The sequence below is a fragment of the Bifidobacterium boum genome (genome assembly GCF_000741535.1).
GTDB lineage: Bacteria > Actinomycetota > Actinomycetes > Actinomycetales > Bifidobacteriaceae > Bifidobacterium > Bifidobacterium boum.
In genome coordinates this window covers 1-57,671 of record NZ_JGYQ01000002.1, presented here as the reverse complement: position 1 = coordinate 57,671, position 57,671 = coordinate 1, and the positions used below count along the sequence as shown (strand labels likewise).

Here is a 57,671-nt window from a genome sequence, read left to right as displayed (position 1 = left end):
GAATCTTCAAAGCCGCTTCACAAAACACAGAGAATCCTTTGCGCTCCTCGCCGATGCGTCCGAGGAATCCAATCGTCGGCATGTCATCCGTCCCCACCCATCGGGGTGAAGGTGAGGCTTGTGCGAACCTACGGCATGAAATGCCGTTGGGGATGATTGTCGTCGGAATATGCTCAGGCATGTACCGGTCCGCCGTGGCACGCGCGGAATCGCTGACGCATATCGCATACGACAACGGGGCAAGATAACGGTTGAGGTATGTCTGGAAGAACCTCAATGCGAGAGGATACGTGTTGAATGCGGCATGGAACGTGCCGACCAGCGGCGGATGCCGCGTCATCGTCAACGGCTTATGACTCAATGACGGCGCTTCCGGCTCATGCAGATGCACGATATCGAAATGCCCTTGCCTGACCCATCTGCGGACTTGGGCGCCGACAAAACCGAAATAACTTAACCGTGATACCGAACCATTGTAAGGAATGGCGAATGACGTGCCATTCGTCTGCACCCACAACGGCATGTCGTTCGTTCTGCGCCCAGGGGCAAGGACCTCGACCTGATGTCCGCGGGCGATTAATTCTTGTGCGAAATCCCGGATGTGAAACTGCACTCCCCCGGGAGTTTCGAAAGAATACGGAGAGATGATTCCAACTCTCAGCTTGCGCCCATGCAACGGATCGGGAATGTCACCAATGTGCGAATCGGCTTGAACATGCCGAAAGTCGTTGGCCATCATGTCCTTTCTCTTCGTGATCAATCGATATGCCTTAGCGTACACGTACAAACCGTGCGCCACAGACGATATTCGTCACCGTGCGCGCGCTTCGATCAGCCGGCGGACATCATCGGGAATGTCGCTGAGCCGCGAAAAATCAAGATCTTCAAGGAAAATCGGCTGAAGCATATGCCAATCCTGAGGATGCCGCTCAATACCTTCGGACCACACATCGACCCAAGCTTGACTGATGGCTCGTATGGCTTCCTCCCGCGGCAATCCGCGGTATGCGGCGACATCAATCGGCTCACTGATCCAGCATACATACCCGTACGGCGTATGGGCGAGCTTGCGACGGTTCCGATCGAGCCGTTCACGATACATATTGACCACATACAAGGGCAATCCCGTGTCCAATGCCAATGTCGCGGGGCCTCGTGCCACACGAATCATCGAATCGAAGGCATGGACGAACTCGCCATGCCTGCTCAAATCACGATCGGCGAGCAACGGAACCAGCACATGTGGTTTGCCGAGCTCCTGCTCCAATTGACCGATGAGACCATGGCGCCCGGTAAGCAGAATGTTGATTCCCAAGGATTGCCGGATATCGATGAACGTCTTCAGAAGATGCTCGTTACTCAACCGCTCCGCCACGGTAGTGACCGGAGCGACAGCATGGTGGGCCCAATACCCGGCATAATCCCAGTTGCCTTGATGCCCAAGGGCAAGCGGGGCCGAACCGGCTTGCTTCCGAGTCTGTTCGATAAGCTGTTCGAGTCCCGGGCCTTCCCCGCGAACACGCGCCAGAAGACATTCATCACTTCGCCCGCCTACAGTCATGGCTTCGGAAAAATACGTGAAGTACGAGCGCATACCTCGATGCGACATCATACGCACATGGAGATGAAGCCACGCGGCGGATGGCGACGTTCCCGCCACGCGACGCTGCCTCGCACGAAGAACACGCCGGAGATTCCGTTCAAGCTGGCGGACACCACCAACCCGGAACAGCCATGCCACATCCGCGGCGACAAGGAACATGCCGCGGACCAATCGTTCGGGAACAGCCCCGGCATGCCGGGCGATGAAGACAAGAATCCGGTCGAACAAGACTGTCCTATCTCACGGTATCATGTTCTGGAGCATTCGCGTCCCCAACAGGCACCGTATTACCCCTCATTTGTCTGCGGACTTCAAAGATCCGCTGGAATACAGTAATCAGTCCGAGTACCGCAAGCAGTACCATCGCGACGGCCAGCCACACCCCCTGATGCGTCAATCCGGTAATCAACATACCAACAAGGATGATGCACAGCCGATCGGCACGTGTAGCGATGCCGTTCTTCGCTTCATATCCGACCGATTCGGCACGCGCTCGCGCATAAGAAGTGACAAAGGATGTCATGATGCCCACCAGCGCGCAGGCGATGCCGACTTCGGAAACCATATCGCCACGCAAAGCGTTTTTGGTCCACCAACCGTGATGAAGATAGAAAATCAGGATGCACCCGATCAGCACCGCCCAATCGGCGATACGGTCAAGCGTCGAGTCAAGAAACGCTCCGAATTTCGTGCCACCATTGGTCAGCATGGCAACTGAGCCATCCAAAGAGTCGAACATGACCACCAGCGCGAGAAGGAACACCAGGGGGATGATGTTACCGGTCACCCCGATGAGAATCGACAGCCCAATCGCGAGAATCGACCCCGTAACCGTGATAGCGTTCGCGCTCAGATGCATCGATACGCATGCCTTGGCGATGGGCTCAATCAGTTTTTTCCACAGACCGCGGCAATGTTCCAGCATTGTTTACAATACCTTTCTTCACATGACTGCAAGCATTCGGGCGGCGCCGGAACAACTCCGACACCGCCCGAACCGACATCAGTGTGAATCCGTCGGGTTTACTTCGTCGCCTCGGCGAAATCCTCAGCAGTGTTCACCTGAACGCGCTTCTTGATGACCTCGAGAATCCACGCCTTGGCCTGATCCACGGGAACACCATTGAGCTGGCTGCCATCGCGGAACCTGAAGCTCACCGCGTTCTTGCTGACATCCTCTTCACCGGCAATCAGCGTGAACGGCACCTTGGACTTCGAAGCGTTGCGGATCTTCTTGCCGAAGCGGTCATCGGAGTTGTCCATCTCGCAGCGTACGAGATTCTCTTCAAGATCATCGATGAAGGACTGCAGATGCGGGGCGAACTCGTCGGCGACCGGAATGCCCGTGACCTGGACCGGCGCAAGCCACACCGGGAAAGCACCGGCATAGTGCTCAAGCAGAATCGCGAAGAAACGCTCGATGGAGCCGAACAGTGCACGGTGAATCATCACCGGACGCTGATGTGTGCCATCCGCAGCGATGTATTCAAGGCCGAAACGCTCAGGCAGATTGAAGTCCAGCTGGATAGTGGACACCTGCCAGGTGCGCCCGATGGCGTCGCGTGCCTGGACTGAGATCTTCGGCCCGTAGAACGCGGCACCGGCCGGGTCGTCGACGAGTTCAAGACCGGACTCCTTAGCGACCTCGGCGAGCGTGTTGGTCGCCTCCTCCCAGATCTCGTCAGAGCCGACGAACTTGTGAGGATCCTTGGTCGACAACTCCAGATAGAAGTCGTTCAAGCCGAAGTCCTTGAGCACCTTGAGCACGAAGGTGAGCAGACGGCGGAGCTCGGGCTTCATCTGCTCGCGTGTGCAGTAGATATGCGAATCATCCTGAGTCAGGCCGCGCACACGAGTCAGTCCGTGGACGACACCGGACTTCTCATAGCGGTACACCGTACCGAATTCGAACAGCCGCAACGGCAGCTCACGATAAGAACGCTGACGGGACTTGAAGATCAGATTGTGCATCGGGCAGTTCATCGGCTTGAGGTAGTAGTCGAAGCCCTGCTTGGTGACGTTACCGTCGGCATCACGTTCCTCATCAACGCGCATCGGCGGATACATATTGTCCTTGTACCAATGCAGATGCCCGGAAGTCTCATACAGGCCGCCCTTGGTGATATGTGGGGTCTGTACGAAGCTGTAATGGGCTTTGCGATGCATTTCGCGGGAGTAGTCCTCCATCGCGTTGATGACCGCGGCGCCCTTGGGGTGGAATACCGCGAGACCGGGGCCGATCTCCTCCGGGAAGGAGAACAGATCCATTTCCTGTCCGAGCTTGCGGTGGTCGCGTTTGGCGGCCTCCTCCATACGGGACATGTAGGCTTTGAGATCGTCCTTGCTTGCCCAAGCGGTACCGTAGATGCGCTGAAGCATCGGGTTCTTCTCGTCGCCACGCCAGTATGCGGCAGCGGTACGTTCCAGCTTAAACGCCTTGATGTAACGCGTATTCGGCAGGTGTGGGCCGCGGCACAAGTCCTTCCAAACCACGTTGCCGTCGCGATCGACGTTGTCATACATGGTCAGCTCGCCTTTACCGGAAACCTCCGTGGCGGCAGCTTCATCGATTTCGGCTTCCTTAGCGCCAATCAACTCAAGCTTGTACGGCTGTCCGACTTCTTCGGCACGCGCTTCATCTTCAGTGACCACGCGCCGGCGGAAAGCCTGCGAGGACTTGATGATGCGCTGCATGCGCTTCTCGATTTCCTTGAGATCCTCCGGAGTGAACGGATCCTTGACGTCGAAATCATAGTAGAAGCCATCCTTGATGACAGGACCGATGCCGAGCTTGGCGTCCGGGCGGATCTCCTGCACGGCCTGAGCCATGACGTGGGTTGCGGAATGACGCATGATTGCGAGACCGTCTTCGGAATCAAGCGCGATCGGTTCCACTGTGTCACCGTCGTGAAGCGGAGTGTAGAGGTCACGCGGTTGGCCATTGAGACGTACTGCGATGATGTCCTTGTTGTCGCTGAACAGGTCGACGCCGGTCTGGCTTGCATCCACCTCCTTCACTTCGCCGTTGACTGTTATGGAGATGGTTTGTTCTGCCATGAGGTGTCCTTTGCTATCGGGGCCCGCGGTACTAAGGTGCAGGCCTGGACTGTGTGTTACCTCGTTTACGGTAAATGCGGGACACGACATTGCAACCGATCCCCGCCCGCGCGTGTCAGGTGTCCGCAGCGAGGTGTGCTTACGTACAGTGTGCGATGTATCGTCCAGGCATTGTCCGCACGGAATAATCACCCGCTCCGAAATACGACCGTGGTGCCGAGGAAACGACAGAGTACCGACAAACCGATTGTCCGGGATGCCGCCGTCAGCATCCGCTTCTGCTGACGCTGCGGCATGTCTCAGCGTCGGCAGAAGGTTGCGCATGCGAGAGACTTACCGCCATTGAACGCGTGCGTCGTCGATAGCCGAGGAAATCACCGTAACCGCAGCGGATTGCTCAATAATACAAAAAAACGCCACGCTGTGCGTGACGTTCAATCATTGTGGGTGATGCAGGAATCGAACCTGCGACCCCTTCCGTGTGAAGGAAGTGCGCTAGCCGCTGCGCCAATCACCCGATTGGTGGAATGCCGGATTCCTCCGGACTCGTGGGCGATACAAGATTCGAACTTGTGACCCCTTCCGTGTCAGGGAAGTGCGCTACCTCTGCGCCAACCGCCCAGGTTGTGTCTTGGTTTGGAAAGTTTGCACCTTCCTCACCAGAGGTGGGTACGAGAGTCGAACTCGTCTATACGGCTTTGCAGGCCGCTGCCTAACCGCTTGGCTAACCCACCGTAAGGTCGTCAACTCATCGGACCTTAGAGCGGACAACGGGACTCGAACCCGCGGTCTCGACCTTGGCAAGGTCGCGCTTTACCAACTAAGCTATGTCCGCGTTTCAACCACATTGCTGTGTTTGAAGCAACGAGTAATTACTATAACCGCACTCGGGCAATCTGCCAAATCGAATGGAACCATCGGCGTGTCGTTTTTCGTCCCGTGGCGATATGACCTGTATAAAACCTAGTATTTCCAAGGGCTGAGGGGATTCACCAGTGGCATAAGCACACGTGCCGAACGGGGCGACCGGTTACATTAGAAGCTATGACTGCAGGACCGATGCAAGAGAAGTTCATGATTTCAGCCTTCGAAGGCTGGAACGATGCCAGCCAAGCCGCAAGCGAGGTCATCCACTACCTCATCAGCCATTACGAATCCAGATTGGTTTACGAAATCAATTCGGACGGGTATTACGACTATCAAAGCACCCGTCCGATGCTGTGCCATATCACCGGGCATACGCGTATCATCTGGCCGCACACCTCATTCTATGAAATCCAGCTCTCCCCCACCGTGCAGGTTCTGGCGCAGATTGCCCCCGAACCGAACTACCATTGGAAGGACTACTGCGCGGAAGTGCTCCGCACCGCACAAGCGTTCGACATCACCCATATCATCACCTTGGGCGCCATGTACGCATCTTGTCCGCATACCCGGCCGCTCCCCATCGACATATCCAGCGCCACTTGCACATGCGAGCTCGATCGGGAATACAACGGTCCTATCGGCATCACCACAGTATTGGACCAGATGGCATGCAAGACCGGCGCAGCCACCACTTCAATGTGGGTTTCCATACCGGAATACATGGATACTGACATCTGCGCCCAAGGCACACTCCAACTGATGCACGGATTGTCCACCTTGCTCAACACGCCGCTCGATACCAAAGACCTGCAAAGCAAGGCAGAAGCCTGGAAAACCAAGGCGGCCACAATCGCCGCTTGCGACGATAGCCTCTCCTCGTACGTCACACGCCTTGAGCATGAGTATGATCTCGCCCAGCACGCACGGACCGTTGCATCGCCAGGAGCCCCACAAGCCGAACAGCTTGTCAAAGAAGCCGAAGCCTTCCTCAAACGGATGGAACCTTAGCCATACATCAGCCAATCCCTTGTGCGGCTTGACGACTCGCCGTACAGTTTGCATGCTTTGGCTTGGACCATTATAGTGTCCTGTGTTCCAAGCGCAGTGCGCTTGTCGAGCAGTCGCGGACATAGCTTAGTTGGTAAAGCGCGACCTTGCCAAGGTCGAGACCGCGGGTTCGAGTCCCGTTGTCCGCTCCAGATCCCGGATTCTTCCGGGATTTTTCATATTCCCCTCCTCACAGATTCTCTCATCAGTGCTATTCCGTCAACACTCCTGCCTGTGTGAAAGCATCGTGATATATGGCAATCAAATCCTCCAACGACTTGGATGCGTTCGCCGGACTCGTTGATGCGAGCGTCATCATGGGTGTGGCGATACCCTGGCGCCGCAGTCCCGGCTCAATCAGGCTCCGATACAACTGGCCCGCCTTGGTGCCGGTGGTGACAACCACCCGTATCGGGGCAGATCGAAGAATCACACCGATATCATTCGGATGGGGATTGCGAATACTGGAGTCGTTCGCGCCATCGATATCACATGAAGCCAGCACATCCCACAACGCCATATGATGACGCAAAGCGAAAGCCTCACGTTCTCGAACGGACGCTCCCGGATCATCCGAAAATACCGCCGCCATCACAGGCCAGAACCTATTTCTCGGATGCATATAGTAAAAGCCTTGTTTCCGCGATACCGGACTAGGCATACTGCCCAATACCAGAACCGTCGAGGATGAATCCCAGACCGGACCAAAACCGTGAATCACATGCTGTACCACGGCAATTCATAGTACGACCCGAGCATGTCAGAACCCATAACAGTCAGACGGGCGTCATGCGTGAGGTCACGCATGACGCCCGTCTGACTGTTCGATATGCGATCAGCGATGGCGCTAGAACATGGTGATTACGGTGTTCACCATCTCGACGGCCGCCGTCTTCGTGGCCTGCTCCATCGGGTGCAATGCACCGGCGATAAGCAGAATCGCGACAATAACGGCAATAACAATACGGTAAATCGCGAACGCCCTATAGGAGAACGTTGACACGAATTTCAGGAAGCCGATGATGACGACATAGCCGACAAGGAAGCTCACAATCGTCGCGGCGATGGTCGCGCCCCAGCCGGGGAACGTCGGATCGGAAGCCGCAGAACCAACCGATTTCACGGTCTCGAGGATTCCCGCGCCGAACACCGCGGGAATGGCCATCAGGAAGCTCACGCGCACAGCGGCTTCACGAGTGTAGCCCATAGCCCGGCCGAAGGTGATGGTGCCGCCGGAACGTGACACCCCCGGGATGAGCGCAAGCATCTGTCCGAGACCGAAGATAATCGCTTCTTTGACGTTCATCTCGCGAATGGTTTTCCGCTGCGGGGCTCTCGCATCGATAATCCAGAGCAGTACACCGAACACGATAAGCACGGTGACCGTGATCCACAGATTCCTCAGCGTAGTCTCAATCGCGTCCTGGAACAGCAGACCGGCGACCACGATAGGGATGGTACCGACGATGATGTACCATCCCATCGCAGCGTCACGGTCACGCGTGCCGAACCGTTCTTTCCAGTCCCCCGTAACCGGACGAGTGAACAGGCAACGGAACCAGTGCGACAAGATACGAGCGATATCATCGCGGAAATACAACAGCACTGCCAGTTCGGTACCAAGCTGGATAATCGCGGTGAACGCCGCGCCGGGGTCGGTGCCGAGCATCAGATCGCCGATGATGCGGATATGGGCGCTTGACGATACCGGCAAATATTCGGTAAGCGCCTGCACCAAGCCGAGGATAATCGCTTGGAAGAAATTCATGATCCCTCTTATCACTACTAATCGTTCATTGAGTTGTTCATCCGTATGATCACTGAGCAGATGACGTGACTACTCTATCCGTAGACGGGAATATTCCGCACACTCCCCCGGTTTTCAACGCAAGGACGGCACACAATCATGCCGGTCGCAGCGGAATGCCGCAGGAGAAAGACATACACTAGAAGAAGACTCAACAGGAGGTGCCATATGGCGAAGTATCGCAAAAGCAGGATGTTCGCACCCGCCGGATTCTTCGAGTGTGAAGGCCGCGGATTGCAATGGCTGGGTGCAGCACATGCACAAGGCGGACCGCGCGTCGTCGACGTATACGATTGGGGCGACAACTGGCTGGACATCGAACGCGTCGAAGGCTGCTCCCCCACGCCGAAAGCCGCATATGATTTCGGTGCGGCGCTCGCACATATGCATGATGCCGGCGCACCGTATTTCGGGTCCGCGCCTGAAGGATACGCAGGGACATGCTATTTCGGACCGTTGCAGGATCCGGTCAAGATGGATACCGGCGAATGGACCGACCCTGTCACGTATCTCGCTGATGGCCGTCTGAGGCCGATGGTCGAGCTGGGCATTCAGCGCGGAGAGCTCACCGACGACGATCTCGCATTGACCAACCAAGTCATCGACCGGCTGCCCGACCTTCTGGGACGTGCCGCCGAAGACAAGCCGGCTCGCGTCCACGGTGACCTATGGAGCGGCAATGTCATGTGGACCCGGGATAGCGGGGACGTCGAAGCGGTGCTTATCGACCCCGCCGCCCATGGTGGACATCGTGAAGAGGATTTGGCGATGCTCAACCTGTTCGGCATGTCATATCTGCGCGAAATCATTGACGGGTACCAGCGAGTCCATCCATTGAAAGCCGGATGGGAGGACCGCATCACTATCTGGCAGCTCTACCCGATTGCCGGACATTGCGTGTTCTTCGGCGGCGGTTATGTCAGCGAGTACCGGTCGATGTGCCGATCTCTGCTTAAATAATCCTGGGACTTTCCGTCAACAATCCGATGGCGTGCCGTCTCGCGAGTTATACCGCGAGACGGCACGCCATCGGATTGTTGACCGGCCGGTCAGCTCAGCGCATCCTTGAGTTTGCTGAAGAATCCCTTCTTCCCGTTCAATGGTTTGCAACTTTGGGAGACCTGCGCTTGTGTGCCGTCATGCTTCTGCGCGAATTGTTCGATAAGATCACGCTCATCGTCTTTGAGCTTGGTCGGGATGACCACATTGACGTGGACGATGAGGTCACCTCTTGTGGAATCACCGAGCTTGGTCGATCCAAGCCCTTTGAGTGTCACAGTCTGCTCGGGCTGGCAGCCTTGAGGAATATCGAGATGCTGCGACCCGTCGAAGGTGTCGATATCGAGTTCGTGACCGAGTACCGCCCAACTCATGGGAATCTGCACCCAGCAGTGCAAATCGTCGCCGTCGCGTGTGAATTGCTTGTCGGGCTTGATGCGGATATCGACGTACAAATCGCCTGCGGCGCCGCCACCTTCGCCGACCTCACCCTGGTGAGGCAACCGCAGCCTAGTTTCATCATGGACGCCGGCGGGTACGGTGACTCCGACGTCACGTGTGGTGCGCACACGACCATGCCCCATGCATGTCGGGCAGGGATGCTCGATGATCGTGCCGTGCCCTTCGCAACGTTCGCATGGCGCGGATGTCATCATCTGGCCGAGCATGGTGCGCACGACTTTCTGCCGGTACCCTTGGCCATGGCAGTCGGGGCATGTCACGGGCTGGGAGCCTTCGGTGGCTCCGGAGCCGCCACACTCCTGGCACAGGCCGAAGGTGTTGATTTTCACGTGGGCGACACCGCCGAATACGGCGGTTTTCAAATCAATCGTCGTTCTCGCCAGGGCATCCCTGCCCGGTTGGGTGCGTGGGGTCGGTCCTTGGCCGGCTCCCGATCCGAAGGCGCTGCCGAAGAATTGTCCGAAGATGTCGCCGACATCGCCCATGTCGAAACCTGCTGCGCCTGATCCGAAACCGCTGGATGGGTCGTTTGGATCGACCCCTTGGTCGTACATCCTGCGTTTATCCGGGTTGGACAGCACTTCGTAGGCGCTGTTGACTTCCTTGAATTTGTCTTCGAATTCCGGCCCGGCGATGTCGGGATGGTATTTGCGGCTCATCTTGCGATAGGCTTTTTTGATTTCCTCTTCGCTGGCCGTGCGTTCCACGCCCAGGACTTCGTAGTAGTCTGCCACTGCTTATTTCCTTTGGTTGGTTTCTGCAAGTATTGTGTCACAGGCCTATGTCAGCTGTCTGTGCCGGTGGTGTCTTCGCCGATGATGCCGGTGAGGTATCTGGCGACCGCCCTGACCGCGGCCATGGTGGTGACATAGTCCATGTGTGTCGGGCCGATTGAACCGACGAATGCGACCGGCTTGCCGGTTTGCGCGGTGGCTGAACCGTCGGATGCCGTCGCGTTGGTATGCCCGTATCCGCTGGTGACGACGGAGGCGTGCATGAGTTCCGGCGTATGCGTTTCCGAGCCGATGGCGACCCCCACTCCGTTTTCCGTCACTTCTTCGCTCAACGAATTCATCAGTCTCATGATGACGACTTGTTCTTCGAGCGCGTCGAGGAGCGGAGCCATCTCCGTGCCGGAATGCTGATGAGCGAGTTTCGATGTACCAGCCATGTACATGTCTGTGGCTTGTTCGTCTTCGGCCATACTGGCCAGCGTGCTGGAGAGCGCTTCGGCCAGTGCCGACAGTTCGCCGTGCTCGACCGTGGTTCCCACAGTGATGATGGTTTTCGCGGCCAGGGGCAGGGATTGTCCGCAGCAGCGCGCATTGACCGTTTCCGAGAAGGAGGTGAGCAGATCGGTGGACGGCAACGGCCGCACTTCCAGCGTGTGTTGGGCAACTCTTCCGGTATCGGTGATGATGACGGCGAGCAGCTTGCTCATGGATACGGGGACGATTTCGACGTGACGCAGGGTTGATTTGGACAACGCCGGGGAGGCGACGACCGCCACCTGTCCGGTGATGCGGGCGAGCAGTCTGGCGGCACGTTGCAAGGTGTCTTCGAGGCTGACAGATCCGCCGAGGAAATTGCCGATCGCTCTGCGCTGCGCGGGCGATAACGGCACGACTGTCGCCAAGCGGTCGACGAAGTACCGGTATCCTTTTTCGGTCGGCACTCGTCCGGCTGAGGTGTGGGGCTGGATCAGGTAGCCTTCATCTTCCAACGCGGCCATATCGTTACGGACGGTCGCCGAGCTGACACCGAGATGGTGGTTCCGTGTCAGCGATGTTGAGCCGACTGGTTCCTGTGAACGGATGTAATCCTCCACCACGGCGCGCAGGACCAGCATGCGGCGTGATTGCGTCATATGCGCGCCTCCTTGTTTGTGTTCGGTCTTGTTTTTCTATATTTTCTATGTATCCCTCGCGAGAATCCTGTCCGTCTTGTCTGTGAGTCGCAGGTCGTGCCTGGCGTGCGCAAGGGGGCAAGAACGGCTGGATCTCGTATGCGCGGTCGATACGTATTGTCTTAGCACTCTCGCGGCTAGAGTGCTAATCGGTTCATCGACAGGGAAATCCGCACATCCGGGATGTTCGTTTGCGTGATCAAGAGCACATGAATGTGTCATAACACGCCAAAAGCGAACCCCGAAGTCTGATGCAATAGATAGCATGGTAGGGCAATGTGAGGGCGTCCGTGGCGCGGCACAAGCCGAATGCGCGGCCACCCGAAGTATTGGAAGGAAAGTAGATCACCTATGACCGATTTCACCTGGTCTGAATTGGACGAGCGCGCCGTCAAGATGGCGAAGGTCCTCTCCGCCGACGCCGTCGAGCGTGCTGGACACGGCCACCCTGGCTCCCCAGTGTCCCTGGCTCCGATTGCCTACACGCTGTATCAGCACTACATCAAGCACGATCCGAACGATCCCAAGTGGGCCGGACGTGATCGCTTCATCCTCTCCGGTGGCCATGCTTCGCTCACGCAATACGTGCAGCTGTTCTTCTCCGGCTATGGCCTGACGCTGGACGACCTCAAGTACTTCCGTGGCGGCGCCGACACCCGCACCCCGGGCCATCCGGAATACGGCCTGACCCCGGGCATCGAAATGACCACCGGCCCGCTCGGCCAGGGTCTCGCCTCCGCGGTCGGCTTCGCCTATGGCCAGCGCTTCGAGCGCGGCCTGCTCGACCCGGATGCCGCTGAAGGCACCTCCCCGTTCGACCACAAGGTGTGGGTCATCTGTGGCGAAGGCGATGTCGAAGAGGGCGTTTCCTCCGAGGCCGGCTCGCTCGCGGGCAACCAGAAGCTCGGCAACCTCTTCGTGATCTTCGATGCGAACCACATCCAGATCGAAGGCGACACCAAGCTCACCTTCTCCGAGGACATCCTCAAGCGTTACGAAGCTTACGGCTGGTACACCGACGAAGTGTCCTTCATCCAGCCTGACGGCTCCTACAAGGAGGACGTCGAGGCGCTCGCCGCTGCCATCGACAAGGCGGAAGCTGTCACCGACCGTCCGCACTTCATCAAGGTCGATACGCTCATCGCATGGCCGACCCCGGGCAAGACCAACAACGAGGCGTCCCACGGCTCCAAGCTCGGCGCCGAAGCCGTTGCCGGCCTGAAGAAGGAACTCGGCTTCGACCCTGATGTCGACTTCCCGATCGACGAGGAAGCCCTCGCCCATGCCCGTAAGGTCGCCGAGCGCGGTCTCGAAGCCCACAAGGAATGGGACGAGAAGTTCGCCGCCTGGCAGAAGGCCAACCCGGACAAGGCCGCCCTGTACGAGCGCATCAAGGCGCACAAGCTGCCTGAAGGCTTCGACGAGGCCATCGACAAGTTCGAGGCCGCTCAGGAAGTCGGCAAGGGCGTCGCAACCCGTAAGTCCTCCGGACAGGTCCTCAACGCCATCGCTGAGGTTATGCCTGAGCTGTGGGGCGGTTCCGCCGATCTCGGTGGCTCCAACAACACCAACATCAACGGCGCCAAGTCCTTCGGCCCGTCCTCCGACGAGACCCGCACGTGGCCTGAGCAGTCCGAGTACGGCCGTCAGCTGCACTTCGGCGTGCGCGAGTTCGCCATGGGCGCCATCACGAACGGCATCCTGCTGGGCTCCGACACCCGTCCGTTCAACGGCACCTTCTTCCAGTTCTCTGATTACGAGCGTCCGGCAGTGCGTCTGGCCGCCCTCATGGAGATCCCGAACCTGTACGTGTGGACCCACGATTCCGTCGCCCTCGGCGAGGATGGTCCGACCCACCAGCCGATCGAACATCTGGCCGCCTTCCGCGCCATGCCGCAGCTCGAGGTCGTGCGTCCTGCCGATGCCTACGAGACCGCTGAAGCCTACCGTTACTTCTTCGAGAAGAAGAACACCCTCCCGACCGCGATGATCCTCACCCGCCAGGGTGTGCCGACGCTCGCCGAGACCAAGGACAAGGCCAAGGACGGCGTGCGTAAGGGCGCTTACGTGCTGGTCGACACCGAAGGCACCCCGGATGTGATCGTCATGGCTTCCGGTTCTGAGGTCCAGTGGGCCGTGGCCGCCGCCAAGACCCTCGCCGCCGAAGGCATCAAGGCCCGCGTCGTGTCCTTCCCGTCGATGGAATGGTTCGAGGAGCAGGACGACGAGTACAAGGAGGAGATCCTCCCGGCCGGCGTCAAGGCCCGCGTCTCCATCGAAGCCGGCGTTGCCATGCCGTGGTACAAGTACCTCGGCGCTTACGGCAAGGCCATCTCCATCGAGCAGTTCGGCCTGCAGGGTGACGGCGCTCAGAACATGATCGATCTGGGCATCACCGCCGAGCACGTCGTGGAGGCCGCCAAGGCTTCCATCGCCGAAGTGAACGCCTGATTCACGTTCTCTTGCCGGTATGAAGGGTACCTTGACCTTCGCACAGGAGACCTCAAGGTACCCTTTCATGTAGAATCAATGTGTTCCAACATTGGAATATAAGGAGTAACACAATATGACTGAAGCAACTCAGCGCACCAGCGACAATGGCGTGTCCATCTGGCTGGATGACCTGTCCCGCACCCGCATCGAGTCCGGCTCCCTGCAGGACCTCATCAAGAACAAGAACGTCGTTGGCGTGACCACCAACCCGTCCATCTTCCAGAAGGCCCTCTCCCAGGTCGGCCCGTACGATGCGCAGCTCAAGGAGCTTGGCAAGGTCGACGTCGAGACCGCCATCCGCGAGCTGACCACCACCGACGTGCGCAACGCCACGGATATCTTCCGCGACATCGCTGAGGCCACCGACTTCGTCGACGGCCGCGTCTCCATCGAAGTCGATCCGCGCCTCGCCCACGAGACCGAAGCCACTGAGAAGCAGGCTGTGGAACTGTGGGAGAAGGTCAACCGCCCGAACGCCATGATCAAGATCCCGGCCACCCTCGAAGGTCTGCCGGCTATCACCGCTACGCTCGCCAAGGGTATCTCCGTCAACGTGACGCTGATCTTCTCCATCGAGCGTTACGAGCAGGTCATCGACGCCTTCATCGAAGGCATCGCCCAGGCTGACGCCAACGGCCATGATCTCAAGCACATCGGCTCCGTGGCTTCCTTCTTCGTGTCCCGCGTGGACACCGCTGTCGACAAGCTGCTCGAAGCCAACGGCTCCGACGAGGCCAAGGCTCTCGAAGGCAAGGCTGCTGTCGCCAACGCTCGTCTCGCTTACAAGCTCTTCGAAGAGAAGTTCGCGAACGATCCTCGCTGGGCCGCTCTCGAGGCCAAGGGCGCCAAGAAGCAGCGTCCGCTGTGGGCTTCCACCGGCACCAAGAACGCCGCGTACTCCGATTGCAAGTATGTCGACGAGCTCGTGGCTCCGAACGTGGTGAACACCATGCCGGAGAAGACGCTGAACGCTCTCGCCGACCACGGCAACGGCGCTCCGTCCATCAAGGGCACCTATGAGGAGAGCCAGGCCATCATGGACAAGCTCGCTGAGCTCGGCATCAACATCAAGGATGTCACCGACCAGCTCGAGGCCGACGGTGTCGCCAAGTTCATCGCATCTTGGGATTCCGTGATCGCCGACGTGCAGTCCGGCATCGACCGCGTCAACGGCTGAGACAAGTTGAAACGACTGAGCTGATGGTGTAAGCGTCAACTCGTCCACAACGACTGGGCTCCTTCCCGCGAAATACGGGAAGGAGCCCAGTCGTATTATTGGTCAAGCGCGTTCCTACCAATACGCGTTGGGGCGTGACGATTCCCGCCACGCCCCCTGAATCAACGCTGATAGGTTGATTCCTGTCACTGGTGATAGGTTGACAGGAAGGTCTCCAACTTGCTGGTTGCATCCTTCAGCACTTCGATACGTGGCAGATATACGACACGGAAATGATCGGGATGCTGCCAGTTGAAGCCGCTGCCTTGGACGATGAGCAGCTTTTGCTCACGAAGCAGGTCGAGTGCGAACTTCTCGTCGTTCTTGATGCCGAAACGTTTGACATCAAGCTTGGGGAAGATATAGAATGCAGCTTTCGGTTTGACTGCGGATACTCCAGGAATGGAGTTCAGCGCCTGATAGATGTATTCGCGCTGCTCATAAATCCTGCCTCCCGGCACAATATAATCGTTGACACTTTGATGGCCGCCGAGTGCCGTCTGAATAATCGATTGCGCAGGCACATTCGAGCAGATCCGCATGTTGGTGAGCATGTTCAAGCCTTCAATATAATCCTTTGCAATCGCTTTGTTGCCGCTGAGCACCATCCATCCGACACGGTACCCGGCAATCATGTGCGATTTTGACAGCCCGGAGAACGTCACACAGAACAGGTCGGGAGCCATCGACGCAATGGAGACATGTTTGAGGCCGTCCATGACCAGACGGTCATAAATTTCGTCGGAGAAAATCATCAGCTGATGTTCCCTGGCAAGATCCACAATCTGTTGGAGGACTTCGGGCGGATACAGGGCACCCGTCGGATTATTGGGGTTGATGATGACAATCGCCTTGGTATGATCGGTGATCTTACGTCGCATATCCTCGATATCCGGATACCATTCCGACTGTTCGTCACACACGTAGTGAACTGCTGTTCCGCCGGCAAGCGTGACGCAAGCCGTCCACAGCGGATAATCAGGCGAAGGGACGAGCACTTCGTCACCATTATCCAACAGTGCTGACATGCTCAGGTTAATCAACTCGCTGACACCGTTACCGGTGTAGATGCCGTCGATACTGACGTTCGGGATGTTTTTGATCTGCGCATATTGCATGATGGCTTTACGAGCGGAGAACAGGCCTTTGGAATCAGAGTAGCCTTCACAATCGGTAAGCTGCTGCGCCATGTCGTACACGACCTCATCCGGGGTACGGAAGCCGAATGGCGCGGGGTTGCCGATATTGAGCTTGAGCACATGCGTGCCGGCTGCTTCCATGCGGGCGGCTTCATCGACGACCGGCCCCCTGACGTCATAGAGCACATTGTCAAGCTTTGATGATTTGCCGAAATGCCGCATGGTGGTTCCTTTCGTAGATGCAGACGTGGCGGGCGATGGATCAGATGGGGAAGAAACCGATGGCGCGTCCTCGGTGTTGAAAGAAGACGCGTCTTGTGACGGGGCCATTGTGTCGCTCTCCCCTAGCAGCCAAGCCTGGTTGACCCCGAGCATCGCGGCCAGAGCGCGGGCCGTATCGGCGCGCGGAACGGTTTTTCCGCTGACATACTGACTGACGTGGCTTTTGCCGAGATGGATACCGTATTGTGGTGCGCGCCTGACAACGTCTATCTGCTTGAGGCCGCGTTGCCGCATCGCCTCAGTGAGACGTTGCGCGAAAGTTCCTTCTGCCATGGCACTCCAAAGTTCAAGTTTGGTTCAATCTTAGAAGATACTATATCACCGACCGTACATCGTTGAACCTCGTGTCCAAACATTGAACTTTTCATCGCTTATCGACAGGGTTCAAATCACAAACCGTTCAAATCCTGTTGGCACAAGGCGAAATCCTTTTAGAAACGCCAGTATCGTTCAATCCACTGGGCTACGCCATCCTCATTGTTGGATGGGCAGATGTCATCGGCGATGGCGAGTACTTTCGGATTGGCATTTGACACCGCCACACCGGTTCCCGACCGCCGCATCATGGCGATATCGATAAGGTCATCGCCGAACGCAACCGTTTGGGTGAGCGGAATATCCATCGCCGCACAGATAGTGTTCAGCGATTGCTCCTTGTTCGCCAGCGGGTTCATGAGCATCCACATCGATCCTTCGGAAATACTCACGGAGAAATCGTCGGGAACCAGCGAACCCAGCACCGTCCACTGCTGTGGGTCAGGGAAGATGATGATTTTATCGGCGACACCTTGCGGCACGTCGGTGAAGTCCGTGATGACAAAAGTCTGGGTTTTCCAATACACACTCACATCGAAATTCGTGTACCGCACGTCATCCATCACGATACCGATCTTCAGACCGGGAAGCTCATGTACCAGAAAACGACAGACTTCGCAGGCTCGCTGTGAGGAGAAACCGATTTTCAGCAGATGCCCGTCATCGGGAAGCACACCACTGGTCAGCATGTCCACGTCGGATGACATTGGATTCATATCAATAAGCGCGCCATTGAGATATACGCAAGCGTCTACCGGTAAGCGAGAAACCACGTCATATCCGGTGCTGACGGGTCGAGCGGTTGCGACGGCAAACCTCACGCCGTACTCATCATGCATACGCCATATGGTATCGACCGCGCGGCTTGTGAGGAACCGCTCTTCGAATGTCGGCGCGTCATGCATGAGCGTCCCGTCCAAGTCGGCCACCACGAGCCGAACATCGCGAACCGTATTCGGGAATGTTCCCGTCCGCATTGTATATGCTTGCCTGCCCATTCGTATCCTTCCGTATCGCTCTATACCAACAATAACCGGTTCATGCCGGATTATGCCGCTGGCCTCGGTCACCTTACCCGCGTATACGCAAATCCGCCCTGCCTCCCACATTGAAGGCAGGGCGGATTTGCGTCTGGCATTTGCCGAACCGTTGGATTCAGCCGCCGATGTTGAACTTCATGAACAGGTCAAGCGTGATAATCAGCGCGACCCACAACAAAGCGATGATAACCGTCCAGCGATTCAGGTTCTTCTCAGCGACACCGGAGGAGCCTGCATTCTGCGTCAGACCACCGCCGAACATATCGGACAGGCCGCCTCCCTTACCCTTGTGCATGAGGATAAGCAACGTCAGCAGGAAGCTGAGGATGACAAGAAGAATCTGGATAACCAGCTTAAGAACAGCCAAACCTGACACGAGTTGAACCTCCATTGTGTGAAACTTATCCCAGCATAGCGCAACGGCCGGATTATTGCACGCGTGTGGCGTATGCCATGATTGCCGGCTCACGATGCGTACCATCATTCACCCTGTCCGAGTATCATGCGGACACGTCGGACTTGGCTACGATTGCGACGATATCGGCGAGTTCTTCGGCGTGCAGCGAGGCGCCCCCCACAAGGAAACCATCAACATCAGGCTGGCGAATGAGCTGGTCCGCGTTCTTTGACGTCACCGATCCACCGTATAGGATGCGAAGATTGTCGGCTGTTTGACCTCCGAACGTTGCACGGATGTCATCACGAATCGCTTTCGCCGCATCCTGCGCGGACTGCGGCGTGGCAACCATACCGGTGCCGATCGCCCACACAGGCTCATAGGCCACCAACAGCCGCGAAGCCTCCTCTATGGACAGGTCCCTAGTGACATCGCGGACCTGTCCGACAGCGAAATCAAGCTCGATCCCCTGTTTGCGCTCCTCATAACTTTCACCGACACACAGAATCGGACTCATTCCCGCCGCCAGCACCGCTCGAACCTGGTCGACGATATTCGCATCGTCCTCAGGATGATATTTGCGGCGTTCCGAATGGCCGACAATCACATACGAGCAGCCGAGTGCGGCAAGCATATCAGCGGACACGTCCCCGGTGAACGCGCCTTGTGATGTCACGGAAACGGATTGCGCCCCATAGGAGATAGGAAGATCATCCGCTTCGACAAGCACTTGCACGCTGCGAATCGACGTGAACGACGGCATCAATGCGACTTCACAACGCCGGTAATCGATACGGGCATCACGCAGCAGCCAAGCGAACTTCTGCACGAAGTACGTCGCTTCGAGATGGTTGAAGTTCATCTTCCAGTTGCCTGCCACCAAAGGAATACGTCTCACCGCCATGCACAGCTCCCATCATTTTCGGTTGCTTCTCCAACTATATCCCGCTCGCCCGCAATCGCATCACAAACGCATGTGCGGGCATGCACAAACCATGCATGCCCGCACATCGATATTGCACTCTACCGCGAAGCGGCCTTTACTCGAGCACCTTCAAGCCAGGCAGTTCCTTGCCCTCGAGGAATTCGAGGGAAGCGCCGCCACCGGTGGAGATATGCGAGAAGCCGTCCTCCGGGAAACCGAGGTTACGCACTGCGGAAGCGGAATCGCCGCCACCGACGATAGTGAACGCGCCCGCCTTGGTCGCGTCGACAAGACCCTGAGCCACGGCGCGAGTGCCTTCAGCGAACTGGGCGACTTCGAACACGCCCATCGGACCGTTCCACACGACCGTCTTGGAATCGACGATCTTATCGTGGAACAGCTTCTGGGACTCCGGGCCGATATCGAGACCCATCTTGTCGGCCGGAATGGCATCCGCCTTCACGACTTCCGGAGCAATCGGAGTGTCACCGGCCGGGAATCCGGCGTTGACGACGATATCCGTCGGCAGAACGAGCTCAACACCGGTCTTCTCAGCGGTCTCGATATATCCCTTGACGGTTTCCAGCTGATCTTCTTCCAGCAGCGAGGTACCCACCTCGTAGCCCTTGGCCTTGAGGAAGGTGTACACCATGCCGCCGCCGATAACCAGACGGTTGGCGCTGCCGAGAAGATTCTCGATCACGCCAAGCTTGTCCGACACCTTGGAGCCGCCGAGCACGACGGTCAACGGACGCTCAGGGTTCTCAGTAGCGCGGGACAGTGCCTTGACTTCCTTCTCAACGAGCAGGCCGGCGGCAGAAGGCAGGAACTTCGCGACAGAATAGTTGGATCCCTGCGCGCGGTGCACAACGCCGAAGCCATCGGAAACGAAGACATCGCCGAGTTCGGCGATCTTCTTGGCATAGGCGTCACGCTCAGCCTCGTCCTTGCTGGTTTCTTCCGGGTTGAAGCGCACATTCTGGAGCAGAACAACATCGCCGTCGTTCATCGCCGCGACCTTGGCATGGGCATCAGCGCCATACGTATCCTCAGCAAGCGGGACGTTCACACCGAGCAGTTCACCCAGACGCTTGGCGACCGGCGCCAAAGACAGTTCGGGAACGACCTTGCCCTTCGGACGGCCGAGATGAGCCATCAGAATAACCTTCGCACCGTCAGCGCGCAGAGCCTCGATAGTCGGCAAAGCGGCGCGAATACGGCCGTCATCGGTGATGGTGGTGCCATCCAGCGGAACATTGAAATCTGCGCGAACCAGTACGCGCTTGCCCTTGAGATCTCCAAGATCCTTCAGTGTCTTCATGAATATCCTTTCCTAACCGCATGCCACACAAGCCATGCGGGAAGATGGTGACGTTGGTACGCCACTTGCGATAATACAGGCAACAACGAACAAAGAAACCGCCATTCGCAAGCTGCGAATGGCGGTCACGGGTGCTGTTTGAGGTGTTTGACCGGTATTGCCCCGGTATGCCTTATTCGGCCTGCCGTTGGATTTTCTGCGCTTTCTCGGCTTTCTGGAGAAGGCGACGAATACGGCCGGCGATGGCATCCTTACTGATCGGCGGATCGGCAAGACGCCCCAATTCTTCAAGGCTCGCCTCACTATGGTCGAGACGGAGCTGACCTGCTGCCCTGAGCTTGGGCGGAATATCGTCGCCCAGAATCTCGAACGCCTCTCGTACCTTCTTGGTGGCTTCCTCCGCCGCTTTGGCGCTGCGACGCATATTCGCATCATCAAAGTTCGCCAGACGATTCGTCTTGCCACGTGGCTCGCCATCAGTGCGTTTCCCCGTCCACTCCCTGGCGGAGCGGGGAGCACCGAGAAGAATCAGCAGCCGTTCGATGGCGTCAGGGTCACGCAACGTGACGCGCTCTGAGCTGCGCACTTTGCGGGTTTTCGCGCTGATACCAAGACGATGCGCCGCCCCTTGCAAAGCGAGTGACGCTTCATGGGTTGGGCATACGACTTCGAGATAGCTGGCCGTACCGATGTCTGAAATGAGGCCATGGGCCATGAACGCACCACGCCAAGCGGCTTTGATCTGCGGGATCTTGCCGTTCACGATTTCAGACGGGAGCCCCCGCACGACGCGACGGGTACGCGGATTATACAGTCCAAGCCATACGGCAAGACCCATCGCTCCACGTTCGACCACCACATTGTACCGTTGAAGAATCTGGCCTTGCGGGGTCTGATGACGTACCGACTTGATTTTCGCGTCGAACTTCGGCTGTTTCGCGGCATTCTGTTCGTGCACGGGTTGTCTCTTCGCGACTTCCTGCGCCTGATGCTGGAATTGATTGACAATAGCGTTATGCAACCATTTCGCGGCTTCAAGCGAGTCAAATTGCGCGAACAGCACTATCTGCTTGTTGCTGGTCTGGCGAAGACCGCCGCCAAATTGGAACATGGCGGCAGCTTGGGCCACCATCGCGGCTGGCAAGTCATCGTCGATTGTGGCGAGTTCGCTATTGACATCATCGAGAAGAGCCAAGAGCCAACCTCCTACTTCCTGTTTCTCTTCGTATTGACCGTTCCTGCAACGGTGGTATCCCGGCAGGTCGGCAACGGCTATCTGTCATATCCAATATCTTGGACAAGAGTACGTCAAGCCGTGTAAATTCTTCTGTCAGCTTTCGTCATTCGGTCAAGACTGACGGAGATGACGGTGAAGTTCCCTCGCTGAGACCGTGACGGACAAGCCCTGTGAGCGCAAGCGCTGCGCCAGAGCATTGCTCATGGCAACCGAGCGGTGCTGCCCCCCGGTACACCCGATGGCGATGGTCACATAGTGCTTGTCTTCTTGGGCGTAGCCTTCAATGGCGATGCTGATGGCTTTCTGATAAGCGTCAAGGAATTCCTGGGCACCCTTGCTTGACAGCACGTAATCGCTGACAGGTTGGTCAAGCCCGGTGAGTTCACGCAATGATGGGACCCAGTACGGATTGGGCAGGAATCTCACGTCGGCGACGAAATCGGCGTCAATGGGGATGCCGTATTTGAAGCCGAAGCTGAAAATATGCACCGATACCGTGCTCGGCCCTGAACCGAGCATGGATTCGTACAGTTTGGTCGACAGCTGATGGATGCTCAGTGAGGATGTATCGATGACAAGATCAGCACGCTCCTTGAGATTCGCCAACAGTGAACGCTCCTCGAGGATACCGTCGATAAGACGGTTGCCGTGTTGCAGCGGGTGCGGGCGTCGGACTGACTCGTAGCGTTTGATGAGTACCTCATTGTTGGCGTCGAGGAACAGGATGCGCGTCTTGACGCCAAGATCATCCAAATGGCTGATGACTTCGGACAGGTCGTCGAAGTAGCTTCTTGATCTGACATCGATGACCGCGGCGAGTTTGTGGACTTTTGAACCGGATGAGGTCATCATGTCGACCAGCGGGATCAGCAGCTTCGGGGGAAGATTGTCGACAACATACCAGCCCATGTCTTCCAAAGCGTCGGCGGCATGGGTACGTCCGGCGCCGCTCATACCAGTGATGAGCATGACTTCGAATGAATCGGCGGGGTTTGGCTGGTCGTCCTTACCGGCGGTTGCTTCTTGACGATGCTGTGTGCTGGCCTCGATCATTTCATTGCCTCCCGTAACGCTGCTCTCATTGCATCTTCCAGTGTGCCATCGACTTCATCCATATCCACTGGTTTGCCGGCTGTCCAGGCCTGTGCTCCGCGACCGGTCATGAGACAGACTTGGCCGATGGCCTGATACAGGAGCATCTCCTCTCCCCCGATCGATATGCCGCCCGCTTGGCTCCACGCGTGGTTGAGCTCGCTCGGATGGGGATCGTAGGCAACGTCAAGCAGGGTGCCTTCGACGTGCAGATCAGATGCCACGAGTTGGTGTGCAAGACCATCCGCGGCATGCGCGGGCAGTGTGCTGATGATGATCTGATAATCTTGGATTCTTCCCGCCGCGGCTTCAAGGCTGATGATGTCATCAATCCTTGGCATGCCGGGCATGCCTGCCGAGTCTGGATGCTCATGTAAGGCAACGATGTCACGGTTGCGTTCCGGGTGCCGTGCCGCCACGGTGATGCCGTCCACGGATACGTCTTGCGGCGTGCGCAGTTGGGCAAGCGCCGCTATGGCGGACATGGCCGTGTTGCCGTTGCCGATGACCAGTGCGCTGATGTCGCCGCTCGTGCGCGGGTATGTTCCTTGGGACTGCCATGCGTGGCGCACCGCCAAGTCGATGCCATCGACGTCGGTGTTATATAGCCGCATGAGCGGCAGCCCCGCATTGCGCGCCGGGGCGGAATGTGCGGGAGTATCCCAGTCGAAGACGACGGTGTTGGCAACATGCAGGGTTGTCGCCCAGGTGTTCGACGGGACACCGTATGGCTGGATGGTGCGCTTCAATGGCATGGTCAAACTCAAACCACGCCAACTGTCATCAAGGGACCCGAGGAATCCCGCCAGCGCGTCCTCTCCCACCTCGTAACGGTGATACGACCATGATTGTTCGAGGCCAAGCGCACGGTAGGCGGCTTGATGGAGCACAGGTGACAGGGAGTGTGCGATGGGTTTGCCGAGCACCGCACACTGGTTGGCGCAGGTCGGTGCGCCGAAGGAATCGGGAATGGTGATCATGGTTGTCGCTCGCTTTTCTCATGCATGTGGTGTCGGCATGAGGCCGGCATATCATGCAGACAGACATCACCCATGGTAATCGGTAGGTTTGTCTTCCGCGTGTAATGCTTGGTAGATGGCTTGTGCTTTGGCATGGCCGATGCCTTTGACGTGTTCGAGCTGCTCGATGCTCGCCGCCCGCATGGCGCGCACGGACCCGAAGGCGTTGAGCAGTCGTTTCTGGTATGCCGGTCCGATACCGGGAATGTCATCCAACGCGGAACGCAACATGCCTTTGCGTCGTGTTTGCCGGTGATAGGTGATGGCGAATCGGTGCGACTCGTCGCGCACACGTTGCAACAGGTACATGCCTTCGGACTGTCGTTTGAGGATGATCGGATAATCGTCATCCGGGACCCAGACTTCTTCGAGTCGTTTCGCCAGGCCGCATACGGCGACATCATCCACGCCGCAATCGTGCAATGCTTGAGCGGCGGCCATGACTTGCGGCTTGCCGCCGTCGACCACGACAAGATTGGGCTTATAGGCGAAATGCCTGCGCTGCGTGTTCTGTTGGATGATGCTGTCCGAATCGCCGTCTGCCGCCTGACGGTTCCGACCGGACTCGCCTGTCCGGCTGTCCTGGTCGTTCGTCGCATGCTCGATGCGGCGCTCGTTGTCCATGCTGTCGCCGGAGTCTCCGGCGATGTTGCCGTGACGGAATCGGCGGGTCAGGGTTTCATACAATGCGCTCAAATCATCAAGCGCGCCATTACCGTCGCTACCTTTGATGGCGAAACGGCGATATTCGGATTTTTTCGCGATCGCGTCTTCGAACACGACCATGGACGCGACCTGGAAGGCCCCACCGACAGTGTTGGAGATGTCATAGCATTCGATGCGCAGTGGCGCCTGCGGCAGTCCGAGAGCGTTCGCAACATCGTTCATCGCCTCGCTGCGGGCGCCAATATCGCTGATCCGGCTCATCTTGCTGCGCTGCAACGCTTGAGCGGCGTTGTCGTTGGCGCGTTCCATCAAAGTGCGTTTCTCGCCTCGACCGGGAACGCGGATGGTAACAAGCGATCCGCGTTGGGCACTGAGCCATGCTTCAAGGTCTTCCCGTCGTGAGGGCTCTATCGGCATGAGGATTTCGCGTGGGACCGGGGCGATCGGTGCCAGCAGGTCGGCGCGACCGGTCTGTTCCATCCGCTCATGGCGGGTTCTGGTCGCCTGCGCCCTGGCGAGGCTGTCTGAGGCGGTCACGCGCTGCGTCGCCCCGATGGCGTCCCGGCGTTCAAGTACATGAATCTGGGACGTCGCGCCTGTGTTGTCATCACGGTCTGTGTGGTCCTGCTCGTGCAGCAGGTCGGAATACACCTGCATGATGAGGTCGGCCATCAGGTCGGCATCATCAATGTCTTCGACCCGTTCGACGGTCCAGTTGCGTTCCCCCCGGATGGAGCCATCCCTGACGAAAAACACGTGGACAGAGGCTTCGAGTTCGTCAGAGCAAAGGCCGAACACGTCGGCGTCGACATCTTGGTCAAGGACGACGGAATTCTGTTGCATGACGGTTTGCAGCATGGCGATCTCATCCCTCAGGCGTGCGGCACGCTCGAAGTCAAGGTCGTCGCTGGCGGCTTTCATGTCGCGATTCAGTTGGGCGACATACGATTTGCCGATCCTGCCGGTGAGGACGCCGACAAGCCGTTCGCATTGTTTACGATGGTCCTGTTCGCCGATACGTCCGACGCAGGGCGCTGAACATTTGCCGATGGATGCCAGCAGGCACGGCCTGCCGGTCAATTGGGCTTTGCGGAACACGCCGTCCGAGCAAGTGCGCACGGGGAAGGTTTTCAGCAGCCGGTCCAGACTGTGCCGCAGATCCCATACTTTCGCGTAGGGTCCGAAGTATCTGGTGTCCCGACGCTTGCGATTGCGTGTGATCCATACCCGCGGCACGCTTTCGCCGACGGAAACCGCGAGATACGGGTAGGTTTTATCGTCACGGAACACGACGTTGAAGCGGGGATCGAACTCTTTGATCCACGTGTATTCGAGGGTCAGCGCCTCCAACTCCGTGCCGACAACGGTCCACTCGAGGCTGCGGGCGGTGAGCACCATGGTCTGGGTGCGCGGGTGCAACTGGTCAAGCGGCTGGAAATAGTTCGTCAGACGATTGCGCAGGTTCTTCGCTTTGCCGACATAAATGACGCGACCTTCGCCGTCACGCCACTTGTAGACGCCGGGCTCGGCCGGAATATCGCTGGTTTTGGGACGGAACAGGTCCCGGGAATCACCGAGCAGCGGAGCCCCGTTAGCGTTCACCCCTCGTTTGGCGTCGGTGGCACCATCCGATGCCGTGGTCGTCTCGGCACCGGATTGGGAGGCAAGCATGGCGTCCGCCGTAGCTTGCCAGCGTTCGGGGCTATGCCGTTCGATGATGCCCATACGATTCGTATTCCTTTCAGTCCCGGTACAGTACAGAACAACCGTCCTGCGTCAATCATCCGTCAATCAGAGCATGTCCTTGAGGAATCGTCCTGTCCAACTGTTTTCGTTCCTGGCGACTTGCTCAGGAGTGCCCTGCGCGACGACCGTACCGCCGCCGTCACCGCCTTCAGGCCCCAAATCAATGATCCAATCGGCTGACTTGATGACATCGAGGTTGTGTTCGATGACAATGACCGTGTTGCCTTTATCGACCAATCCTTGGAGTACCAGCAGCAGCTTGCGGACATCTTCGAAATGCAGACCGGTGGTCGGTTCGTCGAGAATGTACACGGTTTTGCCGGTGGAACGGCGCTGCAGTTCCGTAGCGAGTTTGACACGTTGCGATTCGCCGCCCGACAGCGTGGTCGCAGGCTGACCAAGCCGAATATAGCCAAGACCGACCTGGGTGAGGGTGTCAAGATACCGGGAGATGGACGGATACGCTTTGAAGAAGCGTGCCGCCTCTTCAATGGGCATGTCGAGAACGTCGGCGACCGATTTGCCGTTGTACTTGACTTCCAAGGTTTCACGGTTGTATCGCTTGCCATGGCATTCTTCGCACTGAACATAGACATCCGGCAGGAAGTTCATCTCGATTTTCAACGTGCCGTCACCATGGCAGGCTTCGCAGCGGCCGCCTTTGACGTTGAACGAGAATCGTCCCGGACCGTAGCCTCTCACCTGAGCTTCGGGGGTCTTGGCGAACAGGGTACGGATCTTATCCCACACCCCCGTGTACGTGGCAGGATTCGATCGCGGTGTTCTGCCGATGGGGTTCTGATCGACATGGATGACTTTGTCGCACTGTTCGATGCCTTCGATCCTGGTATGTTTGCCCGGGACCATGCGTGCGCCGTTGAGCTTGTCGGCGAGCACCGGATAGAGGATCGTGTTCACCAGCGTGGATTTGCCTGAACCGGATACACCCGTCACGCAGGTCATGACTCCGAGCGGGAAGTTCACGTTGATGTTCTTGAGATTGTTCTCTCTGGCTCCAACAACGGTGAGCCGCCGATCCGCGTGGGTACGGCGACGGCGTTTCGGCACTTCAATCGCGCGGCGCCCGGCGATGTAATCCCCGGTGATGGAACGTGGCGCGTCGACGATATGCGCGGCCGGACCGGAATAGACGACCTCACCACCGTGTTCGCCGGCGCCCGGGCCGATATCGACCAGCCAATCCGCGGTTTCGATCGTCTCCTGGTCATGCTCTACGACAATCAGGGTGTTGCCCAAGTCGCGCAAATGGTGCAGGGTGTCGATCAGCCGCTTGTTGTCCCGCTGATGCAGCCCGATGGAAGGCTCGTCCAACACATACATGACGCCGACGAGTCCCGATCCGATTTGCGTGGCGAGCCGGATACGCTGCGCCTCGCCGCCGGACAGGGTTTTCGCCGCACGGGACAGGCTGAGATATCCAAGACCGACATCGTGGAGAAACGCGAGACGGGCTTTGATTTCCTTGACCACTTCACCGGCGATTTCAGCGGCGGAACCCTCCAAATGGAGTTCTCTGATCCACGCGAGGCTTCGTTCGACCGGCATGTCGCACACGTCGGCGATGGATTTGCCGCCGACGGTGACGGCAAGCACCTCCGGCCGCAAGCGTTTGCCGCCGCACGCCTGGCAGGGCACTTCACGCATATACGATTCGTAATATTGTTTCATCTGGTCGGAGTCCGTCTCGTCATGGCGACGCATCAGCGTGCGCACGACGCCTTCGAAACCGGTCGAATACTCGCGCAGTCGCCCCCAACGGTTGCGATAGGAGACTTTGACTTGGAAATCATGGCCGTACATGATGGCATGTCGGACATCCTCGGGCAGGTCCTGCCATGGCGTATCAAGGTCGAAGCCCATCTCTTCGCCGAGGCCTTCCAACACATGCCGGTAGTAGTCGCCGGTTCCCTTGGTCAGCCCCCACGGTTCGATGGCGCCTTCGTTGAGTGTTTTTGACGGGTCCGGGATGACCAGATCCGGATCGATTTCCAGGTTATACCCTATACCGGTGCATTCGGGGCATGCCCCATAAGGGGCATTGAAGGAGAATGTGCGCGGCTCGATTTCATCGAGCTCAAGTTGATGGCCGTTCGGGCACGCCCGTTTTTCGGAGAACGGACGCCTGCGTGCGGGGTCATGCTCGTCGAGGTCCACGAAATCGGCGATGACCAAGCCTTTGGACAGTTTCAGTGCGGTTTCGATGGAATCGGTCAGGCGCTGGCGGATACCATCCCTGATGACCAAGCGGTCGACCACGACCTCGATGGTGTGTTTCTTCTGCTTGGTGAGTTTGATGTCATCGGACAGCTGCCGCATTTCGCCGTCGATCAGCGCACGGGCGTAGCCGTCGGAGCGCAGCAATTCGAGCAGGTCGACGAATTCGCCTTTGCGTCCGCGCACGACCGGTGCCAGAATCTGGAATCGTGTACGTTCCGGCATGGCAAGCAGCGCGTCGACCATCTGCTGCGGGGTTTGTGCGCTCACCGGCTCACCGCACACCGTGCAGTGAGGTTCGCCGGTGCGCGCGAACAGCAGGCGCAGGTAATCGTAGATTTCAGTGATGGTGCCGACCGTCGAACGCGGGTTGCGGTTCGTGGTTTTCTGGTCGATGGACACTGCGGGGCTGAGTCCTTCGATGAAATCGACGTTCGGTTTGTCCATGCGTCCCAAGAATTGACGGGCGTAAGCGCTCAAGGATTCGACATACCGGCGTTGCCCCTCGGCGAACAGAGTGTCGAACGCCAGAGACGATTTGCCTGATCCTGACAGCCCGGTGAACACCACCATACGGTTGCGGGGAATGGACAGATCGACGTTCTTAAGGTTGTGTTCGCGAGCGCCTTGGATGGTGATTTTCAGGTCGTTGGGGATGCGGCTGATATCGGCGATGAGGGAACCGTCGTGTTCCCGCAGCGGCGCTTTGGCGAGCTCCTTGTGTAGGAATGAATCGCTGTCGAGGATATGCTCGGTCGCGGTGGGGCGGTGCTGGTGTTGCGCCTGTTGTGCTGTGCTCACGTCTTGCCTCCGATAGGTGTGGTACTGGGTTCTAGGATACAGCCAAGCACGACGAAAATCGAACATTTGTTCGATGATGCGTCGTGTCGTCGGAGTGCGTTGTGCGTGTCGCGCCACGGTACGATCGGCACGTCGGCTCCTCATGGGTAAGATATGCCGTTGGACTTTGACCCGACGATGAAAGAAACGGCAGGTGGGCATGGCTATCGAGGCGAAGGGACTGGAGATTCAGATCGGTGCGCGTACATTGCTGCATCCCACCGACTTCCATGTCGTCAAGGGCGACAAGATCGGTCTGGTCGGCCGTAATGGTGCAGGTAAGACGACGCTGACGCGTGTGATCACCGGCGATATGCTCCCTGCCGCGGGTTCTGTGCGCATCTCCGGGAAACTCGGGTATCTGCCCCAGGACACTCATGCCGCCGACCCGACGCAGACCGCGTTGGACAGGATGATGAGCGCTCGAGACATCGCGACGATCATTTCACGTTTGCGCAAAGCGGAAAAGGATATGACCGATCCCGACCCCGACGTGATGAACAAAGCGATGAACCGGTATGACAAAGCCATGCAGGATTTTGACAAGGCAGGCGGGTACGCCGCCCAGTCCGAGGCGATTTCCATGGCCGACAGCCTTGGCTTGCCGCAGGAAGTGATGCAGCAGCAGCTTGGCACGCTGTCCGGCGGTCAACGGCGGCGCATCGAATTGGCGCGCATCCTGTTCTCCGATGCGGACACGTTGATTCTTGACGAGCCGACGAACCATCTGGACGCGGATTCCATTGAATGGCTGCGCGGCTATCTCAAGCGTTTCGAAGGCGGCTTCCTGGTGATTTCCCATTCCACCGAGCTGCTTGACGAGGTCGTGAACAAGGTGTGGCATCTCGATGCCCAACTCGGCCAAATTGATATGTACTCACTTGGCTGGAAAGCCTACCTGCATCAGCGGGTGGTCGACGAGGAGCGCCGCCGCCGTGAACGCGAGGTGGCGGAGAAGAAGGCCGAGCGGCTGATGAAACAGGGTATTCGCCTGCATGCGAAGGCCACGAAGGCGGTCGCCGCCCAGAATATGATGCGGCGCGCCGAACGGTTGCTGGCTGAGACGAGCGAGGCGGAGAAGAAGGAGAAAGTCGCCGATATCCGTTTCCCGGAACCGGCGCCTTGCGGCCGCACCCCGATTATGGCGAAGGACATCTCCAAGGCTTTCGGATCGAATATCGTGTTCGCCGGCATCAATCTTGCCATCGATAAAGGCTCGCGCGTCGTGATCCTCGGGTACAACGGCGCCGGAAAGACGACAACCTTGCGCATTTTGGCGGGCGAAGAGCAGCCGGATACCGGTGAGGTGGTGTATGGTCACGGCTGCAAGATCGGCTATTTCGCGCAGGAGCACGACACGCTGGACATGGATGCGACCGTGCTGGAGAATCTGCAGCATGTCGCGCCTGAACTCGATGACACGCATACGCGTTCAATCCTGGGCAGCTTCCTGTTCTCCGGCGATGACGTGATGAAACCGACGAAAGTGCTTTCCGGCGGCGAGAAAACCAGACTGGCGCTCGCCACGCTGGTGACATCACGCGCGAACGTGCTCTTGCTGGATGAGCCGACCAACAACCTCGATCCGGTGTCACGCGATGAAATCCTCAAAGCGATCGCGAAATACGAAGGCGCAATCGTGCTGGTCACCCACGATGAGGGCGCCGTTGAGGCGTTGAACCCCGAGCGCGTGCTGCTCATGCCTGACGGCGACGAGGACCTGTGGAGCGACGGCTATCTGGAGCTCGTCGCCGAAGAGTGATCAGTGATTTCGGGGTCGTCTCGGCCCTGTATTCACAGTTCGGAGGTCATCCACCCGCCGAGCAGTTGCCCGACCCGTTCCGCCATGCACTGGTATCCGTATACGCTGGGGTGGAACCTGTCATGCGCGTAGAACCTGTCGCGGTCCGCATGCACATCCTCATGGGTCATGTCAAGGAATCTGACGCCGTAGCGCTCGCAGATTTCGCGGCTTGCCTGGGTCTGTTCATCGGTCATGCCTTCGATCACATGGCGCAAGGACTTTCCCAAGGAAGGACTGCGGTACAGCTGGGCAGCGCTGAATACGACCACATGGTCAGCGCGGTCCTTGGCCAGATCAAGCGAAGCCGACAAGTCGTCGCACCACTGGGCGATGGTCCTGCGGGCCATCAGGTCGTTCGATCCGGCGCACAGCACCATGAGATCCGCATGATCATCGACTTGCGGGAGCAAGCGGTAGCGTACACGGCGCATCGTGGCGCCGAGCTTGCCGACGGCGCGCCAGTCAACCGGCCTGTCGAGCATATCTGAGAACACAGATGCCATAGCCGGGGTGAATCCCTCAGACTGGTCTTCGACCCCGCAACCGGCGATCATGGAATCGCCGACCGCGACGAACGACAACGCTTCGCCATCCGCCGACGCATTGACGACACCATGCCGCTCCCCCTGCGGCTCTGGATCAAGATGTATCGTATGCTGCGCCCACAACGCCTCAGCAGCCGCCACAATATTCATGCCCATACTCCTGTCTTCTCCCGGCGATACGCCGACGCTCATGCCACCACTGTACCGTTCACGGGGCGACGAGCGCCATGCGTGACATCCGATGCCGCCATGCAAGCGGCTCGAGATGTGTCCGCAAGCCTCGCCGAGCGGATATGAACGTAGCCGGAGCCCTCACACCGTCCCGTGCGATGGACCGTCACCGTCAGACCGATGCAGCGCATACGGAACCAGCCAGATCATCCCGTCCGCGGCGTCGGATGCTGAACCGCCCAAGGAGGGACTAGAGTGGAGATAGCGGTCCTGGTGCCGGGCGCAGCAGGCCTGAACGCCATTGATAGGAAAGGGGCCATGCCATGGGTGGAAGCATCGATCACGAACGTCTGCAAATGCTCAAGTTCAACGCGTACGCCGCAGACACGGTACGCGAATTGGAGCGGCCGCTGCTGGACGACGGCGTGCCGCTGATGCGTATGGCGGCGGCAGCTGCAGCGCATGAGGCGGAACGCATGCTGGGCAGCCAGGCGGTCGCGCTCGAGGACGCCAATGTGGTTGTCCTCGCCGGAGCCGGTGACAACGGCGGCGATGGCCTGTTCGCAGCAGCGCAACTCGCCGGCGATGACGTCCAAGTCACCGTGGTCGCCGTGGGACGCGCCCTGCATGACGATGGCTTTGCGGCGTTCGCGCACAGCGGCGGACACGTGCTGGTGCTCGACCCGGAAGCCGAGATCCCCGGCTGTGTGAGCGGCTTTTCCGCAGGCGAAGCCGGAGAACGGCTCCGCGTAGCCGTCGAGCTTGCCAATCACGCGGATCTGATTGTGGATGCGATGACGGGTATCGGCGTTTCGGGCGCATTGCATGGTATCGCGGCGACGCTCGCCTCAGCGCTGCTTGACTCGTGGAATCCTGACGGAGGGGCTGATATCGAAGCCGCGCACACCCAGACGAACGACCGGCCGCTGATCCTTGCCGTGGACACGCCTTCAGGAATCGGCGTGGACGACGGCACAGTTCCCGGTCCGTGTCTGCCTGCCGACCGGACGGTGATGTTCGGTGCTCTCAAACCTTGTGCCATGCTGCCTCCGGCATCGTACGCCTGCGGCAAGGTCACGCTGGTCGATTTCGGATTCGATATCGATGAGGCGGAGCCCGCCGCGGAGATGATGGACGCCGACCTAGCGTCATCCTCGATTCTTGTACCGTCCGTACGTGATATGAAATACACGCGCGGGGTCGTGGGTCTGGTCACCGGGTCCACGCGATATCCGGGAGCCGCGGTGCTCGGTTCATGCGCGGCAGCGAAATCCGGCATCGGCATGGTCCGTTACTTGGGGCCGCAGCGCACACAGGACTTGGTGCTGCACGCGCTGCCTGAAGCCGTCATCGGCAAAGGACATGTGAACGCCTGGGTTGTCGGTTCTGGAGTTCCCGCATCAGCGGACACGGCCGACGGTGAGGATATTCAGCGGGAGACGATTACAAGACTCCTCGCCCATTATGCGCGCACCGACGAGGATAAGTCTCAGGGAGAGGATTCGTCGGCACAGGGCACCCGTCCCGACGCGATGCCGCCGATTGTCGTGGACGCCGGTGCGCTCGACCTGCTGCCCGCACGGGTTCCGGCCAACGTGGTGATCACACCGCATGCCGGGGAACTGGCGGGGCTGCTGACCAGGCTTGACGCTGCGGACGGGTCGGTGGACGCCAGCCAAGTGGCGGCGGCCCCCATGCATTATGCACAGCTTGCGCATGAGTTGACCGGTGCGACCGTCGTGCTCAAGGGTGCGGTCAGCGTTATCGCCGGAACAGACCCCTACGACAGCGGCCGTACGCGGGTGCTCCTGTGCGGTCGCGCTCCGGCATGGCTGGGCACTGCCGGTGCGGGAGATGTGCTCGCAGGCATCATCGGGGCGTTGCTGGCCCAATCCGATGTATCCGGATCGTCCGATGACGCTGCGATAGCCGATACCGTCGCCGCCGCGGTGTACGTGCACGGTCTTGCCGCCGCCATCGCTTCGCATTCGACGCAATGCGGGTGGGATGCACCGGAAATCTACGGCGTCAGCGAGCGCGGCGCACGATATGATGGCGGGGAGCCGATTATCGCCAGCGACGTGGTGCGCGCGATTCCGCGTGCGATCGCCGAGCTCATCGGCTGAGACCCGCGCACGTCAGGTTCCCCGCTTTCAGCGAAGGTACAGGTACAATGAAGCCATGGCGTGGTCGCACGCGTCAATGGCAGGGAGAACGGTAGCAGGGTTTGCGCGCTTCACAGAGGAAGGACATATCATGATGGTTTCCCGGTATCACAATGATTCCGACAGTTTGTCGGCCGGTATCGGTTCATCGCAACGATTCGGGTTGCATTCCCCGGGTCGGGCACGTTTGGCGATTGTGTTGACCGCGATGTTGCTGGCCGGTTCCCTGTGTGCGTGCGGCTCGACGTCCGGTGATGGCGCGAGCCCGTCCGCCTCGGCATCATCCCCTGCTGCGTCGCAATCCCCCTCTCCACTGCCTCGGCGTCCTCGCCATCCGCCTCGTCATCCTCGCCGTCAGCCTCGGCGTCATCCTCGGCTTCCGCCGCGGTATCGAGTGCATGCACTACGAAGGAACTGACCGCGAAGCTGACGCAAGGCGCAGGCGGCGGAGCGGGAAGCTCTTACCCGTATCTGGTATTGACCAACTCCGGTTCGCGAACCTGCACGCTTCGCGGATATCCAGGCGTTTCCTTACGCCACGGGGACACGCAAATCGGAGCGGCGGCGGAACGCGACCGCACGGTCGACGCCTCCACGATCACACTCCAACCGGGGCAATCCGCGCACAGCGCTCTGCGAATTGTGAACGCGGGGAATTTCGACTCTTCGGCTTGCACGCCGACAGATGCGGACACGATGCTCATCTATCCGCCGGATCAGAAGGAATCCATCAGCATCGATGCCACGGGCATCACCGGGTGCGCGAACGGTGACACCCAGATTCTGTACGTCCAGGTCTTCCAACAAGGCGAGGAGTGAGGAAGCCCTGTTTGCGATACGTTTTCCGATCCGTTCATGTCCACGATACGCCGGTCTAAACGGTCCGGGGGGCTGTTGCCACTAGACTGTGGTGCGGGCTTCGTCAGCGGCGGAGCCGACTGATCATTTGACGCGCCGTCGGCGACCACGACCGAGGCCCATCAGGAAGGGACAGCATGACAACACCGGCAAGTCACACGTTGGCAGGACGGCAGGAGACGGCATCAACGCCGACCGGCATCAGCGATGTCGTGTTCGATTTTTGCGGTGTACTGATTGACTGGCAGTGCGCCGCCGCGTTGCGCGGTCACTACCCCGATAGTTTGGTGGACCGGATTTGCGCCGCGGATGATCCGTACGGCTTTTTCGATTACGAGGATCGGATGGATCATGGTGAAGCGCTCGCGGATATTCTTCCGGATGTCAGGAACGATCATGGCGATGAGATCGCGGATATCTTCGCCGATTACATCGCCCGGTATGATGATTCCCTGACGCGTATCGTCCCGGGTATGCAAGCTCTGCTTGAGGATTTGAAAGCCGCCGGATACGGTGTGTGGGGGTTGACGAACTGGTCGTATGAGACGTTTCATTTCGCGTTCGAGAAGTTCCCCCGGCTTGAGGAACTGTTGGACGGGACCGTGGTGTCCGGTGTGGAGAAGCAGTTCAAACCCAATACCGGGTTCTACCGTCTGGCGATGGACCGGTTCGGTATCGAACCGGCGTCCAGCGTGTTCTTTGACGATACGCCGCGTAATGTCGCTGGCGCACAATCCGCGGGTATGCGAGCGTTCGTGTTCGAGAACGCGTCCCGCGCCCGCCATGACTTGCAATCATTGGGCGTGCGGGTCTGAGTGAACCGCCGGCCGGCATACGGATATAAGTAACCCGTTCTTGACATTACCGTGATATAAGGTTCCTTTATGACTCTGCTGCAATTGAAGTATATCGTCAAAATCGTCGAATGCGGTTCGATGAACGAAGCTTCCCATGAACTGTACGTCTCCCAGCCCGCGCTGAGCTCGTCAGTCAAGGAGCTGGAGCATGAGCTGGGCATTGAGATTTTCACCCGCTCCTCCCAAGGCATCGCGTTGACCGTGGACGGCGCGGAATTCCTCACCTATGCCCGTCAGGTCCTTGACCAGGCTTCCCTGCTCGAGGAACGCTACAAGAACGCGAAGCCCCGCAAGCAGCTGTGCAGCGTCTCCACCCAGCATTACATGTTCGCCGTCGAAGCGTTCGTCGAGATGATTAACTCGATCAAATCCGACGAATACGAGTTCACCATCCGCGAGACGCGCACCAAGGACATCATCAACCAGGTCGCCAACATGCAGTCCGAAATCGGCATCCTGTATCTGTCCGATTTCAACAAGAACGTGATCAACAAGCTGCTGCGCGAAAAGCATCTCGTATTCCACCCGCTGTTCCGCGCGAACCTGCACGTGTTCATCTCACGCAACAACCCGCTGGCCGGCAAGAAAAAAGTCACCATGGAGGATTTGAAACCCTTCCCGTTCATCCAATACGAGCAGGGTGCCGAAGGCAGCTTCTATTTCGCCGAGGAAGCGGTGTGGCCGGAATACTCCCCCAAGCAGATCAACGTGACCGACCGGGCGACAATCCTCAATTTCATCATCGGCCTCAACGGGTACACCGTGTGCACGGGCATCGACAACGGCGACCTCAACAATGAGAAAATCGTCACCGTGCCGTTGGACACGGACGAGACGATGCTGCTCGGGTGGATCACCAACGAGCGGGCGAAACTGTCGACCGCGGCGCAGACCTATCTGGACAAGCTGCGCACGGTGATCGCCTCGCACGGCTACAAGCTCATCGACTAGGCCACCGACCGGCGCGAGGCGTCGACCCCTGCCCGCTGAAACGGCGTTCGGCCGGGAACCCTGTGCGGAGGTTCCCGGCCGAACGCCGTTTCAGCAGTGTACGCGGTCACGCACCATACGTATCGAGATACTCTTTGGCACGCGTCTTGATGTCCTCGTCAAGCAGCGGCAGACCATCATCGCCGGTCATCTGTGATGCGGCGTCGAAGATCTCGCGCACATTCGCGATGGAAACGACCGGGAAGCCGAACTCCTGCCGTACCGCGGCCACAGCGGACATATCACTGTCGCGCGTTTTCTCCATACGGTCGACTGACAGAACAAGTCCGACGATCTGGACATCGGCCGCTTCACGAAGTTTCGGAACGACTTCACGCACGGCGGTGCCGGCGGTCATCACATCATCAACCAGCAGAACCTTCATCCCGTCACGCAACTGGGTGCCGACGAACATGCCGCCGTCCCCATGATCCTTACGTTCCTTACGGTCGAACGTGTAGCCGACACCCCTATCGTATTGCGCGGTCAGCGCGATCGCTGTGGAAACCGCCAGCGGGATACCCTTGTAGGCCGGTCCGAACACGGTATCGATATCCTCAGGCAAAGTCCCGTCGGCAATCGCCTCGTTGATCTTCTCAGCGTAGAACGAGCCGAGCAACGCGATCTTCCGGCCGGTGTCGAAGGCTCCCGCGTTGATGAAATACGGGGAACGACGCCCTGATTTCAACGTGAAATCCCCGAATTTCAACGCCTGCGACTGCAGGAGGAACGCGGTGAACCTGCGGTCAAGCGGCATGTTCTCAGTCATATGCGAGACTGTCCTTTCTGTATCCAGCCATGCGCGCACACCAGAACCGGCATGAACGCATGGCGTACCACAATCAAGCGTACCGCGAAGGGGGTGACCGGTCAGCGCCAAGTCTGGCCGGCGGCGAGTTTCGCAGCCAGTTGCGGCCTCGAATCGAGCAGGTCGTCAAGCTCACGCGCCACACGCATCGGAGCGGTCGGCTCATACAATGCTGCGGCGCCGACTTCGACGGCGTTCGCGCCGGCATACAAGTATTCCAGCGCCTTCTCCCCCGAATCAATACCACCGATGCCGATGATCGGAATATCAGGCAACGCCTGCCGGACACGCCACACGAAGCTCAACCCCACCGGGAGCACCGCCGGTCCGGACACGCCACCGGTACGGTTCGCGAGAATCGGCTCGCCGGTACGGATATCGATACGCATACCGACCAGCGTGTTGATCATGCTCAACGCGTCGGCGCCACCATCCACCGCGGCTTTCGCAATGGAAACGATATCAGTCACGTTCGGGGTGAGTTTGACAATCAGAGGCTTCGACGTGATATGGCGCAGCCGGGTGATCAACCGGTTCAACGCCACCGGGTCGGTGCCCACGCTCATCCCGCCATGCGTGACGTTCGGGCAGCTGACGTTGATTTCCAGCATGTCCGCCGGACAGTCGGCAAGCTTGGCGACCACTTCGGCATAATCGTCATCGCAATGGCCAGCCACGTTGGTGATGACGGTTGCGCCTTCCTTCTTGAGCTTGGGCAGTTCGTCGACGAGATAATGGTCGACACCGGGGTTCTGTAAGCCGACCGAATTGACCGTGCCCGAAGGGCTTTCCGTGGTGCGCGGACCAGGATTACCTTCCCATGGGACCGGGGAAACACCCTTGGTGGTGACCGCGCCCATCTGGCTGACATCATAGAACCAGTGGCATGCGTCATACTGGAAGGTGCCGGAAGCCGTGCCCACCGGGTTTTTCCACTCGACGCCGGCGACAATGGTGCTGTGCTTCCACTCGTGCGGCTCATACACGTTGACCTGCTTGTTCATCTGCTGCTCCTGCATCCCGTGACCTCTACTTGTCCCATCCGAGTTGTTCCGGTGTGAATACCGGGCCGGCGACACACACCTTCTGGCGTCCCGCGGCCGTATCGACGACGCACACGTAGCAGGTGCCGTACCCGCAGCCCATGCGCGCCTCGAGGCTCAGCTGGCATGGGATACCACGCGCGAGAGCCCATGAGGCGACGGCGCGCATCATCGGCATCGGCCCACACGACAAGATCACCGGGGGCAGGTCGCCGTGGATCAGAGAATCCTCAATCGAGTTGAGCAAATCAACGACATTGCCTTGCGCGTTGGTGATGCTTTCCACTCGTTCAGCGTATTTGGCGACCAGATCATCGGCGAAGCGTTCGTCACGATACCCGAAAGCCGCGGTCGCGGTCGCGTCATCACGCAGCGCAAGCTTCTGCGCGGCATACAACAGCGGCGGCACGCCAAGACCGCCAGCCACCAGCACATAGTTGGCCGGCGCTTTCATATCGAACCCCTTGCCCAACGGGCCCATCACGTCAACCGTGTCGCCGGCGGCAAGATGGGAGAACTCTTCGGTGCCTTTGCCGACGACTGCGAAAATCAGGCTGACATCATCACCCTCGACCTCGCTGACGCCGAACGGCCGCGGCATCAGGCGCGTAGGGTCAGCGGAATACACGTCGACGAATTGTGCAGGCTTGGCGTGACCGGCGATATAGCTGTCACGGAACGTCAAACGGTAAATACCGTCGGACAGTCTGCGGTTATCCACCACCGGTACGGTACGCCTGCCGGGGAAGCGTCCCGCGCGGGACGCTTCGGCGGTCACGTCGAAGGTCGGGATGAACGTTGCGTTAGCCATTGCCTCTCCTTTGGGCTTGGTAGCTGATAAAAGCTCGATCACGGCCGGAGCCGACGCCCGCATTGTACGGGGCTTGTTGTTTCGCTATGTTACGGGTGTGTCAGGCGAGCGCGGCCTCGAGGTCGTCGCGCATGGCGAGCGCCGCGTCCCGGGCGCTGGAGGCGACAAGGCCGAGCATGTCGTCGGCGGACATGCCGTCGCTGTATCCGCCGTTCTTGCGCCATGCGCCGATGATGCCACGTGACGAGTTGACGATTGCACCGGAACCCTGCTCGTCGAACATGCCGGCGACATCGGCTGCGGTACCGCCTTGCGCCCCGTAGCCGGGAACCAGGAAGAACGTGTGTGGCATACGTTCGCGTAATTGCTTGCCCTGCTCAGGATGGGTGGCGCCCACGACCGCGCCGACACGTGAATATCCGGATGCGCCGATCGTGTCGGCGCCCCATCCTTCGACCAAGTCGGCGACCCGCTCATACAGGCGGGTGCCGTCGGCGAGTTCCAGCTCTTGGATTTCCTTGCTTGACGGGTTGGAAGTGCGTACCAGTACGAACATGTCCTTGTCGGCGGCTTGGGCGGCATCAACGAACGGGGTGATGCCGTCCGTACCCAAGTACGGGTTGACGGTGACGGCGTCCTCATGCCACAGGTCGAGCGCTTCACCGTTGTTGGCGGCAAGTCCGCCCAGATGCTTGGCGTATGCGGCGGCTGTCGAGCCGATATCGCCGCGTTTGACATCCCCCAGCACGTACAGGCCTTGGGATTGCGCGTATTCGCATGTCATCTCGTAGGTGTCGACGCCGGCCGGTCCCAACGCCTCATACATGGCGATCTGCGGTTTGACAGCCGGAACGATGCCTGCGATCGCGTCGATGATCGCACGGTTGAATTCGAAGTAGGCGACCGCCCGCTGCATGGCGGGGATTTCAGCGGGGTCATCAACCTGGTCGGCGACCTCCTCGCGGAAAGAGTCGATCAGTGCCGCAGGAACCACCTGGTCGGTCGGGTCGAGCCCGACCACGCTCGGATTCTGTGTCGCCTTGATCGCTTCGATAAGCTTGTCCATGTTGTCTTCTCTTTTCTGAACGGAACGTGTCAAGATGCCGGGTCAGGCGCCGATACGGGAAAACACCAGCTGCGAACCGATGACCGTGGCGAGCGGCATGCCGGTGACCTGCCAGCCGTCGAATGGCGTGTTGCGTGCCTTGGAGTGGAAGCGGTTCTTGTCCACCGTCCAATGGCGGGACGTGTCGAGGATCACCAGGTCCACGGTTTCGGGATGCTCGACCGCCGTCAGGTCGAGCGTACGCTTGGTCGCGCAACGCGCGGTCGTGTTCAACAGTCCGGCGATGTCGGTCGGCGTGTGCCCCATGAGATGTTCGGGAGCCGTGGACATGAGTTCGATGAGCCGACGGTCGGAAATATATCCGCCGTCCACCAGCACCCGATGGCATACGCCGTAAGCGCATTCCAGCCCGATGATGCCGTTCGGCGCCTGTTCCAAGCCTGCTTCCTTCTCCGATTGCGCGTGCGGGGCATGATCGGTGGCGATCAGGTCGACCGTCCCGTCCGCGATCGCCGCGACCGTGGCGCGACGGTCGGCCTCGGACCGTAGCGGCGGGTTCATTTTCGCCATGACGCCGTACTTGAAGATCGCCTCATCGTTCAACGCCAGATAATGCGGTGCGGTTTCGCAGGTGATGGGCAGGCCTTCCGACTTGGCTGCGCGGATCGCTTCGAAGGATCCGGCGGTGCTGACGTGTTGGAAGTGGATGTGTACGCCGGTACGGCGCGCCGCTTCGATATCGCGCGTGACGATGCGCAGCTCAGTGTCTTCGGGGATGCCGGGTACGCCGAGCTTATGGCTGACCGGTCCCTCGTTGATGATGCCGCTGTCATGATGCTCGCAATGCTCGATGAGATACAGCCCGGTGGCTTGCGCATTGGCGAGCACCTGGTCGAGAATCGCGTCCGGCACGGCAGCGCCGTCATCGCTGATCGCGGTGACCGGGTGCGCCCGCTGGTACGGATCCTTGCTGTCATCATTCACGCCGGGCAACTGGTCTTGCCAGTCTTTGGGGTCGCTCGCCTCCCCTCCGGCACGGTCCACCGAAGCGCATACGCACAAGTCATAGCGCACCGGCAGCATGCCATCATGGGTCGCGTCGTAATGCTGGAGATAATCGATGGTGTCGCGCGCTTGGGCGGCCAACACGTCATCGGCGCCAGGCGCGCCCGCACGGACTGGTTTGCCGTCCATCGCAGGCAACGTGTTCGGCATGATCAGCACCCGCGTGTACCCTCCGGAAGCCGCTGCGGCGCACCCGGAACGCATGGATTCCTTATAGGTCTGTCCGGGGTCGCGGAAGTGGACGTGCGGGTCGGCGAATCCGGGAGCGACCGTCAGCGTTGAAGCGTCAAACGCGCCTTCGGACACCGCGCCGGGCTCGTCGAAGAATCGCCGGCTGTCCGTGCCGGGGATGACCAGATCGATTCTCTCCCCCGTATCCCATACGCGGATGTCATGCAGCGTGAGCATACTCTTGGTTCCTTTCGTCGGCGCGCCTGCGGCACGTGGCTTAGAGCTTGGCTTCCTCGTCGCAATAGTCGCAACGGTATTCCTGGCGTTCCGAATGCACCAGATGGAACATCTGGTCGATGCCGCGTTCGGTGGTGGTCACGCACCGCGGATTCTTGCAGGTGATGACATTGACCATATGCTCAGGCAGGTTCGGCTTCTCCTTGCGCACGATCTTGCCGCCGCGCACGATGTCGATGGTCGCTTGGCGGGCGATGAAACCGAGCACGTCAAGGTTCAAGTCCCCCGCGTCCTCGATTTTGATGATGTCCTTCGAACCATACTGCTTGCTGTCGGTGTTCATAATGAGCGCCAGCTTCGTACTGGTCGGGTCGATCCTCAAGTATTGCAGGACCTTGAGTGCGGTGCCCGCAGGCACATGGTCGATGATGATGCCGTTGCGAATGCTGGTGACTTCCATCAGGCGTGGACCTCCTGGTTCTTCCATTCCTCATATCCGGGCAGCGTGTCGCCGACCACCGAGCTTTCCAAAGCCATGCGCATGAGCATGCCGTTGTGCACCTGTTCGAAGTAGGCGGCGCGCGGGTCATGGTCGACGTCTACGGAGATTTCGTTGACGCGCGGCAGCGGGTGAAGCACGGCCATGTCCGGCTTGGCGCGCTGGAGTTTCGCTTCGTCGAGAATATAGGTGTCGCGCAGACGCAGGTAATCGTCCTCGTTGAAGAAGCGTTCCTTCTGCACGCGGGTCATGTACAGCACGTCAAGGTCGCCGATCACGGCAGCGAGGTCGCGCACTTCGGTGTATGTGCACGAGGGGGCGCGTTTGATGCGGTCGATCACATACCGGGGCATCTTGAGCTCGTCGGGGCTGATGAGCACGAAGTTCACGTTGCCGAACCGGCACAGCGTCTCGACCAGCGAATGCACGGTACGGCCGAACGTCAGATCGCCGCACAGGCCGATGGTCAGGCCGGTGATCCTGCCGTAGCGTGATGTGATGGTGGCAAGGTCGGCGAGCGTCTGGGTGGGGTGCATGTGGCCGCCGTCACCGGCGTTGATGACGGGGATGCCGAAATCCTTGGCCGCACGGGCAGCCACGAGTGCGGCGCCTTCTTTGGGGTGGCGCATCGCGATGACATCGACGAGATTGGATACGGTTTTGACGGTGTCGGCGATGGATTCACCCTTGGTCACTGAAGACAATTGAGCGCCGGCGAAACCGATCACGTGGCCGCCGAGCCGGAGCATAGCCGTTTCAAAGCTCAGTCGGGTACGCGTGCTGGGCTCATAAAAAAGGGTGGCCAGCACCCTGCCGTCGCAGGTATGCGCCACCTCATGACGATGTGTTTCGATGTATTGCGCTTTATGCAGCAGATCGACGATTTGGGATGTCGTCAAATCATCGAGCGTGACCACGCTTTTGCCGACCATGGACGGCTCGGTATCTTGGGGAACGCCGGATGTCGGTAACTGGGTGCTGTGTTCAGACAAGGCTCACCTTCCTGTTGACAGGTGGCCACCTTATGTGACCTAGCCAACTGTAGGACGATTCAGGGACATGCCGACGACCGTCGGCGAGTGTCCACGGATGCCGGCGAACCCCGGCCGAATGGGAGGGTCCGTTGTGCGGGCGCTTGCCGTGGACTCGCCGATGATCGCCTATTGCTGCCCGTAGAACAAGCGTTCGACAACTTCTCGGCATTGGCGCATCAACGCGAGAATGTCGTTTTCAAAACGCTGACCACGATTCGCGCCGTATCCGAGGTACACCGCCATGCCGCCGAGGGAATCAAGATCGTCAGGCAGGATGTCCGCCCGGGTGGCGCGTCCCGACCACAGATAGTTGCCGTTGCGGGCGGCGGTGCAAATCCGCCATGCGCGACGCAGCGTGTCCGTATCTTTGCGCCCGACGATTCCTTCGGCTTCAAGCGCCTCGAGCGCCCCCATCGTGGAGCCGGTGCGAAGCTGCGGGCAGGTGCCGGCGTGTTCGAGCTGCAACAGCTGCACGGTCCATTCCACGTCGGACAAGCCGCCTTTGCCGAGTTTCAGATGCCGGTCGCGACGTACTCCCCTCGGCAGGCGTTCGGCTTCCATACGGGCTTTGAGCTTGCGGATTTCGCCGATCTGCTGGTCGGTCAACGGCGAGGTCGGATAGCGCATCGGGTCGGCGATGTTTGTCAGGAAATCATGCGCGAGCACACTGTCCCCGGCGGCGAATCGCGCACGGATCAACGCTTGGCGCTCCCACGTGCTCGCCCACGACCCGTAGTATTCCTCGCAGGAGGCGTAGGAACGAATCAGCGGCCCGTTCTTGCCTTCCGGACGCAGGTCGAGATCCAAATCGATGCGTGGTTCCAAGGTGGACGGTCCTTGCAGCAGCGCACGGACATCGTCGGTGACCTGCCTGGCATACGAGCCGGCGAGCGCCTCGTCGGGTGTCTCCTGCCCGTCTGTTCCTGCGTCATTTGCCCGGTAGATGAGTATCGCGTCGGCATCGGAGCTGAAGTTGATTTCCCTGCCGCCGTACCGTCCCATGCCGATGACCGTGATGTCCGCTGGATACCCGTCCAAGCCCATCATGTCGCGGCGGTGCTCCAATGCCCAGCACAAGGCGGCGTCGATGATCGCGTCATACACGTCGGTCATGCCGGTCAGGGTGGCGTCGTCGTCGATTACACCGCTCATCCAACCCAGGCCGATGCGTTCGATTTCATGTCGTCTCATGGCTCGCAGTAGTGTGGCGGCGTCTTTCAAGCTTGACTGGTTGCGGGTGATGATGCCGTCGCATTGTACGTCGAGACTGGCTCGGGTGCGTGGTCGGAGCTCGTCGTCATCGCCCAGCCAGGTCACGGATTCGACCGAACGGTTGAGCGCATCACCCAGGAACCGCGAATTGGATAGGATGTGGCACAGCCGTTGTGCGGCGGATTGGGAGTCACGCAGGAACCCCAAGTAGTCGCTGTCCTCGCCGAAATGTTCTTCCAAGCGTCTCCAGTTGAGCAATCCCATATCCGGATTCTGCCCTTCGCCGAGCCATTGGAGGACGGCTGGAAGGATGATGCGGTTGATGCGCGCGGCGCGTGACAGCCCGTAGGTGAGTGCTTTGACGTGCCGCATGGCGGCGTCCGGGTCGGCGAAGCCGATGGATTCGAACCGTTCGCGGGTCGCCTGGTCGGACAGGGTGATCTGGTCGTCGTTCATGCGCGCGCTGATTGGCAGCATCGGCCGGTAGTAGATGTCCAAATGCAACCGTCTGACTTCGCGTCGCGTCTCATCGTAGCGTTCGACGAGTTCTTCGGGATGCAGGCCGAACACGCGTGCGAGCCGTCGGAGTTCCATGTTGTGGTTCAACGCGTCGAGATCGATATCCCGCTTGCGTTCAAGACCGCCGATGCTGCCGGCCCCCAAATCGGGGAATAGGTGGGTGCGTTTGAGTTCCCACATTTGCTGACGATGTTCGAGCACGCGTTCGAACCGGTAGTCCTCGGCGAGTTTCACGGATTGCTTGCGCGAGACGTACCCGCCGTCCGCGAGCGCTTTGAGCGCGTCCAGCGTGCCGCGTTTGCGCAATGTCGTGTCGGAACGCCCGTGGACCAGCTGCAGCATTTGCACGGTGAATTCGACGTCCCTGAGCCCGCCCCGGCCGAGTTTGATTTCTCGGTCTTTGAGATTATCGGGGATGAGCCGTTCGACACGTTGACGCATCTGCTGGCAGTCTTGGACGAAATTGTCGTGTTTGGATGCGGACCAGACGAACGGGCGGGTCATGTCAAGGTAGGCTTGCGCCAGTTCGCTATCGCCTGCGGCGGGACGGGCTTTGAGCAGCGCTTGGAATTCCCAGTTCTGCGCCCACTGCTCGTAATACGTGCGGTGCGATTCGAGACGCCGGACCAGTGGGCCGTCTTTGCCTTCAGGTCTCAGACCGCCGTCGATCTGCCATAATGGCGGTTCGGTGGATCCCGCGATGACGGATTGGCAGACGCGTTGCAGCATGGTGCCTAGACGGGTGCCGATGCGCGTGAGCATGGTGGCACTCGTATCGCTGTCGGTGGGTTCGACCACATAGATCAGATCGACATCGGAGACGTAATTGAGTTCTTGGGCTCCCAGCTTGCCCATGCCTATGATGCTGAACCGGCATCGCGCGCTGTCCGGGGTCTCATGCCGGGCGATGGCGAGCGCCGCTTCAAGCGCGGCGTCTGCGAGATCAGAGAGTGCCTTGCTGATTCGCGGCTGAATATCATCAGGATGCTCCGCCGTGGCATCGACCGCGATGATGGCAGCGAGTTGACGACGGTAAGCGGCACGCAGGCGGTCGGTAGCCTCAGCCAACGGCAGGGATGATTCGTAGGCCAGATGCGTCTGGCCCTCCGACTGCGCATCCCCCAACTCGAGACTTACCGCCTGCACGGCGTCAAGAAGCTTGGCCACCCGCTGCGCATGGTTGTAATCGCAGCTACGGCATGGGTCAAGGGCTGCCGCGCGGATCAGATCGGGTCGGGTGCGCATGAGTTTGCCCAGCTTGTCGCTGGATCCGAGCACGGCGATGAGCTTGCGAGCTGCGGTATCATCCTCGAGAATGGAGTGCAGGCCGTCATCGTGGGCAGGCAAGCTTTCGATGATGCCGACAAGGTTGTCGAGAGCGGTGTCCGGGTCGAGGGCGCTCGCCAATGCGTCGGCGATGTGGCGGATATGCTCGGCATCCACGCCGTATGCATCGAGCGTGGTGAACGCCGATCGTGCCTCATCCAACCGTTGGAATCCGATATGGATGAGGTCACGGGTGCTGAAAGGATATGCCGGCGAAGAATCCATACTTCCAATATACGCCAGCCGTTGCGGAGTGTGGCGGACGCGAGCGTACCGCCCAACTATCTATCTGCTTGTGATGTGATTGAATAGTCGCATGGCGGCGCAATAAGGCGCTCGCGGACTGCTTGTCTGCCGTCGCTTTCACCGTCTCCGCTTGGCTTAACTCCCGGTGCGCGGCATCCGCCCGCCGCACCCGAACGGCCACACCCGCACGCAGCATAAAAAAGCCGGCGGACGATGCACCACGAATGATGCGACCGTCCGCCGGCTTGTTGCAATAGATTACTCAGGCGAAGTCCGTGCCCGTTTGCGCGGGCGAGAACAAATCCTCGACGTTATGCCATATCTGCCGTGTGACAGCGGGCTTGTTCATCGAGTACAGGTGAACACCGTCAACCCCGTGGGCGACAAGATCGGCGATCTGGTTCGACGCATAGATGACACCCGCCTGCTTGAGTGTCTTCGGGTCGTCGCCCCATTTGTCGAGCAGGGATTCCAGCGGCAGCGGCACACGCGATGAGCACATACGCACCATCCGACGAATCTGCTTGGCGTTGGTCACGGGCATGATGCCAGCCTCAATCGGCACATCAATACCCGCGGCTCGCGCCTTGTCAAGGAAATGGTAGAAGTCTGCGTTGTCGTAGAACAACTGGGAGATCAAGTGGCTTGCACCAGCGTCAACTTTGATTTTGAGGTTGCGGATGTCCTCATCCAAGTCGGTGGCCTGGGGGTGACATTCCGGGTAGCATGCCCCGAAAATCGTCATGTCTGGGTCATGCTCGCGAATATAGGCGACCAGATCACTGGCATGTTCGAATGCCCCTTCGGGTTCGCGGCCCGGCACCGGGTCTCCGCGCAGCGCGAGCACCGCGGACACTCCGGCCTGCTTGAACATGTCAAGCGCCTCGTCAACCTGTTCGCGTGTCGTATATTGCGCGGTCAGGTGGGCGACTGCCGGAATGTCGTATTCCTTGCGGATGGTGTTCGCGATGCGCGCGGTCGCCGTCCGATCGGAGGATTTGCCGGTCCCGTACGTCACCGAAATGAAGTCGGGGTTGAGTCCCTGCAAGCCGTCGAGCGTATCGTAGATGGTTCCCACCGGCGCATTGCGCTTGGGCGGGAACACCTCGATGGAGAACATCGGCTGATGCATGTCACTTCTCCAGTCGTGCGCGCACCGCCTTGGCGGCAGCCACCAGATGCTCCAGGCTCGGCCAGGTTTCCGCGTTGCCGCGGGTCTTCAAACCGCAATCCGGGTTGATCCACACCTTGTTGACGTCCATCTTGGCGAGGATCTCGTCGATCCTGTGTTCGATTTCCGCTTCGCTCGGGATACGCGGCGAGTGGATGTCATACACGCCCGGGCCAGCTTCGGTCTCAAAGTTCGCGTCATGGATCGCGTCAAGCACGACAAGATCACCGCGGGATGCTTCGAAGGAGATGACATCCGCATCCATCGCGTCGATATCACGGATGATGTCGTTGAACTCCGAATAACACATATGCGTGTGGATCTGGGTTGTGGGCTTGACTGCGGAATGCACCAGACGGAACGCCGGAATCGCCCAATCCAGGTACTTCTTGTGCCAGTCGCTCTTGCGCAGCGGCAGCTTCTCACGCAAAGCCGCCTCATCGATCTGGATGACCTTGATGCCGGCCTTCTCCAGGTCGAGCACTTCGTCACGGATGGCGAGCGCCAGCTGCTGGGTTTGCAGCTCATGGCTGACGTCCTCACGCGGCCAGGACCAGTTGAGGATGGTCACCGGGCCGGTGAGCATGCCCTTCATGATGTGCTTGGTGCGGGACTGCGCGTAGGCGCTCCATGCGACGGTGATCGGCTCGGCGCGGGAAACGTCGCCCCACACGATCGGAGGCTTGACGCAGCGGGTGCCGTAGGACTGCACCCAAGCGTTCTTGGTGAACAGGAAGCCGTTGAGATGCTGGCCGAAGTATTCGACCATGTCGTTGCGTTCGAATTCGCCGTGGACGAGGACGTCGAGGCCGATCTGCTCCTGATGCTTGATGCACTCGTCGATCTGCTGCTTGATGAACTCGTCGTACTGGTCACGCGTGATTTCGCCCTTGCGCAGGCGGGCGCGCTCGGCGCGCACTTCCTTGGTCTGCGGGAAGGAACCGATGGTGGTAGTGGGCAGCAGCGGCAAACCGAGTGCCTCGCGCTGCAGCCTCTGGCGTTCGGCGCGCGCCGGCTGACGGACGAAATCGTCTGCGGTCAGTGCGGCGAGACGCTTGGCGACCGCTTGGTCCGGGGTGACGCGGGTGCCGTCGAACAGCGCCTGATTGTCGGCGAGCGCCTTGGCGTCACGGCGTGCGGCATCATCCTGGTCGGCGAGAACAGCGATGTCGTGCAGTTCGCCGAGCTTTTCGACTGCGAATGCGAAATGCTTGAGAACCTGCGGTTCGAGTCCGTTCTCCCCTGCTGTGCTGAACGGCACGTGCAGCAGGGAGCATGCGGTGGAGACGGCGATGTTGTCGGTCTTGGTGCGCAGCGCGTCAATCACGCCGAGGCTGATGGCGTAATCGTTGCGCCAGATGTTGCGGCCGTTGACGACGCCGGCGAAGATGGTCGTCCCCTTGGCGACACCGTACTTGTCTACGGCTGCGAGGTTTTCGTCCTTGCCTTCAATCAGGTCAAGCCCGATACCGTCGAAACCGAGCAGGTTGACGGTTTCGTAGATGTCGGCGATGTGACCGAAGTAGGTGTTGAGCAGCAGTTTGACCTTGCCGTCGCGGGCGGGCAGGATCTTGGCGTACAGGCTCTTGAACAGTTCGACGTCCCCGTCTTCCTTGTCGAGCACGAGATATGGCTCGTCGAATTGCACCCACTGGGCTCCCAGTTCGCCGAACTTGCTGAGCACTTGCGCGTAGACGGAGGCGATGTCGTTGATCAGGCCGCGGTCGAACTCGAGTTCCTCAGCTTGCGGGTCGCGGGCGAGTTTGAGGAAAGTGTACGGGCCGATGAGCACCGGCTTGGTGACGATGCCCAGCGCTTTCGCTTCGTTGAACTCGTCGAACGGTTTGGTGCTGGCCAGGTGAATCTGCGTGGAGCTTTCGATCTCCGGCACGATGTAATGGTAGTTGGTGGTGAACCATTTCTTCATCGGCAGGGCGGTCACATCGCCTTTGTCGCCTTGATAGCCGCGGCCGATGGCGAACAGCGTGTCCTCAGGCTGCTCGAAGCCCAAACGCTGGTAGCGTGCGGGGACGGCACCCAGCAGGATTGCGGTATCAAGCATCTGGTCGTAGTAGCTGAAATCGTTGCTCGGGATGAGGTCGATGCCGGCAGTCTGCTGCAGCTTCCAATGCTTGGTGCGCAGCTGCTTGGCGGTGGCGCGCACATCGTCGAGCGTGTTCGCGCCCTTCCAGTATCCTTCGATGATTTTCTTGAGCTCGCGATTGCTGCCGATACGCGGGAATCCTGATACCGACGTCAGTGCTGTCATATGGCTGTCCTCCAAAATCGGAAATGGTCTCTATTGCAACGCGCTTACCATATCAAAAATCCGCGCAACAAGGTCATTAGCCGATTGGGGGTGTCGTTATAAACCCGTCTTATATCATCAGGACCGTTGTACCATCCTCAGCGTATGCGGCACGGTGTTAATCGTCGAAATCCTTGGGGTTCAGCACGGCCAACAGGTCCGCCGCGTGGACTTGCCACGTCGAGAACGGGGCGTTGGATGCGAGCACCACGACAGATGCCGGGGACAATCCCAACTGCAACAAATCGAGCATCGACCGATCACTGTTTTCCGAAGCGATCCACCCGCATGCCAATGATACGGTCGGCTCATGCCCGACCACCATCAACGTATGATACTTGTCCGGCGTACGAGCGATCTCGTCGAACACCGCTTGAACGCCACCCTCGTACAGGCTTTGCCGGTAATCGACTTTCGGACCGTCGCCGAACACTTTCAGCATCCGGTCGAGGGTCTGTTCAGCACGGACGGCTCCCGAACAAGCGATACGGTCGGGCACCAACCCGAACGCGTCAAGCCCTTTACCCACCGATTTGGCTTGTTTGCGTCCTTTGTCCGTCAGTTCACGCGCCCTATCCCCGGACATATTCGCAGGCTCGGTTTTCGCATGCCGCATGACCAGCAGCACGTACTGGTATTGCGCCACTCTCTTGGCGAGTTTCTTCAACGATTGTCCCATTCAAACCTCCCTTGAGTTGCCAGCAGCATCAGTGGTGCCAGTATTGTCGGCATCATCGGTGTGCGGTAGATTCGCCACCTGCGTATCCAAATCGCGCAGCACTTTGCGCAGTTTACGATCTGAAATATCCCTGAGCTCCAAATCCTCAAGCTGTTCGGCGCGCTGGCTTACACTCAGATCATCAATATCGGTGGTCGTGTCTTTGGTCGCCCGGTCACGTTTGCGCAGCGCCTCATACCCGTCCGCCATCGCGCGTGACACTACAAGGAACCCGGTGTGTCCGATCATCTGATGGTCTGGACGGACCGCGAGCCCCTGGGCTTTCCAACTGCGTTCAAGGGTTTCTTGAATATCCGGTTCAGTCCACACGCCGGACTCGCGCAACGCTTCAACCATGCGGCTCATCTGCGTTGTCGTCGTAATGTAGGCGACAAGCACGCCGCCCGGGGTGATGACCCGATGCGCCTGCTCCAAACGATTCCACGGGTCAAGCATGTCCAGCATGATGCGGTCGTATGAATGTTCCGGCAATGTGGCCGCCACAGTATCGAAATCACCGACACGCATATCCCACCATGCTGGCTGTTCGCCGAAATACACGGTGGCGTTGCCCACAGCGACTTTCGCGAATTCCGGACGCATCTCGATTGTGGTCAGCGCCCCGTCAGGCCCGACCGCATCCAGCAGGTTCAAGCTCATCGCCCCGGACCCGGCGCCGGATTCAAGCACACGCATTCCACGGCGGATATCCCCCAGTTGAATGACCTGCGCAATATCCTTGGGATACATGATTTGGGCGCCGCGAGGCATGGACAGCACGTAATCCGCGAGTCTTGGCCGCATGACGGCATACTGCCATCCGCCGATCGCCCGAACCGACTTCCATGGCTTGCCGCTGTCGCGCTCGGGATGCTCCTGATTGACTTGTGATTCACGTTTCGCCCGAACCGTCGTCACCACGGTTCCTTCACTGGCGCCGATGACTTGATCGTGGACGATCAGCCCGTGTTCGGTCTGCGTTGTCCCTCCGACAATCAGCTGGTCGGTGATCCGCTTCCCTTTCCGGTCGGTGAATTGCACTTTCTCCCCCGCCCGTAACGGCCCTCGATTCGGCATAATGTCCTTTCTTGAATTCATGCAGCGGACTTTTCCACGCATATTGTCCATCATCTTCCGCGACCGGGTGAACCCGTCAACGGGCGTACGCGCCCCACCGACCATGCTCGTGTGTGACGGTCAGTTCAAGCCCGAAAATCTCGCTGAGCCGTTCGGAAGTAAAACCGTGCTCCAAGTCGCCGGCGTACACGATTGTGCCGGGTTGCGGATCGCCGCCCGCCACATTCGTCGCATATGCGTCAGCCTCGGATCCCGACAGTCTGCCCATCATCGCAACATGGTCGAATCCTTGGGGAATCTCTTCCAACCGGTGCGTGACCAGTACCACGGTACGCTCGGTATCCTCCCTGCCGATCCGGGCGAGTGCCCGCAACGCGATTTCACGCCCGCCCAAGTCAAGGCCTGTAGTCGGCTCATCCAAAATCAGCAGCTGCGGGTCTGCCATAAGCGCCCTGCAAATCAGCACGCGGGTACGTTCCCCTTCAGACAGGCGGTACATTTGTTTGCCTTCAAGATAGGAGATGTTGAATTCGGCCATCAGCCGGCGGGCCTGCTCGTATTCCTGCGGCGTATACGAGTCTCGCCAACGACCCAGTGTAGCCGTAAGCGCAGTGACAACCGCATCAAGCGGATCCTCCCCCGGCGGCAGTTCACGTGCAAGCGACGCCGAGCTCAATCCGATCAGCGGACGGTATGAGAACACATCGACTTTGCCGAGCCGATTACCCAGAATGTCGACGGTGCCTTCCGACGGGAATCCTCGGGTGCTCATCATGTTCACCAGCGTGGATTTGCCGATGCCGTTAGGACCGAACAGCACCCATTTCTCGCCACGTCTGATTGTCAGGTTGACATCAGTGAGGATGACGCGTCCCCGCCGACGGAATTCCACGTCTGACAGTGCAATCGCGGATGTCGGCTCCGTCTGCCCGTTCTTGTGAATCGTCTCTTGTCGCGACATGCGTATACCTCCTATCACTATTATGTATCGGCCGATGATTCCGACGTCGTCATCTTCTGTCGACCACGCGTATCCCCACCGTTCACCGTCACCGTGTCCGACAGCACCGGACATTGCCAAGCATCAGGCGGTCAGGCGACGACAACCGCGGTACCGCTTGCGGTGACCATGAGCATGCCACCGCCCTCGCCGAGCGTCTCATAGTCGATATCCACTCCGACGACCGCGTTGGCGCCATACTGTTGCGCCCGCTGAGCCATCTCGTTCAGAGCTTCCTCGCGTGCACGAGTGAGCTCATCCTCATAGGCTTGCGATCTGCCGCCGAAGAAATTCCTGGCACCGGCGAACATGTCTTTGACGAAGTTCACGCCGGAAACCACTTCGCCGAAAACAATCGGCTTGTATTCGACAATCCGGTGGCCTTCCACTGTCGGAGTCGTTGTGAGAATCATCAATGCCGCCTTTCGAACGTATGCGCGTTGTGCAGAATCCCACCGCGTAGCGCCGGGTTACCGCCATTATACGTGCACAACCATGTCGCGCACGTGCGTTACATCAGGTGGATGAGCACCATGTAGCACAGTGTGCCGCCGGCCATGGGAACAAGCATGTCACGCTTCCACACATACAATCCTGTAACAACCAGCAGGGATACGAGTTCCGGCACGCCGTGAGAGCCGCCGGTGACACTCACATTCCTCAAACAGTACACGACCAGCAGACCGAATACCGCGGGCGCCAGCACTTTGCCAAGATACTTGATGACAGGCGGTATCGGGCGTGTCTCGGAAAACACCAAGTATGGGGTGAACCGTGTCGCCACCGTGCCGAGAATCACAACAAGGATGGTAATCAGCTGCTGCTGCCAGGTCATCGCTTCTCCTCTGTGTTCTTACCCCGGCGTTCCCATGGACGCCGTATCGCCAGCAATGCCACAAGAATAATGACCATGGCCGGTATCATGAACCGATCCGGACCGAATACCAACAGGGCGGCGAGCGACCCCAGAACGCCGATCAGTTCACAGACATGGTCCGGCAGTATCCGTCTGGGTGAGGTACCATCCTGGAACCACTGTTGCAGGAAAATCACCATGAACATGGCGGTCATCACGAAATCAAGCCCGCGGACATCCACGGTGATCAGGCTGCCGAACAAGCCTCCGACTGCACTGCCAATAACCCAATACATCTGGTCAAGGAAGGAAACCCACAAGTAGAACCATCCACGATCCACATGCTGATCCTGTGGAATGTGCGCCGAATAGTTCACTGAAAACGTCTCATCACTCGTAGTGTAGATAAGATACGCTTTCTTCCACCCCATGTTCCGGTATTTGCCCAGCATGGCGATTCCGTAGAACAGATGACGGGCGCCAACGACCACCGCGGTCAGGAATGCCGATAGCGGGTTGAACGAGGAGGACAGAATCCCGACCAGGAGGAACTCCATCGATCCGGTATAAATCACCAGTGCCGTGACGATCGGAAGCCAGAACGGGAATCCGTGGGTCGTCATCAGCACCCCGTATGTCAGCCCGAGGAACAGATATCCGGTCAGTACGGGTATTGTATTCGGAACAGCCCAACGTAAAGCGGTAAATATCCGGCTGCGTCTGGACTGTGGTGATTCCGCCTGTGTCAAGTTCCCCTCATTGACTCGTGCGGCAACCTGATCGAGCCTCGCATGTTCTTTCGGCAACTGTTCCCTCCCCGTATGGATGCCAGGTGTGCGCCGTGTAGGCACAACGTTCACGATACGCACGAAAAAGCCGCCGGACGGCATGGGTACCGCCAAGCGGCTTGATCATCATGAAGCTGAGGTATTGCTGTTCCTCTTATTTCTTCCGCGGCACATAAATCGTATTGTCGATCAAATCCTGATAGTGCTTGACGATAGCCTGTCGCCGCGCTTTGAGACTCGCCGTCAGCAAACCGTTCTGTTCGGTGAACGTGTCGGGAAGGATTTCGAACTTGCGGATGGATTCCGCACGCGACACCAGTTCATTCGCCTTGTTGACCGCACGCTCGACCTCCGCGTAAATAATCGGGTTACGGCTCGCCTCGGCAAGATCCTTGCATGGTTCCGCACCTTGTGATTCAAGCCAAGCGTTCGCATCCGCCAAATCAATGGTGACGAGCGCGGCGATGAACGGTTTACGGTCGCCAATCACCACGCACTGGTCCACCACGGGGGATGTCATGACACTCGCCTCAACCTCACCCGGAGACATGTTCTTGCCGCCAGCAGTGATGATGATATCCTTCTTACGGCCGGTGACCTTGATATAACCGTCGTCACTGATATCGCCAAGATCGCCGGTATGCAACCATCCGTCAACAATCTGGCTTTCCGTGATTTCAGGATGATTATGGTATCCCTTGCACACTGCCGGGCTCTTGATGCACAACTCGCCGTCGTCAGCGACAGCGAAACTCACACCTTGGAACGGCTTACCGAGCGTGCCGATACGATATCCGACCGTAGGGTTCACGCACGCCGGCGCACAGGTTTCTGTCATGCCATAGCCTTCCAGCAAAGGCAAGCCGACACCGTTGAAGAAATGGGCGATTGACATGTCAAGCGGGGCGCCACCGCACACCGCGTACTCGCAACTACCGCCGAATACGTCCATAATCTGACGATAAACCAGACGATTGTATATCGCATGCTGCAGTTGGAGACCGACAGGAATACCCTGGTCTGACTGCTGCGCCCGAGACCATTCCCGCGCTGTCCGTGCGGCACGCGCGAAAATACGGCCTTTCACGCCCTTACCGGCTTTCTGCGATGCGGCATTGTAGATTTTTTCGAACACGCGAGGCACTGCGAGCACGAACGTGGGTTTGAACGCTTGGAAGTCGGCGAGCATCGTCTTGAAATTACTGGACAGGCCGAGCGTCACATTCCCGGCGAAACACACATACTGCATGTATCGGGCGAACACGTGAGCCAACGGCAGGAACAACCACAGCCTGCGGCCAGGCTTGGTTACAACATCGGGCATGGTGATGGTTCCGGACATCACAATAAACACGAAATTGCCATGGGTCAGTTCGATCCCTTTCGGGGTTCCCGTAGAGCCGGAAGTGTAGACGATAGTGGCTAGATCATCGCCACGCACGGCGCGAGCACGCTCATAGAACTCACGATCCGATACGCCTTTGCCGAACGCCTCGATCGCGTCAAGCGCGTCAATGGCAATGACATACACGTCACCCAACTCGGGGCATTCCTCACGCACGGATTCAATCTTGTCACGCTGCTTGTCATCCTCAGCGAACGCCATCCGGACGTGGGAATCGTTGAAAATCATACGCACTTGAGCAGGTGAATTCGTTTCATACACCGGAACCGTCACCGCGCCGATAGCCATGATCGCCTGGTCGAGTGCCGTCCATTGCCAGGATGTATGCGCGATGATGCCGACGGAATCCCCGGGCATCACACCGCGTGCAATAAGCCCTTTTGCCAAGGCGACAACCTTGTCTTTGAATTCCATCGCGGTGAAATGCCGCCATACGCCTTGAGCATCCCGATACTCAATCAGGGTTTCTTCCGGGGTACGCGCCGCACGATCTTCAAGAATGGTGAAGATGCCTCGATCGGAGTCAATCGGGGTAGTGAGAGGCTCAGCGTATTCCTTGATCATCTGACTCGTCATGAATTCTCCTTGACAACACTGTTGTCGACAGCCATGTATGCTCGTTGACCGAGGCCATGAAGTATGGACAATGTACAAGAACAGTCTAATCGCACTTCGGATATCTCGCACACACGCGTGATGGTATCGCGCGCGAACATCGTGTATGTCTGTCTTGGAAACAACCGATCCCGGTCTCTACTGGGGTGGTAATTATTGTTGTGTTGTTGTGGGTTGTTGTGTCGTGTTGTTGCGGCGGGCGCGCGCGGGGCTGTCCCTGTTGTGTTTCCGGGTGTCCCGTGTGTCGGGGGGTGGTTGTGTGTGGGGGGTTCCGGTCGTATGGGGACGGCCCCGGCAGGGTTTGGATCCTGTCGGGGCCGTCGTGTTACGTGTTGGTGCGGCGGCGTGCTACTCTCCCACATCCTGTCGGGTGCAGTACCATCGCCGTGCCAGGTCTTCGCTTCCGGGTTCGGAATGGGTCCGGGCGTCTCCCCTGGGCCATGGCCGCCGCAAATCTTCGATTGTCATCCCGCACGCCTCGCATACGGGGGGAGTGTGGTGGGTTGGGGACCGGATGGTGGACGCGTGTGTGCTGAAGGATCGGAGTGTGATGCGCGGGGTGTCTCCCCGTCGTCCGAGTAAAGTGATTGTTTCG

At 59.0% G+C, this 57,671-nt stretch carries 45 protein-coding genes, 5 tRNA genes and 1 rRNA gene (1 of these 51 running past the window's edge); 10 read left to right on the top strand and 41 right to left on the bottom strand.

Annotated features, from left to right (window positions below; translation table 11 throughout):
- The 8 genes from BBOU_RS00265 to BBOU_RS00230 form a co-directional block, all read right to left on the bottom strand.
- Nucleotides 1-736, bottom strand: partial view of a glycosyltransferase family 4 protein gene (locus tag BBOU_RS00265; protein ID WP_033490433.1) — the 5' portion only. Its footprint begins 470 nt before the window's first position; 736 of the gene's 1,206 nt are visible here — the first part of the coding sequence; it begins with the start codon at nucleotides 734-736; its stop codon lies off the left edge, out of view.
- 75 nt (nucleotides 737-811) lie between these two features.
- A complete protein-coding gene (locus BBOU_RS00260; RefSeq protein ID WP_026502899.1) occupies nucleotides 812-1,831 on the bottom strand; it encodes a phosphatidylinositol mannoside acyltransferase in 1,020 nt (339 codons plus the stop codon).
- Nucleotides 1,832-1,838: 7 nt separating this feature from the next.
- Nucleotides 1,839-2,528 (bottom strand): CDP-alcohol phosphatidyltransferase family protein, encoded by a 690-nt coding sequence (locus BBOU_RS00255; RefSeq protein WP_026502898.1) that lies wholly within the window; start codon nucleotides 2,526-2,528, stop codon nucleotides 1,839-1,841.
- Nucleotides 2,529-2,626: 98 nt separating this feature from the next.
- The gene (gene thrS / locus BBOU_RS00250; RefSeq protein ID WP_026502897.1) at nucleotides 2,627-4,660 is read right to left on the bottom strand and encodes a threonine--tRNA ligase; all 2,034 of its coding nucleotides are present in this window, start codon (nucleotides 4,658-4,660) and stop codon (nucleotides 2,627-2,629) included.
- Between the two features lie 444 nt (nucleotides 4,661-5,104).
- Nucleotides 5,105-5,177, bottom strand: a tRNA-Val gene (locus tag BBOU_RS00245).
- A 32-nt stretch (nucleotides 5,178-5,209) separates the two neighbouring features.
- A tRNA-Val gene (locus BBOU_RS00240) sits at nucleotides 5,210-5,281 on the bottom strand.
- A 42-nt stretch (nucleotides 5,282-5,323) separates the two neighbouring features.
- Nucleotides 5,324-5,394 (bottom strand) — tRNA-Cys (locus BBOU_RS00235).
- A gap of 28 nt (nucleotides 5,395-5,422) precedes the next feature.
- Nucleotides 5,423-5,495 (bottom strand) — tRNA-Gly (locus tag BBOU_RS00230).
- Between the two features lie 209 nt (nucleotides 5,496-5,704).
- Between BBOU_RS00230 and BBOU_RS00225 the strand changes: the two genes are divergently transcribed.
- Entirely contained in the window at nucleotides 5,705-6,535 is an 831-nt protein-coding gene (locus BBOU_RS00225; RefSeq protein WP_235341293.1) for a PAC2 family protein, read from the top strand.
- A 115-nt stretch (nucleotides 6,536-6,650) separates the two neighbouring features.
- Nucleotides 6,651-6,726, top strand: a tRNA-Gly gene (locus tag BBOU_RS00220).
- Between the two features lie 59 nt (nucleotides 6,727-6,785).
- Here the strand turns inward: BBOU_RS00220 and BBOU_RS00215 are convergent.
- On the bottom strand, nucleotides 6,786-7,307 hold the full coding sequence (locus BBOU_RS00215) for a DNA-deoxyinosine glycosylase (RefSeq protein WP_026502895.1): 522 nt from the start codon (nucleotides 7,305-7,307) through the stop codon (nucleotides 6,786-6,788).
- A gap of 114 nt (nucleotides 7,308-7,421) precedes the next feature.
- Complete coding sequence (gene uppP / locus BBOU_RS00210) at nucleotides 7,422-8,342, bottom strand: undecaprenyl-diphosphatase UppP (RefSeq protein ID WP_026502894.1); 921 nt, start codon at nucleotides 8,340-8,342, stop codon at nucleotides 7,422-7,424.
- A gap of 207 nt (nucleotides 8,343-8,549) precedes the next feature.
- On the opposite strand from uppP, the gene BBOU_RS00205 reads away from it, so the two are divergent.
- On the top strand, nucleotides 8,550-9,341 hold the full coding sequence (locus BBOU_RS00205) for a fructosamine kinase family protein (protein ID WP_026502893.1): 792 nt from the start codon (nucleotides 8,550-8,552) through the stop codon (nucleotides 9,339-9,341).
- 89 nt (nucleotides 9,342-9,430) lie between these two features.
- Here BBOU_RS00205 and dnaJ read toward each other — a convergent pair whose 3' ends face one another.
- Nucleotides 9,431-10,576 carry a molecular chaperone DnaJ gene (gene dnaJ / locus BBOU_RS00200; protein ID WP_026502892.1) on the bottom strand — a complete coding sequence of 382 codons (1,146 nt, stop codon included), beginning with the start codon at nucleotides 10,574-10,576 and terminating at the stop codon, nucleotides 9,431-9,433.
- Between the two features lie 50 nt (nucleotides 10,577-10,626).
- Nucleotides 10,627-11,709 (bottom strand): heat-inducible transcriptional repressor HrcA, encoded by a 1,083-nt coding sequence (hrcA, locus tag BBOU_RS00195; RefSeq protein WP_026502891.1) that lies wholly within the window; start codon nucleotides 11,707-11,709, stop codon nucleotides 10,627-10,629.
- A gap of 390 nt (nucleotides 11,710-12,099) precedes the next feature.
- On the opposite strand from hrcA, the gene tkt reads away from it, so the two are divergent.
- Both tkt and tal read left to right on the top strand, forming a co-directional pair.
- Nucleotides 12,100-14,199, top strand: a complete 2,100-nt coding sequence (gene tkt, locus BBOU_RS00190; protein ID WP_026502890.1) for a transketolase — start codon at nucleotides 12,100-12,102, stop codon at nucleotides 14,197-14,199.
- Between the two features lie 115 nt (nucleotides 14,200-14,314).
- On the top strand, nucleotides 14,315-15,418 hold the full coding sequence (gene tal / locus BBOU_RS00185; RefSeq protein WP_026502889.1) for a transaldolase: 1,104 nt from the start codon (nucleotides 14,315-14,317) through the stop codon (nucleotides 15,416-15,418).
- A gap of 185 nt (nucleotides 15,419-15,603) precedes the next feature.
- Here the strand turns inward: tal and BBOU_RS00180 are convergent, their stop codons facing one another.
- From BBOU_RS00180 to uvrA, 10 genes are all read right to left on the bottom strand, one after another.
- Nucleotides 15,604-17,151: an aminotransferase class I/II-fold pyridoxal phosphate-dependent enzyme gene (locus BBOU_RS00180; protein ID WP_081815513.1), complete on the bottom strand. Its 1,548-nt coding sequence runs from the start codon at nucleotides 17,149-17,151 to the stop codon at nucleotides 15,604-15,606.
- Nucleotides 17,152-17,309: 158 nt separating this feature from the next.
- Complete coding sequence (locus BBOU_RS00175) at nucleotides 17,310-18,170, bottom strand: HAD family hydrolase (RefSeq protein WP_026502887.1); 861 nt, start codon at nucleotides 18,168-18,170, stop codon at nucleotides 17,310-17,312.
- Nucleotides 18,171-18,348: 178 nt separating this feature from the next.
- A complete protein-coding gene (gene secG, locus BBOU_RS00170; RefSeq protein ID WP_412152187.1) occupies nucleotides 18,349-18,624 on the bottom strand; it encodes a preprotein translocase subunit SecG in 276 nt (91 codons plus the stop codon).
- A gap of 109 nt (nucleotides 18,625-18,733) precedes the next feature.
- Nucleotides 18,734-19,534 carry a triose-phosphate isomerase gene (gene tpiA / locus BBOU_RS00165; protein WP_026502885.1) on the bottom strand — a complete coding sequence of 267 codons (801 nt, stop codon included), beginning with the start codon at nucleotides 19,532-19,534 and terminating at the stop codon, nucleotides 18,734-18,736.
- 136 nt (nucleotides 19,535-19,670) lie between these two features.
- Nucleotides 19,671-20,876: a phosphoglycerate kinase gene (locus BBOU_RS00160; protein ID WP_026502884.1), complete on the bottom strand. Its 1,206-nt coding sequence runs from the start codon at nucleotides 20,874-20,876 to the stop codon at nucleotides 19,671-19,673.
- 172 nt (nucleotides 20,877-21,048) lie between these two features.
- Entirely contained in the window at nucleotides 21,049-22,071 is a 1,023-nt protein-coding gene (gene whiA, locus BBOU_RS00155; RefSeq protein ID WP_026502883.1) for a DNA-binding protein WhiA, read from the bottom strand.
- A 153-nt stretch (nucleotides 22,072-22,224) separates the two neighbouring features.
- On the bottom strand, nucleotides 22,225-23,166 hold the full coding sequence (gene rapZ, locus BBOU_RS00150; RefSeq protein WP_026502882.1) for an RNase adapter RapZ: 942 nt from the start codon (nucleotides 23,164-23,166) through the stop codon (nucleotides 22,225-22,227).
- The gene (locus tag BBOU_RS00145; RefSeq protein WP_051616730.1) at nucleotides 23,163-24,185 is read right to left on the bottom strand and encodes a shikimate dehydrogenase family protein; all 1,023 of its coding nucleotides are present in this window, start codon (nucleotides 24,183-24,185) and stop codon (nucleotides 23,163-23,165) included. The genes rapZ and BBOU_RS00145 overlap by 4 nt, the downstream gene beginning before the upstream one ends.
- Before the next feature lie 66 nt (nucleotides 24,186-24,251).
- The gene (gene uvrC, locus BBOU_RS00140) at nucleotides 24,252-26,615 is read right to left on the bottom strand and encodes an excinuclease ABC subunit UvrC (RefSeq protein WP_026502880.1); all 2,364 of its coding nucleotides are present in this window, start codon (nucleotides 26,613-26,615) and stop codon (nucleotides 24,252-24,254) included.
- A gap of 66 nt (nucleotides 26,616-26,681) precedes the next feature.
- Nucleotides 26,682-29,618, bottom strand: coding sequence for an excinuclease ABC subunit UvrA (uvrA, locus tag BBOU_RS00135; protein WP_438823425.1), 2,937 nt, complete (start codon nucleotides 29,616-29,618; stop codon nucleotides 26,682-26,684).
- A 253-nt stretch (nucleotides 29,619-29,871) separates the two neighbouring features.
- On the opposite strand from uvrA, the gene BBOU_RS00130 reads away from it, so the two are divergent.
- Entirely contained in the window at nucleotides 29,872-31,473 is a 1,602-nt protein-coding gene (locus tag BBOU_RS00130) for an ABC-F family ATP-binding cassette domain-containing protein (RefSeq protein WP_026502878.1), read from the top strand.
- Nucleotides 31,474-31,505: 32 nt separating this feature from the next.
- On the opposite strand, the gene BBOU_RS00125 is transcribed toward BBOU_RS00130, so the two are convergent.
- Nucleotides 31,506-32,252 (bottom strand): SGNH/GDSL hydrolase family protein, encoded by a 747-nt coding sequence (locus BBOU_RS00125; protein WP_231485593.1) that lies wholly within the window; start codon nucleotides 32,250-32,252, stop codon nucleotides 31,506-31,508.
- Between the two features lie 302 nt (nucleotides 32,253-32,554).
- Here BBOU_RS00125 and BBOU_RS00120 point away from each other — a divergent pair, with 302 nt between their 5' ends.
- The 4 genes from BBOU_RS00120 to BBOU_RS00105 all read left to right on the top strand — a co-directional run bounded on the left by BBOU_RS00120 (nucleotide 32,555) and on the right by BBOU_RS00105 (nucleotide 37,062).
- Nucleotides 32,555-34,357, top strand: a complete 1,803-nt coding sequence (locus tag BBOU_RS00120) for a bifunctional ADP-dependent NAD(P)H-hydrate dehydratase/NAD(P)H-hydrate epimerase (protein ID WP_026502877.1) — start codon at nucleotides 32,555-32,557, stop codon at nucleotides 34,355-34,357.
- Nucleotides 34,358-34,675: 318 nt separating this feature from the next.
- Complete coding sequence (locus BBOU_RS08950) at nucleotides 34,676-35,215, top strand: DUF4232 domain-containing protein (protein WP_081888234.1); 540 nt, start codon at nucleotides 34,676-34,678, stop codon at nucleotides 35,213-35,215.
- 176 nt (nucleotides 35,216-35,391) lie between these two features.
- Complete coding sequence (locus tag BBOU_RS00110; protein WP_081815512.1) at nucleotides 35,392-36,069, top strand: HAD family hydrolase; 678 nt, start codon at nucleotides 35,392-35,394, stop codon at nucleotides 36,067-36,069.
- A gap of 69 nt (nucleotides 36,070-36,138) precedes the next feature.
- The gene (locus BBOU_RS00105; protein WP_026502874.1) at nucleotides 36,139-37,062 is read left to right on the top strand and encodes a LysR family transcriptional regulator; all 924 of its coding nucleotides are present in this window, start codon (nucleotides 36,139-36,141) and stop codon (nucleotides 37,060-37,062) included.
- A gap of 106 nt (nucleotides 37,063-37,168) precedes the next feature.
- Here the strand turns inward: BBOU_RS00105 and pyrE are convergent, their stop codons facing one another.
- From pyrE to rrf, 18 genes are all read right to left on the bottom strand, one after another.
- Nucleotides 37,169-37,870, bottom strand: a complete 702-nt coding sequence (pyrE, locus tag BBOU_RS00100; RefSeq protein WP_026502873.1) for an orotate phosphoribosyltransferase — start codon at nucleotides 37,868-37,870, stop codon at nucleotides 37,169-37,171.
- Nucleotides 37,871-37,971: 101 nt separating this feature from the next.
- Nucleotides 37,972-38,913 (bottom strand): dihydroorotate dehydrogenase, encoded by a 942-nt coding sequence (locus BBOU_RS00095; RefSeq protein WP_152595633.1) that lies wholly within the window; start codon nucleotides 38,911-38,913, stop codon nucleotides 37,972-37,974.
- A 25-nt stretch (nucleotides 38,914-38,938) separates the two neighbouring features.
- Nucleotides 38,939-39,763: a dihydroorotate dehydrogenase electron transfer subunit gene (locus BBOU_RS00090; RefSeq protein ID WP_026502871.1), complete on the bottom strand. Its 825-nt coding sequence runs from the start codon at nucleotides 39,761-39,763 to the stop codon at nucleotides 38,939-38,941.
- A 100-nt stretch (nucleotides 39,764-39,863) separates the two neighbouring features.
- Nucleotides 39,864-40,829, bottom strand: coding sequence for an orotidine-5'-phosphate decarboxylase (gene pyrF, locus BBOU_RS00085; protein ID WP_026502870.1), 966 nt, complete (start codon nucleotides 40,827-40,829; stop codon nucleotides 39,864-39,866).
- 42 nt (nucleotides 40,830-40,871) lie between these two features.
- Nucleotides 40,872-42,302 carry a dihydroorotase gene (locus tag BBOU_RS00080; protein WP_026502869.1) on the bottom strand — a complete coding sequence of 477 codons (1,431 nt, stop codon included), beginning with the start codon at nucleotides 42,300-42,302 and terminating at the stop codon, nucleotides 40,872-40,874.
- Nucleotides 42,303-42,342: 40 nt separating this feature from the next.
- The gene (locus BBOU_RS00075) at nucleotides 42,343-42,762 is read right to left on the bottom strand and encodes an aspartate carbamoyltransferase regulatory subunit (protein WP_026502868.1); all 420 of its coding nucleotides are present in this window, start codon (nucleotides 42,760-42,762) and stop codon (nucleotides 42,343-42,345) included.
- Nucleotides 42,762-43,733 carry an aspartate carbamoyltransferase gene (pyrB, locus tag BBOU_RS00070; protein ID WP_026502867.1) on the bottom strand — a complete coding sequence of 324 codons (972 nt, stop codon included), beginning with the start codon at nucleotides 43,731-43,733 and terminating at the stop codon, nucleotides 42,762-42,764. Before pyrB ends, BBOU_RS00075 begins: the two co-directional genes overlap by 1 nt.
- A gap of 228 nt (nucleotides 43,734-43,961) precedes the next feature.
- The gene (locus tag BBOU_RS00065; RefSeq protein ID WP_026502866.1) at nucleotides 43,962-47,117 is read right to left on the bottom strand and encodes a bifunctional [glutamine synthetase] adenylyltransferase/[glutamine synthetase]-adenylyl-L-tyrosine phosphorylase; all 3,156 of its coding nucleotides are present in this window, start codon (nucleotides 47,115-47,117) and stop codon (nucleotides 43,962-43,964) included.
- A 283-nt stretch (nucleotides 47,118-47,400) separates the two neighbouring features.
- A complete protein-coding gene (gene metF, locus BBOU_RS00060; protein WP_026502865.1) occupies nucleotides 47,401-48,270 on the bottom strand; it encodes a methylenetetrahydrofolate reductase [NAD(P)H] in 870 nt (289 codons plus the stop codon).
- 1 nt (nucleotide 48,271) lies between these two features.
- Nucleotides 48,272-50,578, bottom strand: a complete 2,307-nt coding sequence (metE, locus tag BBOU_RS00055) for a 5-methyltetrahydropteroyltriglutamate--homocysteine S-methyltransferase (RefSeq protein ID WP_026502864.1) — start codon at nucleotides 50,576-50,578, stop codon at nucleotides 48,272-48,274.
- Nucleotides 50,579-50,735: 157 nt separating this feature from the next.
- Nucleotides 50,736-51,296, bottom strand: coding sequence for a SixA phosphatase family protein (locus BBOU_RS00050; RefSeq protein ID WP_026502863.1), 561 nt, complete (start codon nucleotides 51,294-51,296; stop codon nucleotides 50,736-50,738).
- Nucleotides 51,297-52,415, bottom strand: coding sequence for a tRNA (adenine-N1)-methyltransferase (locus BBOU_RS00045; protein WP_051616778.1), 1,119 nt, complete (start codon nucleotides 52,413-52,415; stop codon nucleotides 51,297-51,299).
- Nucleotides 52,416-52,488: 73 nt separating this feature from the next.
- Entirely contained in the window at nucleotides 52,489-53,373 is an 885-nt protein-coding gene (locus tag BBOU_RS00040) for an ABC transporter ATP-binding protein (protein ID WP_033490395.1), read from the bottom strand.
- Between the two features lie 131 nt (nucleotides 53,374-53,504).
- Nucleotides 53,505-53,828 carry a putative heavy metal-binding protein gene (locus BBOU_RS00035; protein ID WP_202961002.1) on the bottom strand — a complete coding sequence of 108 codons (324 nt, stop codon included), beginning with the start codon at nucleotides 53,826-53,828 and terminating at the stop codon, nucleotides 53,505-53,507.
- A gap of 95 nt (nucleotides 53,829-53,923) precedes the next feature.
- Nucleotides 53,924-54,247, bottom strand: coding sequence for a branched-chain amino acid transporter permease (locus BBOU_RS00030; RefSeq protein ID WP_026502860.1), 324 nt, complete (start codon nucleotides 54,245-54,247; stop codon nucleotides 53,924-53,926).
- Complete coding sequence (locus tag BBOU_RS00025; protein WP_081815511.1) at nucleotides 54,244-55,158, bottom strand: AzlC family ABC transporter permease; 915 nt, start codon at nucleotides 55,156-55,158, stop codon at nucleotides 54,244-54,246. The genes BBOU_RS00030 and BBOU_RS00025 overlap by 4 nt, the downstream gene beginning before the upstream one ends.
- A 52-nt stretch (nucleotides 55,159-55,210) precedes the next feature.
- Nucleotides 55,211-57,025: an AMP-dependent synthetase/ligase gene (locus BBOU_RS00020; protein WP_033490441.1), complete on the bottom strand. Its 1,815-nt coding sequence runs from the start codon at nucleotides 57,023-57,025 to the stop codon at nucleotides 55,211-55,213.
- A gap of 386 nt (nucleotides 57,026-57,411) precedes the next feature.
- Nucleotides 57,412-57,528, bottom strand: a 5S ribosomal RNA gene (gene rrf / locus BBOU_RS00015).
- Nucleotides 57,529-57,671 lie beyond the last annotated feature (143 nt).

Coding starts and splice junctions, on each gene's coding strand:
- BBOU_RS00255 (WP_026502898.1), bottom strand. CDS start 2,528: ATGCTGGAACATTGCCGCGGTCTGTGGAAAAAACTGATTGAGCCCATC.
- thrS (WP_026502897.1), bottom strand. CDS start 4,660: ATGGCAGAACAAACCATCTCCATAACAGTCAACGGCGAAGTGAAGGAG.
- BBOU_RS00225 (WP_235341293.1), top strand. CDS start 5,705: ATGACTGCAGGACCGATGCAAGAGAAGTTCATGATTTCAGCCTTCGAA.
- uppP (WP_026502894.1), bottom strand. CDS start 8,342: ATGAATTTCTTCCAAGCGATTATCCTCGGCTTGGTGCAGGCGCTTACC.
- BBOU_RS00205 (WP_026502893.1), top strand. CDS start 8,550: ATGGCGAAGTATCGCAAAAGCAGGATGTTCGCACCCGCCGGATTCTTC.
- hrcA (WP_026502891.1), bottom strand. CDS start 11,709: ATGACGCAATCACGCCGCATGCTGGTCCTGCGCGCCGTGGTGGAGGAT.
- tkt (WP_026502890.1), top strand. CDS start 12,100: ATGACCGATTTCACCTGGTCTGAATTGGACGAGCGCGCCGTCAAGATG.
- tal (WP_026502889.1), top strand. CDS start 14,315: ATGACTGAAGCAACTCAGCGCACCAGCGACAATGGCGTGTCCATCTGG.
- BBOU_RS00180 (WP_081815513.1), bottom strand. CDS start 17,151: ATGGCAGAAGGAACTTTCGCGCAACGTCTCACTGAGGCGATGCGGCAA.
- BBOU_RS00175 (WP_026502887.1), bottom strand. CDS start 18,170: ATGCGGACGGGAACATTCCCGAATACGGTTCGCGATGTTCGGCTCGTG.
- secG (WP_412152187.1), bottom strand. CDS start 18,624: ATGGAGGTTCAACTCGTGTCAGGTTTGGCTGTTCTTAAGCTGGTTATC.
- tpiA (WP_026502885.1), bottom strand. CDS start 19,534: ATGGCGGTGAGACGTATTCCTTTGGTGGCAGGCAACTGGAAGATGAAC.
- BBOU_RS00160 (WP_026502884.1), bottom strand. CDS start 20,876: ATGAAGACACTGAAGGATCTTGGAGATCTCAAGGGCAAGCGCGTACTG.
- rapZ (WP_026502882.1), bottom strand. CDS start 23,166: ATGATCGAGGCCAGCACACAGCATCGTCAAGAAGCAACCGCCGGTAAG.
- BBOU_RS00145 (WP_051616730.1), bottom strand. CDS start 24,185: ATGATCACCATTCCCGATTCCTTCGGCGCACCGACCTGCGCCAACCAG.
- uvrC (WP_026502880.1), bottom strand. CDS start 26,615: ATGGGCATCATCGAACGGCATAGCCCCGAACGCTGGCAAGCTACGGCG.
- BBOU_RS00130 (WP_026502878.1), top strand. CDS start 29,872: ATGGCTATCGAGGCGAAGGGACTGGAGATTCAGATCGGTGCGCGTACA.
- BBOU_RS00125 (WP_231485593.1), bottom strand. CDS start 32,252: ATGAGCGTCGGCGTATCGCCGGGAGAAGACAGGAGTATGGGCATGAAT.
- BBOU_RS00120 (WP_026502877.1), top strand. CDS start 32,555: ATGGGTGGAAGCATCGATCACGAACGTCTGCAAATGCTCAAGTTCAAC.
- BBOU_RS00110 (WP_081815512.1), top strand. CDS start 35,392: ATGACAACACCGGCAAGTCACACGTTGGCAGGACGGCAGGAGACGGCA.
- BBOU_RS00105 (WP_026502874.1), top strand. CDS start 36,139: ATGACTCTGCTGCAATTGAAGTATATCGTCAAAATCGTCGAATGCGGT.
- pyrE (WP_026502873.1), bottom strand. CDS start 37,870: ATGACTGAGAACATGCCGCTTGACCGCAGGTTCACCGCGTTCCTCCTG.
- BBOU_RS00095 (WP_152595633.1), bottom strand. CDS start 38,913: ATGAACAAGCAGGTCAACGTGTATGAGCCGCACGAGTGGAAGCACAGC.
- BBOU_RS00090 (WP_026502871.1), bottom strand. CDS start 39,763: ATGGCTAACGCAACGTTCATCCCGACCTTCGACGTGACCGCCGAAGCG.
- pyrF (WP_026502870.1), bottom strand. CDS start 40,829: ATGGACAAGCTTATCGAAGCGATCAAGGCGACACAGAATCCGAGCGTG.
- BBOU_RS00080 (WP_026502869.1), bottom strand. CDS start 42,302: ATGCTCACGCTGCATGACATCCGCGTATGGGATACGGGGGAGAGAATC.
- BBOU_RS00075 (WP_026502868.1), bottom strand. CDS start 42,762: ATGGAAGTCACCAGCATTCGCAACGGCATCATCATCGACCATGTGCCT.
- pyrB (WP_026502867.1), bottom strand. CDS start 43,733: ATGGTCGGCAAAAGCGTGGTCACGCTCGATGATTTGACGACATCCCAA.
- BBOU_RS00065 (WP_026502866.1), bottom strand. CDS start 47,117: ATGGATTCTTCGCCGGCATATCCTTTCAGCACCCGTGACCTCATCCAT.
- metF (WP_026502865.1), bottom strand. CDS start 48,270: ATGCATCAGCCGATGTTCTCCATCGAGGTGTTCCCGCCCAAGCGCAAT.
- metE (WP_026502864.1), bottom strand. CDS start 50,578: ATGACAGCACTGACGTCGGTATCAGGATTCCCGCGTATCGGCAGCAAT.
- BBOU_RS00050 (WP_026502863.1), bottom strand. CDS start 51,296: ATGGGACAATCGTTGAAGAAACTCGCCAAGAGAGTGGCGCAATACCAG.
- BBOU_RS00040 (WP_033490395.1), bottom strand. CDS start 53,373: ATGTCGCGACAAGAGACGATTCACAAGAACGGGCAGACGGAGCCGACA.
- BBOU_RS00030 (WP_026502860.1), bottom strand. CDS start 54,247: ATGACCTGGCAGCAGCAGCTGATTACCATCCTTGTTGTGATTCTCGGC.
- BBOU_RS00025 (WP_081815511.1), bottom strand. CDS start 55,158: ATGCCGTCCGGCGGCTTTTTCGTGCGTATCGTGAACGTTGTGCCTACA.
- BBOU_RS00020 (WP_033490441.1), bottom strand. CDS start 57,025: ATGATCAAGGAATACGCTGAGCCTCTCACTACCCCGATTGACTCCGAT.